The following is a 57671-nucleotide window of genomic DNA, read 5'->3' as shown; positions in this document are numbered from 1 at the left end:
AATGCCATGACTGCGCAGACGCGCAGCCGTTGCTTCAGAAGAGGCGACTGCCGCCTTGATTTTATGTTTAATCTTCGCCAGTTCATCGATAAAAAAATTGGCGGTCGAACCCGTGCCGACGCCGACAATTTCATTTTCCACCACATAGGCAACAGCTGCCTGAGCGACAGCGCGTTTCAGTTCATCCTGAGTCATGTTGTTTCCAATCGTGCATGGACTTCGCAGTCCGGATTCATCAAATGTGCGGCATTGTACCGGATCGTGCGCCGGCTGCGCTCAGACCGGCCACAACGGTGCCTCATCCATCAACGCAATCTGCTCGCGCAATTCCAGGATCCTGTCCTGCCAGTAGTGCTGCGTATTGAACCATGGAAAAGCGACGGGAAATGCGGGGTCGTTCCAGCGCTGTGCCAACCAGGCGGAATAATGCAACAGACGCAGGGTACGGAGTGCCTCAATCAAATAGAGCTGGCGACTGTCAAATTCATAAAAATCTTCATAACCCGCCAGAATATCCGTCAACTGAGCCTGCATCTCGGCACGCGAACCAGATAGCAGCATCCATAAATCCTGTATTCCTGGCCCCATACGACTGTCATCAAAATCGACAAAATGCGGCCCGGCCTGCTCTCCGTCGCTCACCCATAAAATATTCCCCAGATGGCAATCCCCATGCAGGCGCAATAACGGCACATCGCCCGCCCGCTCATAACAGCGCGCCACGCCATCCAGCGCCTGTTGCGAAACACTGCGGTAAGCCTCCTGCAAATCCACAGGAATGAAATCATGCTGCAATAACCATGTGCGCGGCACCACACCGAAATGATGCGGGTCAATCGACGGGCGATGCACGTAGGAGCGGGTCGCGCCACAGGCATGAATGCGTCCGATCAGGCGTCCGATCCATTCCAGCGTGGCAGCATCGCCGGTTTCCGGCGCCCGCCCGCTCTGACGCGCAAACAGCGAAAAGCGGTAATGCTGATAATGATACAGTCCCTGACCATGACGGTCGCGCATTGCCGGCACCACCGGAATTTCCTGTGCGACCAGTTCCTGCACAAACTGATGCTCCTCCAGAATGGCCTGATCCGTCCACCGTTGCGGCCGGTAAAATTTTGCAATCAACGGCGCGCCATCTTCCAGTGCAATCTGGTACACCCGGTTTTCATAACTGTTCAATGCCAGCAAACGGCCGTCGCAGCGAAAGCCGCAATGCTCCACGGCGTCAAGCACGCACTCCGGTGTCAGTCCACTGAAAGAACCGGCCTGACTGGCGATCTGATTTTCTTTATCCATGCGCATTATTGTACGTGCTTCTCAAGAACAAACCGCATCTTACCCGTCGCCCGGGACGTTTCATTTGCACACAAAACTGCTGCACAGCATCCTCACAAAGCGCTACACTGCCGGTATTTTGATTTCCATTCAGGTATGACCATGCATCTCGACGAACCTCTGAGCGACAAAGAATTCAACGAACTCGACAAATTCCTCATGTCCGACAAAGTGGGAGATGACGGCATGACGATGGATGCCCTGCACGGCTATCTGACGGCCATCGCGCTTGGACCGGAAATGATTCCGATGGCCGAGTGGTTGCCACTGGTGTGGGGCCTGCCGGATCAGGCGCAACCGCAATTTAAAAACGATAAAGAAATGCAGCGCATCATCAACCTGATCGCACGTTTCATGAATGAAATCCAGATTACCTTTGAAGTGGCGCCCCAGGAATATGAGCCATTGTTTTGCGTCATGGAGCAAAATGGCAAGGAACTGATTGACGGCGAAACCTGGGCGTGGGGCTTTTGGGAAGGCATGCAATTGCGCGCCGACGCGTGGGAAGCTGCCTGGGAATCCACCGAAATCGGTCCGTTGCTGCAGCCGATTTATCTGCTGGGCGCGGAAGAAATCAAGGAAGACGAATTGCAATTCGTCGATACGCCGGAAAAGTGTCACGCGCTGGCGCTGAATGTTGAAACTTCAATTCCGGCAATCCGCCGTTTCTGGGCGCCATTGCGTAAATCCGGTGTCACAACAGTAAAACGGGATGTGCCGAAAACAGGTCGTAATGACCCTTGCCCCTGCGGCAGCGGCAAAAAATTCAAAGCCTGCTGCGGCGCAGAACCAACCCTGCACTAAACAAGATTCACAACACAGACCAGCTGATGAGACAGAGGCGCTGACATGATGAAAGCTGAATACACAATCTGCTTCCCAGACACCGCAGCTCCTCACCTGCATCACTTGCTGGCCAGCGAAGGCGGTATGCCGGTACAACAGGCTGGAGCGCTGCGTTATGATTTTTTGTCGTCCGCTGCCTCTGGGCAAATGCCTGCCGCCACTGCCCGCCTGACCAGCAATGGTCTGACTTTGCACATATTCCACGAGGAAGGGCATGCCTGGGCCGGCCGGCTGATTGCAGCACTGGTCCGGGAATTGGGCCAGATCCAGATTATCTATCCTGCATAACCATCCCCACTCCAGCACATAGATTTACCAGTAACAGGCTTGCCGTTTCTGAGGGAAACCTCTAGGACAATTCTGTGCAGCGACTTCTGCGCATGGTATTTTCCACTTTTATTTTTCCCTTTCCGGTGATTCCCATGAGCTTACAAGACCAGTTTACTCAGGCATTGGCTGACTCCAAAAATTTACCTGAACGCCCTGACAATATGACACTGCTGAAGATTTACGCCTTATACAAACAGGGCAGCAGTGGTGACGCCAATGGAGACCGTCCGGGCATGACAGACTTTGTCGGAAGGGCCAAATTCGATGCCTGGGCAAATCTGAAAGGCACCTCTCAGGAAGCTGCGATGCAGCAGTATGTGGACCTGATTGCATCGCTCAAATAACAGATTCAGATAACGCCGCCCGGATCAGCCGGGCCGGCCGTCGATTATTTCAGTGTCAGCAGGTTCGGTGGCGTGGCACCGGTCAATCCGGCAATCAGATTATCTGCTGCACATTGCGCCATTGCCAGCCGCGTTTTTTCCGATGCGCTGGCAATGTGGGGGGTCAAGACCACATTATCGAGGGTTAAAAAGTCCGGATGAAACTTTGGTTCATTTTCAAAGACATCCAGACCAGCCGAAGCAATCTGCTTTACTTTTAACGCAGCAATCAAGGCGGCATCATCGACAATTCCGCCACGCGCCAGATTGGTCAGGGTTGCGGTCGGCTTCATCATTCCCAGTTCGGCCGCACCAATGGTATGGTGCGATGCAGGTGAGTAAGGCAGCACCAGAATCACATGGTCAGCCTGACGTAACAGCTCCTCTTTCCCGGCATAAACGGCATGATTGGCTGCCAGCTCCTGTTCCGGACTCAGACGGGAACGGTTGTGATACAGGACTTTCATATTAAACCCCATCGAACGCCGGGCAATCGCCTGGCCGATACGTCCCATGCCGATAATACCTAACGTGGCACCATGCAGATCGGGGCCGAGAAAATAATCATAACGCCATTTCGTCCATTTCCCCTCCCGCAACCAGTGCTCAGCCTCAGTAATTCGGCGTGCTGCAGCCATCATCAACGCCCACCCGAAATCCGCCGTCGTCTCGTTCAGCACATCCGGCGTATTACTGGCCATCACACCGTGTGCATGACAAGCGGCCAGATCAATATTGTCATAGCCGACCGCCATGTTGGCGACCATTTTCAGGCCAGATACTTGCTGCAACAGGTCTTCATTAATCCGCGCACTGGCTGTCGTTAAAGCGCCCTGCTTTCCCTGCAACCGGGTAGCCAGCTCTGCTGGCGTTAAAATGTGATCATCCTGATTGGATTCAACTTCAAAATACTGGCGCAAACGCTCCAGTACCTGTGGAAAAACGGCACGCGCTACCAAGATGGCTGGTTTCATACATGCTCCCTAAGCAGAAAAAATAATTTGGAAAAAGATATTAACGCCGAAAAGGAATTTTTCCGCATTTCTGCCACTGAGATCAAAAATTTCATCTCTGTCATTATTCTGGATGATGAATTTCATCAGTAGTGACACACATCAAAGTCTGGCCAGGAAATTTTGATTACAATTTCATACTGGATAATCCTTCTTGCAGAAAGCCGGCATCCATCCGACACCTCAGTCCGTATTTGCTTATGCGCAAATGATATAAGCCTGATTTGTGAGAACGGTTAAATTGCCTTAAAATACAAGGCTTTGCAGCCTTGGTCAGCTTTTTCTGCCATCCGACTGCACCGAAACCCCGAATTTTTTAGATTGGACTGTTATGACCCACGTTGTGACCGAATCCTGCATCCGCTGCCGCTATACCGATTGCGTGGATGTCTGCCCAGTGGACTGCTTCCGTGCTGGCCCCAATTTTCTCGTTATCGATCCTGATGAATGCATCGATTGCGCCGTCTGTGTGGCTGAGTGCCCGGCAAACGCTATTTTTGCCGAAGAAGATGTGCCGTCTGATCAGATCAAGTTCATCAAGATCAATGCCGAACTGACGCGCAACTGGCCATCCATTACCAAAACCGTTGCGCCGTTGCCGGACGCGGATGACTGGAAAGACGTGAAAGATAAGCTGCAATATCTGGAACGTCCATAATCAGTCCGGCTGCCAGCAGCAACTGATGTACTCAATTTAAGCATTATCAGAAATGACTCGTCGTATGGAAAATAAACAAACTACTCAGGCAAATGGCGTAATCGAAGCGGATGCCGTCATCATTGGTGCAGGTCCGGTTGGCCTGTTTCAGGTATTCGAACTGGGCCTGCTCGAAATCAAAGCCCACGTTATCGACTCTTTGCCTGTGGTCGGCGGACAATGTGTGGAGCTGTATCCGGACAAGCCGATTTACGACATCCCGGCCGTTCCGGTCTGCACAGGTCAGGAACTGACTGACAACCTGCTCAAACAGATTGAACCGTTTGAACCAACATTCCATCTCGGTCAGGAAGTCACACTGGTGCAACGCCGCGAAGATTCGCGTTTTGACGTGGAAACATCCACAGGTACGCGTTTCATCACCAAGACGATCTTCATCGCTGCTGGCGTTGGCTCTTTCCAGCCACGCACTTTGAAAGTAGAAGGCATTGAGGCATTTGAAGGAAAGCAGGTTTTTTACCGCGTCAAGGATCCAAGCCAGTTTCATGGCAAAAACCTGGTAATCTGCGGCGGCGGCGACTCAGCACTGGACTGGGCGCTGAATCTGGTTGGCAAGGCTGAATCTGTGGTTCTGCTTCATCGCCGCGAAGATTTCCGTGCTGCACCGGCATCCGTCGCCAAGATGAAAGAGCTGTGTGACAACTATGAAATGCAACTGACCATCGGCCAGGTGACCGGCATTGAGACAAAGGATGACCAGCTTTCAGAAATCAAGGTAACCGGTGCTGACGGTGTAACACGCCGCATGCCATTAGATACTTTGCTGGTATTTTTCGGCCTGTCTCCAAAGCTCGGACCAATCGCAGAATGGGGTCTGGAGATTGAGCGCAAGCAGTTGAAAGTCATGGACACTGAAAAGTTTGAAACTAATGTGCCAGGTATTTTCGCCGTTGGTGACATCAACACTTACCCCGGTAAGAAAAAACTGATCCTGTCCGGCTTCCACGAAGCCGCACTGGCCGCATTTGGTGCTGCACCGTATATTTTCCCTGAAAAGAAAATTCACATGCAGTACACCACGACTTCTCCGAAGCTGCATAAGATTCTTGGTGTCGATACACCAGTATTTGATTAAGCCCGGCTCTGCCCCATAAAAAAAGCGCGAAGCATCCTTCGCGCTTTTTTTACAGCTGGTCAATCAGGCTATTTACACATCGTCAGTCCGGTTGAGAATCGTGGTAAGTTTTTGCGATTTCCGCGAAGTCGTCAGCAACTACCAGAAAAGCATCCACGACATCAGGATCAAAGTGTCGTCCGCGCGCCTCCTGGATCTGAACGATGGCTTCGGCATGCGTGTAAGTGCCATCGTAATCGCGCTCGGAGATCAGGGCATCATAAGCATCAGCTACCGCCATAATGCGCGCTGAAACCGGAATCTGCTCACCACACAAGCCTTCGGGATAACCCGTGCCATCCCATTTTTCCTGATGCGAATACGTAATTTCACGGGCAAATCTTAAAAACTCATTACTGCCCCCCAGATACTTTTCGACCGATAAAATCGTTTCACGACCGTGCCAGGTATGCTGCTTCATCAGATCGAATTCTTCCGGCGTCAATTTTCCCTCTTTCAACAAGACGCTATCCGGAATACCAATCTTCCCAATGTCATGCAAGGGCGCTGATTTATACAGCAACGTGATATTGGCTTCGGACAGCTCATGACAAAAGCGCGGATGCTGGCTCAGCTGATGTGCCAGCAATGTCACATAGGCCTGTGTGCGCCGGATATGGCTGGCAGTTTCATTATCACGCGCCTCCCCCAACAGCGCCATTGCCATGATGATGGCGTCCTGCAAACGCCCCAACTCCTCGGTCCGCTTCTCCACCAGACGTTCCAGATAGACATTCTGATTGCGCAATAGCTGGCGCGCACGGATCAGATTCAGCTGCGTTGCCACCCGCGCCTGAACAATCGCAGGACTGATCGGCTTACCGATATAATCCACGGCCCCCAAGCGCAGTCCCAGTTCCTCATCCTTTGCCTGACTGCGCGCCGTCAGGAAAATTACCGGAATATCTGCTGTCACCAGCTCAGATTTCAGGCGCCGGCAAGTTTCATAACCATCCATTTCCGGCATCATCACATCCAGCAAAATCAGATCAGGATGCGGTCTCTGCCCTGCGATCTGCAAAGCCTTCACACCACTGGTGGCGATCCTGACTTTGTACTGCTCCTTTAATAAACCTGATAACAGGGAAATATTATCGGGTGTATCGTCAACAATCAGGATTACCGGTCGGCTATCGCCAGTTAACTCCGTGGATATTGGATGGCTCATGTTTTTGTTATTTTCAAAATATGTCAGGTTTTGCTTCTAGTACGTTACGTGTGACGCACCGTTGCCTCGCTGAGACCATGCTGCGCTATTCCTTGTCTCAGATAATTTAGCGCAAGATCAAAGTCGAATTGTTTCGCGGCCCGCATGATCTGCTTATGCAACTCGGCTCCGAGTGCCTGGACAATCACATCCGAAGACTCCACCAGAAAATCGACCGCCTCCCCATCGTATTCGCTTAACAACTGCTCACATTGCCGCAAAGTACTCAATAGAATCTGGCGCTGATAAACCTGCGGAGAACCCGTGGCATCCTGCGTCACGGTGTCACGAAATTGCTTTCCTAAAAAAACTTGAATTGAAGCACGGGTTTTCTGCAGCTGCAAATCACATAATTGAAACTGCCGGTCGACATGCAAACCATATTCCCGCGCCCGCAAATACTGCTCCAGCACATCCGCTTCCTGCCGTACAGTTGTGGCGGCAATCAATGCAGCGACACCTTTTAAAGTATGAATCAGCCGTTCGGCCTGCTCCTGATCACCCGCCTGATGCATCTGGACTGCCTTCGCAACAGCATCATGCTGATCGTCACAAAAACGCCTCAGCAATTCCATGTATAAATCTGCATTTCCCAGTGTGCGCTGCAGGCCTTCGTCCACATCGACCATCTCGATGGACAGCACATGATTTCCCGCGACATCTTCAGCGGTCAGCACTGTATTTTCCGTGATAAACTGAGGACACCAGTGCGAAATCATGTCGTACAGCGCTGCAGGGGTGATGGGCTTGGCCAGATGTGCGCTCATGCCAGATTCTTTGCAACGTGCAATCTCGTCCAGCATGGCGTGCGCAGTCATGGCGACAATCGGCAGCCCCTCGTAGGCAGGCCGGCTACGTATCATTCGTGTGGCGTCATGACCATCCAGTACCGGCATCTGCACGTCCATGAACACCATCCCGTAATAATCCGGATGTTCCTGGAGCAGCATTTCCAGTGCAGCTTCGCCATTTTCAGCGACATCCACCTGAATACCGCCCGCCTCCATCAGTTCACAGGCAATCTGCTGATTCATCTGATTGTCCTCGGCCAGTAAAACGCGTAGTCCTGCATATTGAGGAACCCTGATCGCCTGCTTATGTCCGGGCTTCTCTAATGGCTTCGAATACAAGGCCGTTATACAATCCAGGACCTGGATAAATCGAACCGGTTTAGGTAAAAATGCATCAGGCATCATCACGTCAGCCCTATGACTCGCCTCTTCCCGTCCATGCATTCCCATCAGGACAAATGCAGGCATAGTCTCAAGCAACTGTCCGCGCTTCAGGGTGTCAATCCATGTCAGACCATCCATTGCCGGCATATTCAGATCCACAAACACCAGATCATAAGGATCGTCGTTATCCACAATCTGCATCATTTGAATCGCGGGAGCAGCTTCCTGCGCCACATCAACGCGTGCTCCCAATAACTCCAATTCATCACGTAACACGTTGGCGGCAAGCGCATTATCATCAACAATCAGAATCCGTTTATGACGGATCAACTCAGTATGTGCCGGAGTCCTGACATCAGGGGACAAACCAAAACCCAGGTAAAAACGGACACAGGTTCCAAGCCCGGATTCACTTTCCAGATTAATCTGACCACCCATCAATTCAACGACACGCCGGGAAATTGACAGACCAAGACCTGTGCCGCCAAATTTCCGGGTGGTAGATTCATCCGCCTGGCTGAATGGCTGAAATAAGCGCTGCATTTGCTCCGGCGTCATGCCGATACCGGTATCGCGTATCTCAAATTGAAGCTGCAGCTGTCCCTCGCTCACTACCTGATGCCGGCATCTGACATACACTTCACCATGCTGAGTAAATTTGACTGCATTATTAATCAGATTGATCAATATCTGTCCCAGGCGCAGCGCATCACCACATAAGGCGCGAGGGATTTGCTGCGGGACATCGAAAATCAGCTCCAGTCCTTTTTCATAGGCTTTATCTGCGGTAATTGCGCACACATTTTCCAGAACCTCATCGAGGTTAAATACTGTATTTTCAATATGCAGCTTTCCCGCTTCGACTTTGGAAAAATCCAGAATGTCGTTAATGACGCCCATCAGCGACAAGCCGGCCTGATGAATCTTCTCCAGATAATCTTTTTGTTTCGGGCTTAATTCGGTTCTGAGCGCCAGATGTGCCATACCGATGATGGCGTTCATAGGAGTACGGATTTCATGGCTCATATTCGCCAGGAAGATAGACTTTGCCTCCGTGCTTTCCTCTGCATGACGGCGTGCCCGCTCTGCCTCTTTTAACTCATTCTGCATCTGTATGGTCTGCAAACGCATCTGTTCAGCCATACTCTGTTGTAACTGCAGCTCCAGACATTTGCGCTCGGTGACATCGGAAATGAAGGATAAATTGGCAGGTTGCCCCTCCCAGTCGATCAGTACAGAAGATAATTCCACCCAGCTCATTTTTTCGACCGCAGGATTCAGCATCCGGCATTGAAAATGCGGGGCAACCATTTCCCCCCTCAAACAACGCAGATCATAATCCTGTACCGCCAAACGGTCGCCTTCAAAAATCAGGTCAGCAAAGTTGTGTGCCAGCAGAGAATCCGGTTCGCGTGCAGTCAACTTATATATCTGAGGATTGGCAAAAACAATTTTCTGATTCTGGACGACCATGATGCCTTCAGACGCATGATTCACCAGTTGGCGATAATGCTTCTCAGACCTGTTCAAATCTGCTTCAAGCTGGCGACGGGCAGAAATATCCATGACAACCCATACCGTTCCATGCGAAAGATCATTTTGATCAACAGCTCGTCCGGAAAAGTGTGCCCAGAACAAATCGCCATCTGCACGACGCATCTGTAATTCAGCCTCAAACGACTCACCTCTGAGTACCGCAGCACTGACCGCTTCTCCCGATTCAAGATACGATGTCCTGGAAGGGTAATAAGGTTCCAGTGATGCGCCCAGAATCTGCCCGCGATCCACACGAAAAATTTGGCAAAGCGGTGTATTAGCCCATTGTACCCGGCCCTGATTATTCAGAAATACCATCCCGACGATCGAATTTTCCAGAATTGTTTCGCGCTCGGACAGCATTCTCTTCAATTCAACGTCCAGCGCCCTGCGTTCCGCCATCGCGTCTTCAGCCAAACGGCGCGCCAACTCCGCCTGCTTCAGTTCATTTTTAATACGCAGAGTCTGCACATGCACGCGCGTGGCCTGCCCCTGCGCTTTGGCAAATAATTCCAGGTAACGCTGCTGTTCCTTAAATCCTTCTTCCCACTGCCCCAGCTCAGCAAAAATATCGATTAATTCCCGGATGGCGCGCAATGGAATGTAGATGTATCCCTGAATGCCATTTTCATCAATCGCGCGACGCAGATCATGAATTGCCTCAGGAAAACGTTTGTGACGCCAGTGCAGATGCCCGCTGACCCATCGGGTATAAGGCTTTAAGGGTTTATCCTCATAGCTGTCACTCAGGTTCTGGGCAATGGCATTTAAACGATCAGCCTCTTCGAGCTGTCCGCGCATAGCCAGCGTATAGGCTGCAATCGAAAAACAGAAAGCACGACTGGCGGCGTCCGGATAATGCGCCTGGCTGTTTTCACCGATATAGTCAACAATCCCGAGGTAGGCCTCCTCATATTTATCCAGTGCAATTTTGCATAATGCATACATGGTTGAAATAAATGGTGCCAGCCAGCGCTCATTCGACTGAATCGCAATCGCCCGCGCCTCCTGCAACAGTGGCTCTGCATCTTCAGCATTACCGGAGATATAAAAAATCTCTCCCAGATTAGCCATCACCTGAGAAACCCGGTTCAGGATATTCAGGCGCTGCGCCTGCTCAAGAGCCATGTAGAAATGCCGGATGCCCTCTTCGGTAAAACCCAGCTCCTGCGATAAGATGCCAAGAAGATTAAAAATCAGCACCGACAGGCGGTGATCCCCTTCTGGTAAGAGAGGCAAAATTTTGGTGTGACATAACGAATACGCCTGCTCCGACATACCGTGCCGGCGCCAGACTGCCACCGTACCCAGCATGGAAAATGCCAGCCCCTCTTTATCACCAACCAGCTCAAACATAACGGATATACGCTCAAACTCAGGCTCGGCCTGAGCCAGGCGCCCATCAAAGAAATCCGCGAAAGCAAACAACAACTCGGCAAAAGTTCCCATGACGGGCAAGCGGTGACTCACGGCGCTTTGCCGCAACCGGGATGCAATGATGCGCCCTTCTTCCGGCGAGTCCCGCATCAGGTCAAATGCTGCAAAACAACTCTCACGCATCTGAGCATCGGAAAGTTCAAAATCATTGCCCATACTTCACGAATCCTCTATCCAGAACGGTATTTGCCAGTTTGCCTGATATTTAGCAGGATTACATTTTAACCAATTATTTAACATTAATTTGCATGAAGGTAACGATCCGCAACATCCACAAGCACAAAAATATAAAATCTGGTTTATGATGCATTGCAATACAGGTCAATATTTGTACGTGTAGCAAAAAGACAACGTACAACGCTGTTGTCATATCAATCTGTTACTCAACGGAATTCTCGTGTTTCCTAGGAAGATATCATCATGCTCTATCAACTCCATGAATTGAATCGTGCTTTTCTGAATCCATTAACCCAATGGGCGGAAGCGTCTTCCAAATTATTCACGAACCCGATTTCCCCGCTTGCACACACTCCGTATGCACAGAGAATTGCCGCCGGATATGAACTGATGTTTCGTTTGGGAAAAGATTACGAAAAACCCGAATTTGGCATTACCTCAACGACCATAGATAAACAAACGGTCGAAGTCACCCAGATCAGTGCGATCATTAAACCTTTTTGCAAGTTATTGCACTTTAAAAAGGTCTTGAACGACAAGGATTTCAACAAACTCAAACAACCCAAAGTACTGGTAGTGGCGCCATTATCAGGCCATCATGCGACATTGCTGCGCGATACCGTCAAAGGATTGCTGCCGCAGCATGATGTGTACATCACCGACTGGACCGATGCGCGCATGGTGCCGCTGTCCGAAGGTGAATTCCACCTGCATGACTACATTTACTATGTACAGGACTTCATCCGGGAACTCGGGCCGGATGTTCACGTGATTTCCGTGTGCCAGCCTACTGTGCCGGTACTTGCGGCAATCGCCTTGATGGCAACAGATAATGACCCCAAGTTGCCGAAGACCATGACAATGATGGGCGGACCGATTGACCCGCGCAAGTCTCCCACTCAGGTCAATAATCTCGCCACAGAAAAAAAATATTCTTGGTTTGAAAATACCGTTATTTACAGCGTACCGGCAAATTACCCGGGTTATGGCCGCAAAGTTTACCCCGGCTTTTTGCAACATGCCGGCTTCGTGGCAATGAATCCTGATCGCCACGCGCAAAGCCACTGGGACTACTACCAGCATCTGGTGCAAGGTGATGATCAGTCAGCGGAACAACATCGTAAATTTTATGATGAATACAATGCGGTTCTGGACATGCCGGCAGACTACTATCTGGAGACAATTAAAACCGTTTTTCAGGAATTTCACTTACCTAAAGGCACCTGGGAAGTCGAGGGCAGACTGGTTCGTCCGCAAGATATCAAAACTGTCGCGCTATTTACTGTTGAGGGTGAACTGGACGATATCTCAGGCCCCGGACAAACACAGGCCGCTCATGAACTGTGCACCAGCATACCTGCCAGCATGAAGCAGGATTTCGTCGCCCCCGGCTGCGGGCATTATGGAATTTTCTCAGGTCGTCGCTGGCGTGAAATTATCTGCCCGAAAATCGGAGAATTCATCAAGCAACACGCCTGATCCTCACCGCTTCAGCAAAGCCACCGTGCAAGGCCGGTGGCTTTTTTATTTGTGATTCACCGCATTTGAGTGGATAATCTGTCCTTCTTCAGTTGTGGTCGCCATTGCTGTGTCTATTCCCCTCGTTACACAAATTGAACATCTACTACCGCAGACTCAATGCACCAAATGCGGTTTCCCCTCCTGCCATGAATATGCCTCAGCCATTGCGCACGGTGCGGCTGGTTACAATCAATGCCCTCCCGGTGGACAAGAAGGCGTGGTCCGGCTGGCGACATTATTGCAACAACCCGTTATTCCTCTGAACATCCGCCACGGGGAAGAACGAGAGCGGCCACTGGCCGTGATTGAAGAAGCTTACTGTATAGGATGCACGCTCTGCATTCAGGCCTGTCCGGTAGATGCGATCATCGGCGCGCCGAAACAGATGCACAGCATCATTCCGGATCTGTGTACTGGCTGCGACCTGTGTGTTGCTCCGTGCCCGGTTGATTGCATCACCATGGTGCCAGTGACTGCCGGTCAAACCGGCTGGGCTGCCTGGTCTCAACCGCTGGCAGATCAGAGCCGCCGTCAGTTTGAAACCCGCAACCGGCGTCTTGTCAGGGAAAAAGCCGAGAATGAAGACCGGCTGGCTGCCAAAGCTGCTGCCAAATTAAAAGCCCTCGAGGACGAAGCCACATCCAATGAGGCAGAGCGTCTGGCGAAAGAACGTAAAAAAAGTATTATTACGGCAGCCATTGAACGCGCCCGCCTCAAAAAAATCGCAGCAGAATCCGGAAAAACTGAGCCATGAATGCGGAAAAACGTCACGCCATTTTTACACGCTTGCAACAAGCCAATCCGCACCCGACTACGGAACTCGAATACACCTCACCATTTGAATTACTGATTGCTGTTTTATTGTCGGCACAGGCAACCGATGTTTCGGTCAACAAAGCCACCCGGCTGCTGTATCCGGTTGCTAATACACCGGAAAGCATCTATGCGCTTGGCGTGGACGGACTGATTCCATATATACAAACGATTGGCCTGTTCCGAACCAAAGCAAAGAACGTCATTGAAACATGCAGACTGCTGATCACAGAACACCACGGCGAGGTACCCCGCAACCGCGAAGTGCTGGAAACGCTGCCTGGGGTTGGCAGGAAAACTGCTAACGTCGTCATGAATACCGCATTCGGAGAACCGACAATTGCGGTTGATACGCACATCTTCCGCGTCGCCAACCGCACGGGTCTGGCACCGGGTAAAAATGTGGATGTCGTCGAAGAAAAATTGATGAAATTCGTTCCGAAAGAATTCAGACAGGATGCGCATCACTGGCTGATTTTACATGGCCGCTATACCTGCATTGCCCGGAAACCCAAATGCTGGAACTGCATGATTGCAGATTTATGTGAATTCAAACAAAAAACGCCCCTGCCGGATAATGCGTAGGGGCGACGAATAAAAAGCGATCGGCAACTACTCAGATAATACGGCAAGCCTCATCAAAACTCAGACGTGGGGAGCGCGGATAGAGCTTTTCAGGATTACCGTAACCCAGGTTGCAAATGAAATTCACCTTTATTGTGCTGTCCGCAAAAAAAGTGGCATTTATCTTTTCAGGATCAAAGCCGGACATCGGTCCGCAATCCAGCCCGACCGCGCGTGCAGCCAGCATCATGTAAGCACCTTGCAGGGAAGAATTGCGGAAAGCAGTGGCCTCAATCAGACCCGCATTCCCCACAAACCATGAGCGTGCATCTGCGTGGGGAAACAGCACTGGCAGCTTGTCATAAAACGCCATATCCATCCCGATGATTGCCGTTACTGGCGCAGATTTTGTTTTTTCTACATTCCCCTCCGCCATGCAGGACAGTAATTTCTGTTTTTCCTCGGCGGAGCGGACAAAGACAATACGGGCCGGCGAGGTATTCGCCGATGTGGCACCCCATTTCATCAGATCATACAACTGGTGCAGTTGCGCATCCGATACCGGTTTATCAAGCCATCCATTATGGGTACGTGCAGCATTAAACAATGTATCCAGCGCATCTTTAGTCAGCATATCATTTCCTCTCTCAAGAACTTATCATGGGGGACATCCATTCGGGGCGAATATAACAGATTGGCGACTGATGTCATGCCCTGAATGCGATTTCCTTTTACAATACCAACCGGTTTCGCTTTTTACAGTCATTATTTTATGTTCACCCCAAGTCAGCACGACGTCAGACGCTTTTTCTGTGAGACTTATCAAAAAACACAGAAGCACGGAATTTTGACCCCAATGGAAACCATTGCCTCAGGCTGGATAGCACAACATCCGGAGTATCATGATGCGCTCGCTGATACAGAGGCCGCGCTTCAGGCGGATTACAGCGTGGATCAGGGAAAAACTAATCCCTTCTTACATTTATCAATGCATCTGACTATTGCCGAGCAGATTTCAGTGGATCAACCCAAGGGAGTCAGGGCAGCTTTTCAGCAACTGGCGCATCAGTTCAATTCTGAACATGAAGCACATCATCAGATCATGGAAGCATTGGGAGAAATGATCTGGACATCTCAACGCACCGGACTCCCTCCGGATGGGCAGTCGTATATCGAGGCGCTGCAAATGCGTTGCCGCTAAAAATAAAAAGGCCACGTTCAACGTGGCCTTTTTATGCTGGTCAGAATGATTTATTTTTTCAGCACCAGGCTGCCAGGCAGACTGTGAAGATAAGCTGCGACATCCTGAATATCCGTATTGGACAAGGCTTTCGCCTGAGCACCCATAATGGCATTTCCGCGACCATTTGGCCCATCTGTTCCACGCTGATAAGCTTTCAGCGCTTCAGCAATATAATCTGCATGCTGTCCCGCCAGTTTCGGATAATTTGGATCGATCGGTGAACTGAAATCCTTACCATGGCAGGAAGCACAGTTATTTTTTTCTGCAACAGCCTTACCAGCCTCAACATTACCCGCAGCAAATGCCGGGGAAGCCAATATTGACAAAAGCAATGCCGGCAACAAGATTTTTTTCATCATGAGTCCCCTGTATTTTTATTTTTGTTGTGAATAATATGCCGCAAGATCAGCCACATCCTGATCGGACAGACTGCCGGCAATGCCACGCATTGTCGGGTGCTTACGCTCGCCTTTCTGATAGGCCTTGAGTGCACCTTCGATGTACTTTGCCGACTGGCCGCCAATCATCGGCACCTGGTAGACCTCTGGAAAAGTAGACTTGTAGCCAGGAATCGCGTGACAACCAATACACATCGCGATTTTCTTTTCGGCTGCATCTTTCGCATTGCCAACAACTTCTGCCGCTACTGCAGCATGCGCGAGGCTCGCCATAGCGAGAATTGCAAACAGTTTTTTCATAGGAGCAAGTAGAGATTAAACAAACAGATCAATGAAGACAACACTTTGACATAACGCATCATTTTATCTGATCAAGATCAAAATAGCGTAAAAAAAGGCAGAATGATGACAAGTATTTGCAGTTCAGACACACTTCGTCCAGCCATCCAGAGCACACATCTCTGCCCTGACCGGTAAAAAAAGAACATCCGTTCACCTGATCCGGAATTCTCGCTTATACTCAGAAAATACGCAGAAAACTTTGATCAACCTGTCCTGATTCTGATCCATGACGCAGACTACACATTCCCCACGCTTTGACGGAGCAGACAACTACGTTGCTACCGATGATTTAAAACTTGCCGTGAATGCCGCTTTGAAACTGCAGCGCCCTTTGCTGATCAAGGGTGAACCCGGAACCGGCAAAACCATGCTCGCGGAAGAGGTTGCTGCTGCGCTGAACATGCCTTTATTGCAGTGGCATATTAAATCCACGACTAAAGCACAGCAGGGACTGTATGAATACGATGCCGTCTCCCGCCTCAGAGATTCACAACTGGGCGACGAGCGGGTGAAAGATATTCATAATTACATTGTAAAAGGCGTCTTGTGGCAGGCATTTACGTCTGAGCAGCCAGTTGTTCTGCTGATTGACGAAATTGACAAGGCAGACATTGAATTTCCCAATGATTTGCTGCGCGAACTGGACCGGATGGAGTTCTACGTTTATGAAACGCGGGAAATGGTCCGTGCGAAACATCGGCCATTAGTCATTATCACTTCCAACAATGAAAAAGAATTGCCGGATGCTTTTTTACGGCGCTGCTTTTTCCATTACATTAAATTCCCGGACAAGGAAACAATGCAAAAAATCGTGGACGTACACTTTCCACGACTGAAAGCGGACTTGCTGACTCATGCGCTGCAAACTTTTTATGAGGTACGCGATGTCGCTGGTCTCAAAAAGAAACCTTCCACGTCAGAATTTATTGACTGGCTGAAATTGCTACTGGCAGAAGATATTCCAGCCGAAGCGCTGCGCAGCAAGGATAACAAGACCATCGTGCCTCCCCTGCATGGCGCCCTGCTGAAAAATGAGCAGGATGTACATCTGTTTGAACGCCTGGTGTTTATGTCGCGCACCAACCGCTGAGCAAAACAAACAAAACAAACGCCACATAAAAAAAGCACTGCCATGCAGTGCTTTTTTATTTACCGGTAATGATACGGACATCATTATCTTTCAATGCTGTCCGCCTTCTTCGCTACAAACACAGCTTTGGCGAGACTTACTGCGCCTGTTTCAACTGCTCCAGGATTGCCGGATTTTCCAGTGTAGACACATCCTGAGTAATCGCCTCGCCTTTCGCCAGAACACGCAGCAGACGACGCATAATCTTGCCTGAACGTGTTTTTGGCAGATTATCGCCAAAACGGATTTCTTTTGGTTTGGCAATCGGACCAATTTCTTTTGCCACCCAGTTACGCAACTCCGTCGCAATCTGCTTTGCTTCATCGCCAGTCGGACGGCTGCGCTTCAGCACGACGAATGCGCAGATCGCTTCGCCTGTCGTGTCATCCGGCTTACCAACCACCGCAGCTTCCGCAACCAGCGGATTGGCCACCAGTGCAGATTCGATTTCCATTGTTCCCATGCGGTGTCCCGACACATTCAGAACATCGTCAATCCGGCCTGTAATTGTGAAATAACCCGTATCCTTGTTCCGGATTGCGCCATCGCCGGCCAGATAAACCTTGCCGCCAAACTCCTCCGGGAAATAACTCTTTTTAAAGCGTTCAGGATCACCCCAGATCGTGCGGATCATGGAAGGCCAGGGGCGCTTGACAACCAGGATGCCGCCCTGACCATTTGGCAGATCGTGACCGGTTTCATCAACAATCGCCGCCATAATGCCAGGTAAAGGCAAGGTACAGGAACCGGGCACCAGCGGTGTCGCACCCGGTAGTGGCGTCATCATGTGACCACCGGTTTCGGTCTGCCAGAAGGTATCCACAATCGGACACTGGCCGCGTCCAATATGGTTGTAGTACCACATCCACGCCTCAGGATTAATCGGTTCACCAACAGAACCCAGCAGGCGTAATGACGACAGATCAAATTTATCCGGATGAATATTCGCATCGCCATCGGCTGCTTTGATCAGCGAGCGGATGGCTGTCGGCGCTGTATAGAAAATCGTTGCCCTGTGCTTTTCTATCATGCTCCAGAAACGACCCGCATTCGGGAAGGTCGGAATACCTTCAAAGACAATTTCCGTTGCGCCTGCTGCCAGCGGACCATACGTAATATACGTATGACCAGTTACCCAGCCGATATCTGCGGTACACCAGAAAATATCGGCAGGCTTGATGTCAAAGGTCCACTTCATGGTCAGGATCGCCCACAGCAGATACCCGCCGGAAGAGTGCTGAACGCCTTTTGGTTTTCCGGTAGAGCCTGATGTATAAAGGATAAACAGAGGATGCTCGGCATTGACCCAGGTAGGTTCGCATTGGTCGGACTGACCGTTAATAAGCTGATCCATCCACAGATCACGTCCCTCGACCAGATTCACAGCACCGCCGGTACGCTGATAAATCACCACATCTTTGACTTTTTCACAGTCACCCAGCGCAAGCGCTTCATCGACAATTGCCTTCAGCGGAAGATGTTTTCCGCCGCGCACCTGTTCGTCGGCGGTGATAACGGCTACGGCGCCCACATCCACGATACGCTCATGCAGGGATTTCGCAGAAAACCCGCCGAATACGACAGAATGCGTTGCACCGATACGGGCGCACGCCTGCATCGCGACCACACCTTCGACTGACATCGGCATATAAATGACTACGCGATCACCTTTACCGACACCGAGTGATTTCAGCCCATTGGCAAACTGACAGACTTTCCGGTGCAATTCCTTATAAGTGACGCGTGTGACCTCGCCACCATCCGCCTCAAAAATCAAGGCAACTTTGTCCCCCAGCCCTTTCTGCAAATTCACATCAAGGCAATTGTAGGAGACATTCATCAGGCCATCGTCAAACCACTTGTATAAAGGAGCATCCGATTCATCCAGCACCGTCTCAAATGGCTTATGCCAGTGCAGATTTTCCCGTGCCAGTTTTGCCCAGAAACCTTCGTAGTCGGCTTCAGCCTCTTGGCACAAGGCATGGTAGGCATCCATGCCGGAAATCGTGGCATTCGCGGCAAATGCTGCAGGAGGCGGGAAAACGCGGGATTCAGCTTTTACTTCGGAAGTTGCAGTGTCATGGTCTGACATGATTGTCTCCAGTTTTTATAATCTGATTGAAATCACCAACAAGGAATAGCGCAAACCTTAAACCGGGAGACTTACTCAAGCCTTACGGTTTATTTGCGGAAATACAAGAATAAACAATACCAGATAAATACCAGAAAAATCTCTCCTGAACAAAGTAGTCCACAGGAAAAAGCTGCGCACACGAGCTCGCAGCAGCATGTAAAATAGGGGGTGATTCAATTCACACTTCCCTGCTCATTTTCAGCTGCTCATGTCTCAATCACATTCCCCGCACAAGCTGTCCCCGCTCGCCAATCTCATTTTCCTGAGCCGCTGGCTGCAGTTACCGCTTTATCTCGGTCTGATTCTGGCGCAATGCGTCTATGTTTATCATTTCTGGGTTGAACTGGTGGACCTGATCGGTGCAGCGCTTGGCAATGAAGCGGCGTTGCAGCACATTCTGGATGCCGTGGCAATCGGCAATGCACGTCCGGACAAGCTGACGGAAACCACGATCATGCTCGTGGTACTCGGCCTGATTGATGTCGTGATGATTTCTAATTTGCTCATCATGGTGATTATCGGCGGTTATGAAACTTTTGTTTCGCGCCTGGGACTGGATGGCCACCCGGATCAGCCTGAGTGGCTTTCGCATGTTAATGCATCAGTACTCAAGGTCAAACTTGCCATGGCAATTATCGGCATCTCGTCGATTCACCTGCTCAAGACCTTCATCAATGCTGATCATTACAAACCCGAGACTATTCTTGCACAGACAGGTATTCATCTGGTTTTCCTGCTGTCAGCACTGGCAATTGCATATTGCGACCGGATCATGACCACCACACAGCAAATTGCAGATACGAATCACCACTGAAATGATGCCATCGTCCTTTTTCTCCATTGCCATCCGCAGCAAAAAATGCTGCGGATCAATCGCGATCCTGGAGAAAAATGAAACGGCATGATGTATTTATGCTTCCTGCACCGATCTCTGCAGGGAATTTCCGATTTTCTTTCAACCAGCCAAGAGCCATATCATGACAGTCATCAAACAAGACGATCTGATTGAATCCGTTGCAGCTGCACTGCAATATATCAGCTACTACCATCCGGCAGATTACATCGCCCACCTCGCACGCGCTTATGAAGCAGAACAGAGCCCGGCTGCGAAAGATGCCATTGCGCAGATTCTGACCAATTCCCGCATGTGCGCTGAAGGCAAGCGTCCGATCTGTCAGGACACCGGAATCGTCAACGTATTCCTTAAAATCGGAATGGGCGTACGTTTTGAAGGCTTCAGCGGTTCGATCGTCGATGCCGTCAATGAAGGTGTGCGCCGGGGCTATAATTTCCCAGACAACAAATTACGGGCTTCCATCGTGGCCGACCCGCAATTTGAACGCAAAAACACCAAGGACAATACTCCGGCTGTCGTACACATGGAACTGGTGCCGGGCAATACCGTCGATGTGAAAGTGGCCGCCAAAGGTGGGGGCTCTGAAAACAAAACCAAATTCGTGATGCTCAACCCATCCGACTCACTGGTGGACTGGGTCATGAAAACCGTGCCGACTATGGGTGCAGGCTGGTGTCCGCCAGGTATGCTGGGTATCGGTATCGGCGGCACAGCAGAAAAAGCGATGCTGATGGCGAAAGAGTCCCTGATGGATGACATCGACATGTACGAACTGAAGCAGCGCGGTCCGCAAAACAAACTGGAAGAATTGCGTATTGAACTGTGCGACAAAGTGAATGCGCTCGGCATCGGCGCACAGGGTCTGGGTGGTCTGACGACGGTACTGGATGTAAAAATCAATATGTATCCAACCCATGCCGCCTCCAAACCGGTCGCGATGATTCCGAACTGCGCAGCAACGCGTCACGCGCACTTTGTGCTCGACGGCTCCGGCCCTAGTTATATCGAACCACCAAAACTGTCCGACTGGCCAGATGTACACTGGACACCGGATACCGAAAAGTCCAAACGCGTCGATCTCAACACACTGACCAAAGAAGAAGTCGCCTCCTGGAAACCAGGGCAAACCCTGCTGCTGAACGGCAAAATGCTGACCGGTCGCGACGCTGCACACAAGCGTATTCAGGATATGCTGGCCAAAGGCGAATCCTTACCGGTCGATTTCACCAACCGCGTTATCTATTATGTGGGCCCGGTTGACCCGGTACGCGACGAAGCAGTAGGACCTGCAGGGCCGACTACGGCAACCCGCATGGATAAATTTACCGACATGATGCTGGAAAAAACCGGCCTGATCTCAATGATCGGTAAAGCGGAGCGCGGTCCGGTTGCGATCGAGTCCATCAAAAAGCATCAGTCCGCCTATCTGATGGCGGTCGGCGGTGCGGCTTACCTGGTGTCGAAAGCGATTAAATCTGCGAAAGTGGTTGGCTTTGAAGACCTCGGAATGGAAGCGATCTATGAGTTCGATGTAACAGACATGCCAGTCACAGTAGCGGTAGATTCTCAAGGCACATCGGTTCACAACACCGGTCCGAGAGAATGGCAGGCAAAGATCGGCATCATTCCGGTGAACTGATAGCGACTCATTAGTTTCGCTGCCCTGACGGTGGTAACTGACATGCTCTGTTCTGTTCGCAGACCAGAGCATGTTTTATTAATGTCTGGCAAAATTATTGCCTTATTCACTTCACGCTGACAGTTCCCCGGTATGCAGCTTTCCCCCTCCGCCCCGGTAGGCATTTTTGATTCTGGCATTGGCGGATTGTCCGTACTTCAGCATATTCACCAACTGCTGCCGCATGAAAAACTGATTTATTTCGCAGATTCCGGTTTTGCCCCCTACGGAGAAAAAAGCGAACAGACGATCGTCACGCGCTGCCAGTCGATCACAGAGTTTCTGTTGCAGCAGCACTGCAAAGCCATCGTAATCGCCTGCAATACCGCAACGGCCGCCGCCGCCCGGGTGCTGCGTGCCCAATATCCGACACAAATCCTGATTGGCATGGAGCCGGGCCTGAAACCCGCCTGCCAGCATACCCGCTCAGGCGTGGTCGGGGTGATGGCGACACAGGGAACGCTGAACAGTCTGAAGTTTCGGAATTTACGCGATCAGCTCAGTGACGCACATCAGGTCAGATTTGTGCAGCAGGCATGTACAGGGCTGGCGGATCAGATTGAAAAAGCAGAATTCAGCTCACCGAAAACCCTCGCCATGCTGGATCAATATCTGACCCCGTTACTGGAATCCGGGGCCGACACCATCGTTCTGGGATGTACCCACTATCCGTTTGTAAAGCAGCAGATCAGGGAACTTCTCCGTGAAAAACACCGCAGCGGACCACACATAGAGCTGATCGACACGGGACTCGCCGTTGCCAGGTACCTGCAAACACAATTACAGGATCACGGCTTACTTGCCATCGATGCAGCGAACCCTGGCATAACGGCCTATACCACCGGCACCACCCAACATCTGAAAACAGCACTGACGCAGCTTTTACCGCATTTGCATACACCGGTCAGCGTTCGTTCGGCGACTGGAAAAACACCGGTTATGGATAGTCATCCCGGATCCGAATTTTCATAAAAAAACGCCGGCTGAACCGCCGGCGTTTTCATTGCAACGAGAAAATAAATCAAGCCAGCACAGCGGCCATTGCATTCGCTGTTGCCTCAACATTACCGCTATTGAGTCCTGCCACACACATCCGGCCAGAACGCACCAGATATACACCGAATTCTTCTTTCAGCCGGTCACACTGCTCAGGCGACAAACCGGTATAACTGAACATCCCGCGCTGAGTCAGGAAATAACTGAAATCACGACCCGGCAATTTGGCGCTCAAGACATCGTGCAACTGACGGCGCATGGACTGAATCCGGTCCCGCATTGCCACGACTTCAGCTTCCCACATCGGACGCAACTCAGGATCAGACAGTACACGTGCCACCAGCTGGCCGCCATGCATCGGTGGATTGGAATAATTGCGGCGGATCGTCGCTTTCATCTGGCCCAGCACATTCACTGCCTGCGCAGCATCCGGGCACACCACACTCAGCGCGCCACAACGCTCACCATACAGACTCATGCTCTTGGAAAATGAATTTGCCACGAAAAAACTCAAGCCTTCCGTCGCCAGCAAGCGCACCACATAAGCGTCTTGCTCGATACCATCACCGTAGCCCTGATAAGCCAGGTCAAGGAAAGGAATCAATTCACGCTCTTTCAGTATCGGCACCAGTGCCTGCCATTGCGCCTGCGTCAGGTCAACGCCGGTCGGATTGTGACAGCAGGCGTGCAGCAGAACGATACTTTTCTTGTCTGCGGCTTTCAATGCTTCCAGCATGGCATCGAAACGCAAGCCGCCTGTCGCTGCATCATAATAAGGATAGGTTTTGACGGTAATACCAGAACCTTCAAAAACTGCGCGGTGATTATCCCAGGTCGGATCACTGACCAGCATTGCGGAAGCCGGGAAATAGCGCTTGATGAAATCGCCGCCAATCTTAAGACCACCACTGGAGCCAACCATCTGCAAAGTCACAATGCGACCTTCCTTGACAGCAACATGGTCAGCGCCAAATAACAAATGCTGAACTGCCGTACGGAAATTTGCCGCGCCTTCCATCGGCAGATAAGGACGGGCACCCGCTTCTGCCACTACTTTCAGCTCCGCTGCGCGTACTGAGGGCAGCATAGGAATTTTTCCTGCATCGTCGAAATAAATGCCGATGGATAAATTGATTTTATTTGGCCGCGGATCTTTACCGAATGCTTCATTCAAAGATAAGATAGGATCGCCAGGATAGGCTTCAACGTGCTGAAACATGGTATGACTCCGGATGGTTATCAATAAGTACGACATTGCAGTGATGCCGTTGCGCAACACGAGACAATGCAGTCAGGCGTCATTTTGACATAAATGCGTCGCGAAACAGGATACACATAGTGTTTTTACGAGGGGAAACTGTATCTGTGGCTATGCAATCTGTTATCTGTCTGCATACCACCTTTGAGGCACATCAAAGATATGCTTCATTCCCCATTCTATAGCCCGACATCCTCCTAACGGCGTATAGCTGCAGCAATCACTTTGCTTTACTCTGAGATTCAGCTGGATCAGACCGGTAACCATTCCGGGCAGTACTTTTTATACCAACACCGATGTCGACACCAGTTTTCCAGAGCAGCACAGGAATGGCGGCTCCCCGGAAAACTTTGCAGCACGTCCCATCATACTTTGAGAGGTATTTCTATGAAGCTCATGATTAAAACGGCTTGCGCAATGTTAGCGGTGGCCACAGCCCTGGTCTCTGCACCAATGACCGCAGGCGCAGCGGGCAATGACAAAGCCGGTGCGAAATCCGCCGGCGATTTCGGCCCACCGCAAGGTGCCCCGATTCAGGCGGTATTAACCAGCCCGCCGAACGTCCCGCCACCGGTCAACCGGAAATATCCGGCCAAAGTGATTGTGAATCTCGAAGTCATCGAAAAAGAAATGCCGATTTCAGAAGGCGTGACCTACACCTTCTGGACATTTGGTGGCACGGTCCCGGGTAGCTTTATCCGTGTCCGTCAGGGTGATACCGTCGAATTTCACCTGAAGAATCATCCTGCCAACAAGATGCCGCACAATATCGACCTGCATGGTGTGACAGGTCCTGGTGGTGGCGCAGCTTCCAGCTTTACTGCACCTGGACACGAATCCCAGTTCTCTTTTAAAGCGCTCAACGAAGGTATTTACGTCTATCACTGCGCAACCGCTCCGGTTGGCATGCACATTGGTAACGGCATGTACGGCCTGATTCTGGTGGAGCCACCAGAAGGATTACCTGCTGTCGATCACGAATATTACGTCATGCAAGGTGACTTCTACACCACCGGCAAATACCGTGAAAAAGGCTTGCAGCCATTCGATATGGAAAAAGCCATCGACGAAAAACCGACTTACGTGTTGTTTAACGGCGCAGAAGGCGCGCTGACTGGTGACAAGGCACTGAAAGCCAAGACCAATGAAAAAATCCGCCTGTTCGTCGGTAACGGCGGTCCGAACCTGGTGTCGAGTTTCCATGTGATCGGTGCGATTTTCGACAAGGTCCGTTTTGAAGGCGGTACTAATTTCCAGAAAAATGTACAAACTACGCTGATTCCGGCTGGCGGTGCTGCTGTCGTGGAATATACAACCAAAGTACCTGGCAGCTTCGTGATGGTGGATCACTCCATCTTCCGTGCATTCAACAAGGGTGCGCTGGCGATCATCAAAGTGGATGGCGCAGAAAATAAAGCCATTTATTCCGGTAAAGAGGTCGATGCGGTTTACCTGGGTGACCGCGCTGGCCCTAACCTGGCCGCTGTCACCAAAGCGACCGCCAATGCAGCCAGCGGCACGCTGACACTGCAAGATCAGGTACTCGCAGGGAAAGCGCTGTTTGAAGGAACCTGCTCGGTCTGCCATCAATCCAATGGTGCCGGTTTGCCGGGTGTATTCCCTCCTCTGGCGAAATCAGATTATCTGAATGCAGATCACCAGCGTGCCATTAAAGTCGTGCTGCAGGGATTGAATGGCAAGGTCACAGTCAATGGCAACGAGTTTAACTCTGTCATGCCGCCGATGAATCAGTTGAACGACGATGAAGTGGCAAATATCCTGACTTATGTCCTCAACAGCTGGGATAACAAAGGCGGCCAGATCAAGAGCGATGATGTGAAGGCCATCCGTGCAAAAACCACAGTAAAGGCATCCGGCGAACACTGATCACCGGTTCCGATACTGCTTTTGATATATTTTTCACAGGAGAATCCGTTGCGTGCTCTGTCCAGCCCCGGCAACACCTCAGTACTGGCAAGCGTGCTGACCAGTCTGCTGGCAGCGGTACTGCTGCCAGTCGGTGGCGCAGCGCATGCAGCGTCCACAGAAAATTATCAGATGATTCCTGCAGGCAGCATCGATAGCGTGCTGTCTGCAGGACGCGGCCTCAACAATCTTCCCGTCAAAATCAATGCGTTTTATCTGCGCACACTGCCAGTGACAACTGCAGAATTTTTTGCGTTTACCAAAGCACATCCTGAATGGGAAAAAGCCAATATCCCCAGTATTTTTGCGGATGAGAGTTACCTCAGCCAGATCCCTGATACCGGTCCCGAAGCCAGCCAGGCAGACACTCCGGTAACACAGGTCAGCTGGTTTGCCGCCCAGGCATACTGTGAATCCGAAGGCGGACGACTCCCTTCCTGGTATGAATGGGAATATGTCGCCGCGGCGGACGAAACTCACGCCGATGCGCGCAAAGACCCGAAATGGCGGGCAAAAATTTTGTCCTGGTATTCCCAACCCGGAAGTTCTAATCCGACCAAAGTCGGTGGTGCGACCAATTACTACGGCATCAGCAATATGCACGGCCTGATCTGGGAATGGGTGGATGATTTCAATGCGCTGCTGGTCAGTGCAGACAGCCGCAATCAGGGCGACCCTGATCAGTTACAGTACTGCGGAGCCGGAGCAATCAGCCTGCAGGATAGAGATAACTTTGCCATACTCATGCGCGTTGCCCTGCTGTCCGCCATGAATGGCGCCAACACAACGCGACAACTGGGTTTTCGCTGTGCGAAAAACCTACCTCAGGAAAAACCATGAAACGATTGAACTCATTGACTACCGGCCTGTTGTTCTCGGCAAGCTGTCTTTTGCTGGCATCAGCCACATCCGTGCTGGCACAAACAGCTGACGGTTCCGCTTCCAGTAGCAGCGCCAGCGTCACCGCCACAGCAAATGCCACCGCAAATGCAAAACCCCTGCCGGGTAATTCGGTTTATAAGATTGCTGCCACGCTGAGCAATCAGAATAACGAATCCTTCACACTGGCAGACAAGCGCGGCAAACCTGTGTTGGTCAGCATGTTTTATAACTCATGTGAATTCGTCTGCCCTATGCTGATCGAATCGATGCGTCTGGTGGAAAAAGACCTGACCCCGGCAGAGCGCGACAATCTGTCCATGATGCTGATCACCTTCGATCCGGCACGCGACGATACCCAAGCACTGCAATCGGTCGCCAGCAAGCATGAACTGAATCCGAAATACTGGACCATTGCCCGTACCGACCCTGCCAGCGTCCGCAAAATTGCTGCTGCACTGGGCATTCAGTACCGTCTGCTGGAAGATGGTGAATTCAACCACACCACGGCCATGATACTGCTGGATAGCAATGGCAAGATTGTGGCACGCACACAAAAAATCGGCGTGACTGATCCTGTTTTCCTGAAGCAGGTCAGAAAAGCCCTGCAAAATCCGTAACGACACAAACTGTCAATACACATCGTTAAAAAAGCCCTGCGTCAGATGTCTGATGCAGGGCTTTTTTCTTTTCATTGTTTTCCGGCGCCTGCCAGCAGTCATGAACATCACCACTGGCATTGACTGGCAGGCAGGGATAATCGGCAGCGACCCGGATCAGTCACCGCCATGCCCATGAGAATACTCATTGGCATCTACCGGCACATGGCTGCCATTCAAACCTTCAAAAAAGAAAGGCTTGCGCTTTTTGGCATGAGAGCCGGTTTCATTCATGCTGGCCGTGTCATACAGACGACCATTGAGCATGACCTGTGTCACACGATCTGACTGGCGGATATCGTTCAGCACATCACCATCAACGATCATCAGGTCAGCCAGTTTGCCTGCTTCGAGCGAGCCGATGTCCTTGTCCAGTCCCAGATAGCGGGCACCATTGATCGTGGCGCTGCGGATAGCCTGCAGCGGTGTCATACCGCCACGCACCATGGTCCACATTTCCCAGTGTGCAGCCAGCCCTTCACGCTGGCCATGCGCCCCCAGATTGACCGGTACGCCGGATTGCTGCAACACATTCGCCACCGCAGCCGCACGGAATACATTGAAGTCTTCTTCCGGTGCCGTTTCACGGCGGACGCTGCGTGGAACCAGCACTGAACGCGGCACATAACGCGACAGCAGCGGATGTTTCCACACATCGGTACGCGCATACCAGTAGTGCTCGCCATCCAGCCCGCCATACGCCACACCCAGCGTTGGTGTATAGCCGACCTTGGTCTGCGACCACAGCTGCGTAACGTCGTCATACACTTTTTCTACCGGCAGCGCGTGTTCCACACCGGTGTGGCCATCGACCACCATGGTCATATTGTGCTCAAACAGCGAACCACCCTCCGGCACCACCATCATGCCGGTCTGGCGTGCCGCTTCCAGAATCTGCTGACGCTGTTCGCGGCGCGGCTGGTTATAGCTCTTGACCGAGATTGCGCCTGCCGCCTTCAGACGTTTCAGATGTGTCAGCGCATCATCCAGATTATTGACGACCGCACTGAAATTCCCTTTCGCACCGTACAGGATGGTGCCGGTCGAGAAAATCCTCGGCGCAACGACCAAGCCCGCTTTTTGCATTTCGCTGTGACTGAAAATTTCATTGGTATCGTTCGAAGGATCGTGCAAAGTCGTCACACCGAATGCCAGCGAAGCATAATCAATCCAGCTCTGCTGCGGAATAATGCCGCTCTCTCCCATACCGCCATGCCAGTGCACATCCACCAGTCCCGGCAAGACGGTTTTTCCTTTGGCATCGACCACTGTTGCGCCTGCCGGAATCGTGATCGCTGAAGCAGGACCAACTTGCTGGATGCGATTGTCTTTGATCAGAATGCGGCCATCTTCAATCACCTCATCACCTTTCATGGTCACGATCCTGGCACCGGAAATGACGGTAAGACCATGCGGCTGATCTGCCTTTTCCGCAAAACCGATCTTCAAACCATTTTCACTAAATTTAGGCAGCTCTGCCGGAGCGCCGGGCACAAAGGAAAAAGCATCTTTCAGATCACGGGCAAACAGCTCATCACCCAGGGAGAAATAAATTTTCTGGCTATCGCCGGACCAGTGCAGATACTGGCCAGCATTCACATCCAGCTGTTTGACGGGGAGCGCATCCATTTTCTGGCCGATGGTAACCGGCTTACCGGCGAGCGGCAGCGGCGTTACATACGCATGGAAGCGTTCGCCAAATGCCAGCCATTCACCGTCTGGCGAAAGCGCAAATTCACCGGCAAACTCGCTTTTAGCGACTGCCTGTTCCGGCGTGCCGTCCAGCGATATCCTGACCAGTGAAGTCGTCCAGTCGACTTCGCCGGAATACTTGGTGCGGCTGACGTAAACGGCAGAACTGTCTTTGCCGAATTGCGGTGCGCTGCCCTCTTCTGTCAGCAAGCGCGGTGCCTGCTTGCCATCCGTACTGACCACATAGACGCCGGTATCCATGCCATACCACGGCGTTGTCAGGTAACCGCCTTTTGCTTTGACAAACACGACCTGTTTGCCATCGGGCGACATTCTGGCATGCGTGTATTTGCCGGGCGTCCTGGTCAGCAGCGTTTCCTTGCCGCTGGCGATATCCAGCAAACGCACTGAACCCAGCTGGGTATCGTCCCAGCTTGAGAACACGACCTGTTTGCCATCCCGCGAAAAGCTTGGGAAATATTCAAAATGCGTATTCTGCTGTGTGAGCCGGCGTGGTATGCCGGACGGCAGATCGCGAATATACAAATGTCCCAGCGCCGAGTACACAACGCGGTCACCTGCCGGAGAGACATTCACCCAGCGTAACTGGTGCACGTCAAACTTGTCCGGCGCAACGTCGTGCGGGAAGCGCAATGCAGGCCGTACTTCGCGCGTATCCTTCACATGAAACGGAATCTCTTTTGCCGCGCCGGAAAACGGGTCCAGCCGCCAGATTTTTCCTTTGGCCCAGACCACGATTTCCTTGCTGCCCGGCATCCAGGCAAACGCAGGATACACACCGTGAATCGCCCAGGCTTCCTGCATATCGCGTTCCAGCTCCGGCCAGGCAGCGCGCTCTTCGCCGGTCTCTAAATTTTTGAGGAACAAGGTGGACTGATTACGGACTCGCCGCACAAAGGCCAGATACTTTCCATCCGGCGATGGCACGGGCCTTACCGCACCGCCAGGGCCGCTGACGATGGCTTTGACTTTACCGTCCTGCAAATCCTGGCGGAAAATCTGGTAAATCTGGCCGTTGGAATCTTTGTTGTATTCAAATGCCGTACCGCCCGTGGTGTCCTGCGAATAATAGACATAACGTCCATCGGGAGAAAACGCAGGTTCGCCCAGATCTTTCTGCCAGTTCGGTTTTTCGTTCAGTTGCACGCCAGCGCCACCGCTGGTGTGATACAACCAGATTTCACCGGAGCCCAGTGAACGCGTACCGCTGTAATGCTTGCGTGCCGCAATATAATTGCCATCGGGATGCCAGACCGGATTATTCAGCAGGCGGAAATCTTCTTTGGTCACAGCATGGGCATCGTTGCCGTCGGCATTCATGACCCAGACATTATCACCACCAGCAGCATCCGACATGAACGCAATGTGTTTGCCGTCAGGAGAAAAACGCGGCTGCATTTCCCATGCAATCGAATGTGTCAGGGACTTTGCCTCACCGCCGCTGACCGGCAAGGTGTAGATGTCACCCAGCAGATCAAACACGATCTGCTTCCCGTCCGGACTGATGTCCACGCTCATCCAGGTGCCGGTATGGGTATCGATTTGCACGGTTTGCGCATCACCGGGCGGATGGTTCACATCCCATTTCTTTTTTTCGTTGTCGGCTTTCTTTTCGCTGCCCGCCGTATCCTGTGCTCGCTGCGTATCCTTCACGCTTGTCGCAGCAAACACCGGGAAGCACAACATCACCGCCATGGCGACTGGCATGAGCCTGGATATACGCATGAACTTTTCTCCCTGTTTTCATTGTATGAAGTATGATTTTCCGGACTAGTTTGCCAACCCCGTGCAAAGAACCCGGTCAGAATTGATTGTAATGATTTGGTCTGATGCGGGGCAGCTAAAGTTCCTCACCATCAAAATTCCGGAGAATATTCAAGATTCCCAAACCGTCACAGGAAATTATCATCCGCAAACGGCATGTCGCCAAAGATTGCACGCAAAGGCATTTTATCTGTCAGGACACGCTGCACAGCACTCTGGCAGCGAGACGGGTTGGAATTTAAAATGACATAAAAATATACTCCCGGGGAGTATATTTCATCAGCCTTTATTAATTTGGGGAATCAGGCATTTTTAACGGATACTCCCCTAAAAAAACCAGAGCAACGCTCAGCGCAGCACAGCAACAGCCAGCGCGGCGGGGATACCCCAGTCACGCAGGATTTCTGCACTCTGTTCGCCCGGCTTGGCCGGAGGTCTGCTGATCTGCGCTGGCGTCCGGCTGAAGCGCGGTGCCGGTGCCGGCTGAACCACGCCTGCGACCTCGGTGAAGTTCCGGCGTTGCTGATTATGCGGATGGGATGGCGCCTCGCCCATGTCCAGCACCGGCGCAAAACAGATATCGGTTCCTTCCATGATGGCGCACCATTCGGCCCGGCTGCGGCTGGCAAAAATTGCGCCGAGCTTTTGTTTCAGTTCAGGCCAGGCAGCGACTGACATCTGCTGTTGAAAAGCCGGGTCAGTGACTCCGGCTGATTTCAGCAGCAGTGCGTAGAACTGTGGCTCGATCGCGCCGACCGAGATGAATTTACCATCCGCACAGGTATAGGTATCGTAAAAATGTGCGCCACCATCCAGCAGATTGGCGCCGCGCTGATCATGCCATGCGCCATAAGCGCGAAAGCCATACAGCATCGCGCCCAGCAACGCCGTGCCATCAACCATAGCGGCATCAATCACCTGCCCTTTGCCGGATTGCCTGGCCTCCAGTAATGCGCAAACCACGCCGAATGCCAACATCATGGCGCCGCCGCCAAAGTCACCGACCAGATTCAGTGGCGGCGGCGGCGGCCCGTCTGGCCGGCCCATGGCATGCAGCATGCCGCTGAGAGCGATATAGTTCAGGTCATGTCCGGCAGCCTGCGCCAGCGGCCCATCCTGCCCCCAGCCGGTGATGCGGCCATACACCAGACGCGGATTATGCTGCTGGCAGACATCGGGCCCCAGTCCCAGCCGCTCCATCACACCGGGGCGGAATCCTTCGATCAGCGCATCCGCTTTCGTCACCAGTTCCAGCAGCACCTGTACCGATTCCGGCTGCTTCAGATCCAGCGCCAGCGAGCGCCGCCCGCGTGCCATCACATCGCAGGCAGTACCCAGCATCGGAAACGGATTATTTTCGCCCGGGCGCACCGGACGATCAATGCGGATCACTTCCGCCCCCATGTCAGCCAACATCATGCCCGCAAACGGACAAGGGCCCAGCCCGACCATTTCAATGATCCGGATTCCGCTTAATGGTCCACTCATGCCTGATCTCCATTCATTGGCAACTGCACTGATTCATCCGCTTGTCCGCAAACCGGCTTACAGCGAACGGGCAATGATCTCTTTCATGATTTCATTCGCGCCGCCGTAAATCCTTTGCACACGGGCATCGGCATACATGCGGGCAATCGGGTATTCCAGCATATAACCGTAGCCGCCGAACAATTGCAGACACTGGTCGATCACCTTGCATTGCAGATCGGACAGCCAGTATTTGGCCATCGACGCCAGCTCGGTATCCATGCGGCCTTCCATCATGTCGGCGATGCAGCGGTCGATGAAAGTGCGCGCAATCGTCGCCTCGGTCTTGATTTCTGCCAGCACAAAGCGGGTATTCTGCATCTCGATCAGCGCCTGTCCAAATGCCTTGCGCTGGCGGACATGCTCGACGGTGAGCTGCAAGGCGCGCTCGATCGCCGCTACTGCGGAAACGCCGAGTATCGTGCGCTCATAAGGCAATTCCGTCATCAGCTGGCGAAATCCCTCCCCCTCAACACCACCGAGCACGGCATCTGCCGGCACCAGGACATCATCAAAAAACAGCTCGCAGGTATCCTGCCCTTTTTGTCCAATTTTTTCCAAAATCCGGCCCACTTTAAAACCAGGACAATTCCGGGTTTCCACCAGCATCAGCGAGATGCCTTTCGCTCCGGCGTCGGGCGAAGTCTTGGCAACCACCACGATCAGGTCTGCCAGGTAACCATTTGAAATAAAAATTTTCGATCCATTGATCCGGTAACCTGCTTCACTGCGCAGGGCGGTACTGCGAATGCCTTTCAGATCCGACCCGGCACCCGGCTCCGACATCGCAATCGCTGCCACCATCTCTCCGCTGGCCAGCAGAGGCAGGTATTTTTGTTTCTGCGCTTCGGTTCCCTGATTCAGGATGTAATGCGCGACTATGGCGTGAACATGAATGCCGAAAGCCATATCTCCGGCATAGGTCAGTTCTTCAAAAACGACAGCCTGATGCGCAAAGCTGCCGCCGGAGCCGCCGTATTCCACCGGAATATCGGCCAGCAGCATGCCCATTTCGCCGCCCTTGTGCCAGAGTTCGCGATCCACATGCTGTTGCTGACTCCAGCGCTCCTGATGCGGTGCGACTTCGGCCGCGACAAACCGCCGTATCGCATCGCGGAAACCTTCCAGTTCAGCATTCATCCAGGGTGAAGTGTAGTGCATGACGTACTCGCTTTCTGATCAGGACTGACGGTACATGGTGACGACGCAGGCGCCGCCAAGACCCAGATTGTGCTGCAACGCGATCTTTGCGCCGCTGACCTGGCGCGCCTCTGCCGTACCACGCAGCTGATGGGTCAGTTCGTAGCATTGCGCCAGCCCGGTCGCACCCAGCGGATGTCCTTTCGACAGCAGGCCGCCGGAAGGATTGGTCACCACCTTGCCGCCATAGGTATTGTCACCATCATCAATAAATTTCTCGGCACCGCCCTCGGCACATAACCCGAGCGCTTCATAGGTAATCAGTTCATTGTGTGCAAAACAGTCGTGCAACTCGACCACATCCAGTTCATCCGGCCCGATGCCGGTCTGCGCATAGACCTGCGCTGCTGCGCGCTGGCTCATACCGTAACCGACGACCTGCATCATGTCGTCCGATTCAAACGTTTCCGGCGTGTCGGTCGTCATCGCCTGCCCGGCGATATAAACCTGCCGGTTCAGCTGATGCGCCTGCGCGAATTTTTCAGACACCAGTACCGCAGCGGCGGCACCGCAGGTCGGCGGACAGGCCATCAGACGGGTCATGACGCCGGGCCAGATAACCGGCGCATCCAGCACGTCTTCCGTGCTGACAATCTTACGAAACAAGGCCAGCGGATTATTCGCCGCATGGCGGCTGGCTTTCGCCCGGATTTTGGCAAAAGAGGCCAGCGGCGTACCAAATTTCTGCATATGCGATAAACCGGCACCGCCGAAATAACGCAATGCCAGCGGAATCTGCGACATGCCGACCAACTTGTCGGTCACCGCATCAAAAGCATCAAACGGGCTGGGCCTGTCCTGGAATACCGATCCCAGCGCCCCCGGGCTCATCTGCTCAAAACCAAGCACCAGCACGCAATCGGCCGCACCGCTGGCAACCGCCTGACGCGCCAGAAACAACGCCGTCGATCCGGTCGAACAATTGTTATTCACATTCACCACCGGAATACCCGTCATACCAACCTGATACAAAGCCTTTTGTCCCGCAGTCGAGTCGCCATACACATAGCCGGCATACGCCTGTTGAATCGCGGCATACGTGAGTCCGGCATCCTGCAGCGCCAGCCGCGCTGCGCTAGCCCCCATCTGATCATAACTGGCGCTGGTGCCTGGCTTGGCAAAAGGGATCATACCGACCCCGCACACATAAACTCGCTGATTCATACTGTCTCCGGAATAAATAATTATCTGATCAGAGCTCACACAAAACTGCCCCGGCGTTATTGCTTCTGTTTCACCCTGGCCGGGCCAGATGCCCGGTTCACGACATCCCGCCTGAACCGCACAATATTGCGCAAGTTCTGCAAAGATTTAAACAAACACAAAAAATAGGTCAACCGACCAACAGACAAAAATTATAGGTCAACCGTACTATTTGTCAACAACTGTGGGATAATTTCACCCTCCGCAATCACTGGCACCCGCCATGCCCGACGCCCTGCAAACCTCGCTGAAAAGCAAGCTGTCCAACACCACAGAAAAAGGCATGGAAAGAGTGAATGCCATTCTGTCTGCGGCACGCACAATTTTTGCAACGGAAGGATATGCCGGATTGTCCATGCGCAAGGTCGCCACGCAGGTTGGCATCAGCTTAAGCAATGTTCAGCATTACTACCAGAGCAAAGACCTGCTGATTGAAGCCGTGCTGCTGATGACGATGAATACTTTTCAGGAAAAACTCGATCACATCACCCATCCTGCAGCAGCCACTTCACGCGTGATGCAGCTGGGCTCGGCGATTGATATGTTTCTGGAAGAATTAACCGACCCGCTGACGCATGGCCTGTTTTTTGAACTGTGGGCGCTGGCAGCACGCAATGACTTTGCTTCGGAGCTGATGGATACCATGATCAGCCGTGAGCGCAAAGCCATTTACAAGCTGATCCGCGGTATGAATCCAGATATCAGCGATGAAGAATACATGCAGCGGGCCGTGCTGATTGTCGCTCAGGTAGAAGGCATCATGCTGTTCCGCTACCATCGCCATGCGCAGAAAACAGAAATGCGGTCGGTGTTCACCGCGTTACGCAACCGCGTGATTCAGCTTGCCACGGCTCCCTGAGATGCCGTGGCAAGTTTCGCCTTACCGGCAAAGCACTGCTGAAAACGAACATCAATCCATATCACTTCCGAGTAACGCACTCAGGCGACATCCGGCAATTGCGGGCGCTGCCGCAATGCTTCAGTCACCACGGCCAGCACCCGTTCCCGCTGCGCACCATCCAGCGGCAGACGCGGTGCCCGGACACGTTCACTGGATTGCGTCACCAGTGCCTCAACCAGTTTAATGTTCTGTACCAGATAGGTGGATACATCCAGATCCAGCAAAGGTCTGAACCAGCGGTAGATCTCCAGCGCCTCCGCATAACGTCCTCCCCGGATCAGACGGAAAATCGCCACCGTCTCATGCGGAAAAGCAACCGCCAGCCCTGCCACCCAGCCAACTGCCCCAGCCGTCAGCGCTTCAAATGCCAGATTATCCACGCCGGTCAGCACATCGTAACGCCGCCCGAGGCGACGGATAATTTCCGTGGTGCGGCGGATATCATCCGAAGATTCTTTGACTGCCACAAACCGCGCATCGTCGGCCAGTTCTTCCAGCATATCGGTTGTGACGTCGACCCGGTAAGCCAGCCGGTTTGAGTAGATCATGACCGGCAGATCAGCTGCCGCCGCAACCGCGCGCAATGCGGTTACCGTTTCCCGGTGATTGCTGTGATAAATCGTACCAGGCACCACCATCAGACCGTCAGCGCCAGCGTGCGCCGCCTTCTCCGCCAGCACACAGGCGTCCCGGGTTGCCGCCTCTGCCACGGTCAGCAGCGCGGGACGATGTCCGGCAACTTGTTTTGCCAGCTTCAAGACTTCAATCCGTTCCGCATGAGAAAGCAACGGCCCCTCACCCAGAGAGCCGCAGGCAATTAAGCCGTCGCAGCCCGCCTGCATCAGATAATCAAAGCAACGTTCCATCTCCTTCAAATCCAGCGCATCGTCCGGAGTAAATTTGGTGGTGACCGCGGGAATGACTCCTTGCCACATATTTTTGCCCTGCTTTCTCCGGTATTCCGGTGTATGAATGTTATTCAGACCAGTGTTCCAGCCATCGGCTTATTGCCGTCTTATACGTTGTGTCAGGCACGTTATGGACCGACACGGTAACCAGACTGGACTGAAAGACATTGTAGTAACCGACACAGTCCTGCGTCTTGACCTCTGTAAGCGATGCAAGCATTGAAATCGGCATAGTCAGGAAATGGAACTCTGCTGAGCCCGTACAGAAAGTCACACAGCAACCGGCTCTTTCCGATTGCGGTGCAGTACATCCAAACAGGCGGCAGACAAATTGTTCCGGACAAGGTAAAATATAGGATACCCCCCTATACTATTTTCACCATTATATGAGCCACATCAGTAAAGACAAACAAAAACTGCTGAACCGTGTCCGCCGGATACGGGGACAGATTGATGCCATCGAAAGAACACTGGAAGAAGACAAAGGCTGTATGGAAGTATTGCAACAGATCAGCAGTTGTCGCGGTGCGATGAACGGTTTGCTGGCTGTCGTGCTGGAAGACCATATCCGCGCCCATCTGACAGAAACTGTGCAGGAAGATGCTGCCCATGGCGGCGATGCGAAAGAGATTCTGATTGAAGTGGTGAACAGTTATTTTAAATAGCCCCAACGACGCTCCAAAAACACTGGTGCAGTATTTCCCCTGTATTTTTTAATCCTTACCCAAGACAATGACTGAATTTTCCACACTGCTGCAACAAGGTGCAGCGAATGCCTGGCTTTTTATTCCGAGTGCCATCCTGCTTGGCGCATTACACGGACTGGAACCGGGGCACTCAAAAACTATGATGGCTGCGTTCATTATTGCCATACGCGGCACCGTGACTCAGGCAGTTTTGCTGGGACTGGCAGCTACTTTTTCCCATACGCTGGTGGTGTGGGTGATTGCACTGGCGGGGCTGTATTTCGGTCAACATAGCAATCTCGAAACCACAGAATCTTATTTTCAGACGCTGTCCGGTGTTTTGATTATCGGTGTCGCATTGTGGATGATCTGGCGCACCTGGCGTGACCAGCACCATCATCACGACCACGACCACGACCACGACCACGACCACGACCACGACCACGACCACGACCACGACCACGACCACGACCACGACCACGACCACGACCACGACCACGACCACGACCACGACCACGACCACGACCATCAGGATGGTAGCAGCCATGTGCATACTGTAAAGCTGAATCATGACGATTATCAGGATGCGCATGAACGGGCTCATGCCCGGGATATTGAACGCCGCTTCAGCAACCGCAGCGTCACCACCGGGCAAATCGTGATGTTTGGACTGACCGGCGGACTGGTGCCATGCCCGGCGTCGATCACCGTCCTGTTACTCTGTCTGCAACTGAAGAAAATCGCGCTGGGTGCCACGCTGGTGCTGTGTTTCAGCATTGGGCTGGCGCTGACGATGGTGATGTCGGGCGTGATTGCGGCGCTGAGTGTGCGACATGTCTCGCGACACTGGAGTGGTTTTGGCCAGTTTGCCCGGCGCGCTCCCTATTTTTCAGGCGCGCTGATGCTGGCAGTGGGTTTCTATGTCGTGCTGACCGGACTGCAGACACTGTTAAAATAAGCCGTCCACTCCTCTCTCTGAAAGCCCTGCGCCATCATGACTCCCGGCTGGTTTAATGATTTGCTGCTGCACAATCACCAGTTACTGGTGTTCGGCAATGTCCTGTTGCAACAGCTGGGACTGCCGGTGCCGGCCGTTCCCACCATGATGCTGAATGCGAGCCGCATGTCGTCGCTATATGGACTGGCATCGCTGCTTGGCGCAGCTGTCGCGGCATCCTTGCTGGCGGATCTGGCCTGGTATCAGGCGGGCAAAATATTCGGTTACCGGGTGTTGAAATTTCTGTGCAAGATGTCGATCAATCCCGGCTCTTGTGTCAATCAGACAGAAATCCGGTTTGCGCGCTGGGGCATGTGGTCGCTGGTGGTCGGTAAATTCATACCAGGGTTTTCAACCGTGGCGCCGCCGGTGGCAGGTGCCATCGGCATGTCGCGTGCCAGATTTTTGCTGGCATCGGCCATCGGTGCCGCCCTGTGGGCCGGGCTGGCGCTGTTTGCCGGTTACGCGCTGCAGGCGCAGATAGAGGCGGGCATAGCCCTGCTGTCCGCCCACGGAATCAAAATCATCGCGGTGTTCGTGCTGATTCTGGCAGGCTGGCTGTGTTGGAAAATCTGGCAAAAACACCGCTTTGAGACATTGGCCAGCATCCCGCATATCAGCGCCAATGAATTACTGCAGTTAAAGCTGCTCGGCCAGATGCCGCAGGTGATTGATCTGCGCAGCCATGCACTGATCCGGGAAACCGGCGTTTTTCCTGACGCGCTGGTCACCCATGCCAGCCATGTCGGCGAACTTGCCAGCCAGCTGGATCAAGGACAAGCCATCGTCACCTTTTGCGCCTGCCCGGCCGATGCCGGTGCGATTCAGGCAGCCCATGCGCTGCAACGGCTTGGGTTTACAGATGTGCGTCCGCTTGAGGGCGGTTTTGAAGCATGGAGCCAGCTGGCGGCGACACATCCGGGCCTGCTGATACCGGTAGCTGCCAGCGTTTATTCGCTCAATGCATTTTCGGATAACCGGTGATGTGCTGGATTTCCTTGTATAAAGGCTGTAAGCGGGCATACATTTTCTGGTAGACGCGGTGATACAGCTCATTGTAAATCTGGTGATGATGCGCAATCGGCTCAAAAGTCCTGCCGATGCGGGTCATCGCGCGGATAGCCGAATCAAAATCCGGATAAAAACCCAGTCCCACCGCTGCGTCGATCGCCGCTCCCAGACCGGATGTTTCATAGACGTGCGGGCGGGATGTCGGCAAGCCGAAGATATCGGCAGTCAGCTGCATGGCCGCATCGCTTTGTGAACCGCCTCCGGATACGCGCAACTCGGTCACTGGCACTCCGCTGCGTTTTTCTATGCGCTCCTTACCGTCCCGCAAGGCATAGGCCAGACCTTCCAGAATGGCCCGGTAGACATGCGCTCTGGTGTGGACATCGCCAAACCCGATAATGGCCCCTTTGGCTTCGGCACCCGGTATCTTGATGCCCGGTGTCCAGTAAGGCTGCAGCATCAGCCCCATGGAACCGGGCGGTACGGTGTTGACCAGTTCATCAAATAATTCCTCTGCCAGAACGCCCTGCTGTGCCGCCTGAGATTGCTCTTGATGGCCGAATTGCTCCTTGAACCAGTTGACCATCCAGTAGCCACGAAAAATCTGCACCTCCGTGCTGTAGTAACCGGGAATAGCAGCCGGATACGGCGGGATGAACGAGGTCACCTCCAGATATTTCCGGCTGGTGGTATTGATGGTGGCGGTCGTGCCATAGCTAAGGCAGCCGATATGCGGCTGCTGACATCCGGCACCGATCACCTCGCAGGCTTTGTCCGCCGCTGCAGCGAGCAACGGCGTCCCGGCCGGTATGCCGGTGGCGGTGGCGGCATCACCGTGGATATGCCCGATCAGGCTGCCCGGCGCCACCAGTTTTGGCAGGGTCGATGCGCGGATTGCGAGTGCCTGCCATTTCCAGTCGAGCTTGCCGGCCCATTGCAATTTCTTATAATCAAACGGCAGATAAGCCACCTGCGAACCGGTCGAGTCGGTCAATTCACCGCTGAGCCGGTAATTCAGATAGCCCGACAGCAGCAGTACATGCGCAGTCTTGTCCCAGATATCCGGCTGATGGGCTTTGATCCAGTTAACCTCTGCCTCGCCCCTGAAATAATTGATGGTGCTGGATACCCCCGCCAGCCGGAACGCTGCCAGCCAGACCGGATGCACTGGCGGTACAGTATCCGTACGACGCTGATCCAGCCAGGTAATCGCGGGGCGCAACGGCTGCCCATGCTGATCCAGATTGACCACTGTACCGCGCTGCGTAGTGACCGCCACACCGCTGACCAGTGCCGGGGATATCTGGTGGTTTGCCCACAAGCGCTGACATGCCGTGCAAACCGCCTGCCAGTAATCCTCCGGATGATGCTCCGCCCAGCCGGGATGATCCGAAAAATAGGCCTCCAGATGAACCTGGGAACGGGCCACAATATTTCCCTGCAAATCAAACAGAATTGCCCGCACACTTTGCGTGCCGTTATCAATCGAGAGGATGTATTGTCCGGACATGATGCTCCTGTATCGTCAGAACTGACGCAGAACCAATCTGACATATGACCTGACGTTGTACTCCCGTCATGCCGTATCAGGTTTGTGCTGCCCACGGCACATCGTCTATGAGCGTGCTGTGCATCAGTCTTTTTGTTATTGTCGGTGATTGTCTGTAATCGTTTTAATTATTTTTTCCTGCACTGGCCCGCGAGGTGATGCTGAGTCTGCCGCCAGCCGTCATGCACTTTTCACTGAATCAGTCTGCATCTGGCACCGCTGGCAAACCCGGTGGCAGGGAATAATTCCTTTGCCATAACTCCTGATAAGCATGCTGCTGCGTTTCCCATTGCTTATCACTCCAGTGCAATTCAGGCTGGCAAATCCGGCGGATGCGCGGCATGTGCGCCATACCGCCTGCCGCTGACAGCAAGCCAAGGCGGGTACGGCGCAGCATCAGGTCTTCCAGGTGCATGACTGATTCATGCCGCGCCGCCCAGCGTAATTCCACCCACAGGGTATCGGTTCCGGAAACCCGCTCCAGTTCTCCATCCTGCGCGCAGTCCAGAATGTATTTGGCCTGCCGGCCGTAGCGACCTTGCAGGCGTTGCCAGACGGATTCGCTGACACCATACCCTGCAATCGGCCGCAACCCTGCCGCTGATACATTCTCCTGCCTATGTTCTGTATAACGCCAGTCTGGCAGAAGGGTTGCCACGTGACGCAGCACATCCAGTGCAATCAGACGGAAAGTAGTCAGTTTGCCGCCCGCAACGCTGATTAAGCCCCTTTCCTGCCAGACGGCATGATCGCGCCCTTCCCTGGACGGATCTGCCTTGCCGCTACCAATCACCGGACGCACTCCGGCATAAGTCGAAACAATATCCCCGGTACCGATCTGTAAGGCCGGAAACTGCCATTGCAATGCCTCCATCAGATACAGCACCTCGTCTTTGGTAATCGATGCCTCCTGCTGCAAATCCTCACGGTGGTCGACATCCGTGGTACCGACCAGTGTCGCGCCTTCCCACGGGAACATGAATACCGGTCTGCCATCGCGGGGATGCATGAGACTGACCGCCTGCGCCACCGGCAGCCGCCACGACGGAAAGACCAGATGGCTGCCACGCAGAGGGCGGATATGTTGATCAGCAGCCGGAAGCCGCAAACGGTCAGCCCAGACGCCGGTTGCATTCACAACTGTCTTTGCCTGAATCCGGTAACACCTGCCGTCCAGCGTGTCTTTCAGCAACGCGCCGCTGGCTTGCTGACCGGTATAGCAGATCTCCTCCACTGCGAGATAATTCAGCGCACAGGCTCCGGCGTCGCTGGCTTCCTGCAGTACCCGCAGCACCAGCCGTGCATCATCGGTCTTTGCATCGTCATAGCACAGACCACCTTTCAGTTTGTCTCTGCTGATCCCCGGCACCAGCATCAGAAATTCGCTGGCGGAATAATAGTGCCGCCCACGCTGACCCGCCATGCGGTCATACAGCGCCAGCCCCAGCGAAAACAGCCAGCGTCCGGGCTTCCGGCCTGCGTAATCAGCAAAAGCAAAACTCTGCAGATCAACCAACCCCGGCATGTCACGCAACAGGCGTTGCCGCTCCTGCACAGCGTCGCGCGTCAATGACCATTTGCCTTCACTCAGGTAACGCAGGCCGCCGTGCACCAGTTTAGAAGAACGGCTGGAAGTGCCCCAGGCAAAATCACGCTGTTCCACCAACAGCACTTTCAGCCCACGACGTGCCGCTTCCAAGCAGATTCCGGCACCGGTAATGCCACCGCCAATCACCAGCACATCCCATTGTGGTTCCGGTGCAGTCTGACCGCTATCCAGCACAGCCTGCCGCCTTGCCTGCCAATGCTCCTGATTCATAGGATGACTCCGTCAGAAACGGGGGTGGTCAGCAATTTCCCCGGGTTCATCAGCCCCTGTGGATCGGCTGTCGAAAATACCTGACGTAACGCCTGCATTCCCGCCGCCCCCTTTTCCGCCTGCAGATAAGGCGCATGATCGCTGCCGACTCCATGCTGATGGCTGATGGTTCCGCCATGCATAACGATCGTTTGCGAAACGGCATGCTTCATTTTTTTCCAGCGCGCCAGATCGGTTGCGTAATCGCCGCTCAACCGGAATACAAATGTGGTGTAGACGCTGGCACCTTGCGCATACAGATGCGACAAATGGGTATAGGTGTGAATCCGTTCCCCGTCCTCTGCTAGCGCATCAGTCGCGGCCTGTTCAACTGCCTGCATCATCTGTTTGACAACAGGCCAGTTACAGGCCGTTTCCACGGTATCAATCGCGTATCCCTGCTGCCAGAGCGTATTGCGCAGATAGACATTCTGAAATCGTCCCTGTTTCCATTTTTTTCCCATGTATTGCCCGACCGTTATCCCCCTCTGCACATGCGCCAGTTTCATTGCCCGGCGGATTGTCTGCCTGACTGTCGCACGGTTTCCGCTGGCACCCAGCAACAAGAGGCATTTCTGCTCACCGCAGCCGCGCCAGCGCAGGTATTTTTCCAGCCAGCCAATCAGACCCGCATGGCCGGCCAGTGCCAGGCTGGTCGTGGTTTCCAGCGGGTTCGACAAACGCAGCATCGACAGCGGCAGTTTTTCCTGCACCATGCTCCGGACCGCAGCCTGAGCAGAATCCCAATCGGGAAAAAACACGCCGTGAAACTCTTCGCATTCCGGCAGGCGGCTGACCCTTACGGTCGCTTCCGTCAAAATACCTAAGCGTCCTTCCGATCCCAAGACCAGCTCCCGCAAGTCGGGACCTGCCGCCGAGGCGGGAAATGCTGGCAGATACCAGCTTCCCGCAGGTGTTTCCAGACGACCACCGGCAAATAACTGCTCAATCCGTCCGTACCGCAAGGACTGTTGCCCCGATGAGCGGGTCACCACCCAACCGCCCAGTGTGGAATATTCAAATGATTGCGGGAAATGCCCCAGCGTGTAGCCCTGCGCACGCAATTGCGCCTCCAGGTCTGGCCCGAACACACCAGCTTCAAATGTCGCCAATTGCGACTCCCGGTCCAGATGCAGCAGACGCCGCATGCGCCGGGTACTGATACTCAATACCGGCTGCGTTGCAGGGGGTATCGTCAGATGTCCTGCCACACTGGTCCCGCCACCATGCGGAATCACGATCACCTGATGGCGGGCCGCATAATTGAGCAGCTCCCTGACCTGTTCTGCATTTTCCGGAAACGCGACCCCATCCGGCACCCTGTCAATACGCCCGTAACGCAGCTGCAGCCAGTCCGGCAGGCTCTGTCCCAGGCTGTGGCGAATCCGCTCTGCAGGATTGATGCTGATCAGGATGTGCGGCTCCAGACGACTTTCCGGAACCTGCAGACAGACTTGCTGCAGATCAGCATCCTGCAACGGCTTTCCCTCACCAATTTTTTCTGCGAGAAAATACAAGGCTTCCGGACTCAGTTTCTGCTCCACGGAGTCATCCCCCCAACCATTCCAGCGCCGCATACCATCTCCTTTGAATGAACACCGGGAGCCATCCCGGAATAACTCTCTTGTTATACTTGCCGCCAAGATTAAGAAAATCGCCGGATTTTGTATTGTGTTTTCATGACAGGGAAATTGCTGAAACATGCCACTGCCGTCTATACCGACAGCGCCCGCCCGATCTGAGGGGCGTGTTGCCATTGCTTATGTGCAGCCGATTCTGGAATTGCTGCGTGAGCGCAGCTGCGACCTGGCCGCACTTGCCGAGATGGCTGGGTTGCCGGGCAACTGGCTCGATACCGCACCGGACAGCATCAGCACCGGCACTTATCTGCGTCTGCTCGACAGCGGGGCGGCACTTTGCAATGATCCACACTTTGGCTTGCATGCAGGGGAACGCTTCCGGCTGGGGACTTACAATGTGTACGGCATGATTCTGATGTGCTGTAAAAATTTCGGCCAGGCATTTCAGCAAACCATGCGCTACGAGGGGCTGGCACATGATCTGGGACGTTCATCGCTGGATATCCGTGGCGAGACTGCCCGATACCAGTGGCACAGTCATTTCCCGGATGCCTCCCGCCATCTGGCAGAAAGTGTGTTTGCCGGAATACGTGTATTCGGACAGTGGTTTGCAGGCACGGACCTGCCTCCTGTTCCTGTGTATTTTACCCATCCGGCTCCCGAAGACCTGAGCGAGCATCATCGTTTATTTGGTGAGTTGGTCTATTTTGATGCGCCGGTGAATCATGCCAGCCTGCCATCAGACCTGTTAAGCTGGCCCGTACCCAATGCCGACGCCAGTATGTACCCGGTCTTGCAACAGCATGCGGAATTGCTGTTGCTGCAAAAACAGCAGGCAGCGCAAAGGGAGGACATCGTCAGCCAGGTACGTTCGGTCATCCTGCGTCATCTGGCGCAGGATCAGGCGAGGCTGGCAGATATTGCCGTGGAACTGAATATGAGCCAGCGCACCCTGCAGCGCAAACTGACGCAGGCTGGCATTCCGTATCAGCAACTGCTGGATCAGACCCGCCAGTCGCTGGCTGAAAATTATCTGCGCCAGCACCATCTGAGCCTGGCCGAAATTGCTTTTCTGCTGGGTTATCAGGAACAAAGTGCTTTTCAGCACGCATTTCGCGAATGGACGGGCGTTACCCCCAGAGCCTTTCGCAGCAGGCTTGAAAAATAAACGCAAGCCAAAGCCCCGTACACCTGTCTTCGATAGCACATCACAAAAAAATACGGAGCAAGGACAATTGCCTTGCTCCGTATCGTTCATTCAGGACGGTGGTCAGTCCGCGTTAGCAGACCCGACTCACCTCACTGCCGTCATACATATCGGTTGTATGTACAGCAGCTGAGATGGATCATATCAAACGATCATGACGCCGCAATGACATACATCAACCGGTGACTATTTTTTTGTCCTGCCATAAAAATCATCAAAGCGCACAATATCGTCTTCACCGAGATAACTGCCCGACTGCACCTCAATAATTTCCAGAGGAATGGTGCCCGGATTGGCAAGCCTGTGCACTTCTCCGAGCGGGATATAGGTTGACTGGTTTTCAGTCACCAGACTGACTTTGTCACCGCAGGTGACTTCTGCCGTACCGCGTACGACGATCCAGTGTTCCGCACGGTGATGATGTTTCTGCAGGCTCAGACTGGCACCTGGCTTGACCTGAATACGCTTGACTTTGAAACGCTCTTCTTCATCAATGCTGTCATACCACCCCCATGGACGATGCACTTTCCGGTGCAACGTATGCTCTGTTCTTTTCTGCTCACCAAGCATGGATACAATCGCTTTCACATCCTGACTCCGGTTGCGGTCTGCCACCAGGACGGCATCCGGCGTTTCAATCACAATCAGATTGCTGACGCCAACCGTGCTGACCAGTCTGCCGGAAGAATAAATCAGGCTGTTTCCGGTATCCGTCTGCAGCACGTCACCGTGGCAGACATTTCCTTGCGGATCCTGATTCCCGGTCTGCCATACCGCATCCCAGGCTCCCAGGTCATTCCAGCCTGCATTCAAGGGAATCATGCGAATTGGTAGCGCAGACGCAGGACACTGCTCCATGACCGCATAGTCAACCGACTCGGCAGGAATCTGCCGGAAAGCGGCCTCTGCCGGCCGTATGAACTGCGCATCGGAGCTGCGTCCCTGCCAGGAAATCTCCGTCGTCTCAGCAATATCCGGACGGAATTGCTGTAATGCCTTCAGCCAGGTACTGGCACGCAGGACAAACATGCCACTGTTCCAGGCATATTCGCCGCTGTCGAGATAATGCCTGGCAGTGATTGCATCAGGTTTTTCTTCGAACTGCCTGACCGTATATTCACCGTACAAGCCAGCCGCGCCATCATGCCGTATATACCCGTAGCCAGTCTCCGCCCTGTCAGGCGTGACTCCCAGAATGACGATATCTCCCGATTGAGCCGCCCGCACACTCTGCCGCAGAGCTTCCCTGAAAGCATCCGGATCACCGACCGTCTGATCTGCCGGTGTAACAACCAGTACCGGATCATCCCCTTCTGCCATCGATGCCAGTGCAGCCAGCGTGAGTGCCGGAGCGGTGTTTTTCCCGACAGGCTCCAACAGCAGGCTGGCAGAAACATTTTTCAATTCACGTAGCTGATCGAGCGCCAGAAAACGATGTTCTTCATTGGTCACAATCAGAGTCTGTCCAATCTGAATGTCCTGTGCAGCGATATCATTCACACGCTGTACCGCTTGTTGAAACAGGCTGTCTTTTCCTGATAACACCAGAAACTGTTTAGGAAATCCACCCCGGGATAAAGGCCACAGACGGGTACCAGAACCGCCGCAAAGAATAACCGGAGCAACTTTAATCATTGATTATTTTCCCAATAAAATAAATGCAGACGCTTTAGCTGGACATGACAACAACTGGCCGTTCAGATCGCACTACTTCTCGACAGCAACCCCTTCCTGGACCAGCTGTTCGCTGGTACGACCGAACCGGCGCTCTCTTTTCTGGTAGGAGAGGATGGCTTCATCAAGTGAATCTGCGTCAAAATCCGGCCAATAGGTGTCCGTGAAAAAGAACTCGGAATAGGCCATTTGCCACAAGAGAAAATTCGATATCCGCGCTTCTCCGCCAGTGCGGATCAGCATATCCGGAGGAGGTGCATACGACATGGACAAATGTTCAGACAGCATCTCTTCTGTAATCTGCCCCGGTTGCACACCGGACCTGAGCAAGGCATTGCAGGCATTCACAATATCCCAGCGCCCGCCATAATTGGCGCAGATCGTCAGCGTCAGCCGGGTGTTGGCGGCAGTTTTCTCTTCTGCATCATGAATCAGCTTTTGCAAATCCTCATCGAAGCGCGCGATATCCCCGATCACTTTGAGCCGGATATTATTCGCGCACATATTCTTGATTTCACCGACCAAAACCTTGCGGAACAGCTTCATTAACAAGGACACTTCATCCGCTGGCCTGCGCCAGTTTTCGGAGCTGAACGCAAACAGGGTCAGATACTCCACACCGCGATTCACACAAGCCTCGACGACTTTACCAACTGTTTTAACGCCTTTCGTGTGGCCGGCAAAACGGGGCAAAAACCGCTTCTTAGCCCAGCGTCCGTTGCCATCCATAATAATAGCGATGTGCCGGGGAATGTTTTTCCCTGCGATCCCGGTGAATTCCTGTTTCTGTTTGCTCATACTGTTCACATTTGCATTCACTATCTTATCGGCCATAATTACTTTGAAGATAATGAATTGATTGATTTTTTTCCTGATCCGTTCTGTCTGAGCAAATCAGACAGAACGGAGAAATGATATTTCTGTTGTCCGGACAGGCAGACCAAATCCTGTACCCGGCGCGACCTTAGTTGCTTTTGAAGTAACTTTCAAGCCTCCTGAAATTATAAAGACTTTCAACTGGATCTATATCGGAATCTGCACGGTATCTGCCGGATTGTCCCGCAATTCCCCCTCCGACGGCATCGCATTCCTGATCCGGCAGGAACAGGAATGCCTTCAATGCAATTCGTGCAACATTTCCTGCAATCCGCCGATCCGGTGTGTCTGATGTTCTATGGCATACCGCAGCACAGCGGCAGATGCGGCAATCAGAGTGAAATATTTTCTGGCGCGGGTAATTCCGGTGTACACCAGTTCACGGGTCATGACAGGATTTACTTCTGCCGGCAATACCATGGCTGCATGAGTGAACTCTGAGCCCTGGGATTTGTGAATCGTCATCGCAAATGCCGTCTCCACATGACGCAGCCGGGATGTCAAAACCTGCCGGACCCGTTCCCCGTCCAGAAAATATACCCGCATCACCTCCGGCCTGACTCTGTCCGGCAGGGTCAGGCCGATATCACCGTTAAATACGCCGATGCTGTAATCATTCTGCATCACCATCACAGGCCTGCCGGCATACCATTCATGACGGCGACGAATCAGTCCTTTGGCATCCAGATATCTTTCAATCGCCTGATTCAGACCGGATACGCCCCATTCCCCGTCCCTGACGGCGCATAACAGGCGAAACGATTCAAATGCGCGGATAACAGCCACCACCCATGCATGGAATTCTGCTTCACTGATCATTCCATGATCAGAATCTGGCTGTTGTGCCAGCAGCGAGAGATATTCCTGATAGCTGCCAGATGCCCCCTCTCTTCCGGCGAAAGCGAGTTCTGCAATACCTTCCGGTTGCAGATGCTCTTTCCAACATAGCTCCTGATCAGTTTTTTGCCGCAGACATGCCAGCGCTGCTCCTGCATCGCTCCGGTTCACCGCCTGCGCCAGCGCACCGATCTCACCGCTGAAGCGCCTGCTGTGTTTCAGCATGACTGTCTGCTGCGCCAGCGGACTACCCTGACCTGCATCGTTTAATGTCAGGCGCTGGCCACTGGCTGCGTCGATATAGGCGATGGTTTCAGGCCGATACGCTCCAGCGCCTGCTTCACCGCATAAATCTCCCAGCACAGCACCGGCTTCTACCGAAGCGAGCTGGTCTTTGTCTCCGAGCAAAATCAGTGTTGTATTTGCCGTCAGCGCGTCCAGCAGGCTGGTCATCATTTCCAGGTGCACCATGGATGCCTCATCCACAATCAGGACGTCAATGTCCAGCGGATTACCCGCGTGATGGCGAAATGCACGTGTATCGGGGCGGGCGCCAAGCAGGCTGTGCAAGGTACGTGCAGGACCGATCTTACGGGTCATCTCCGGCAGCGGCAGTGTGTCGCCCAGCTTGAACACCAACTCTGCCAAAGCACCATCAATAGATTGCTTCAGTCGTGCCGCGGCTTTCCCGGTCGGCGCTGCCAGCGCAATGCGCAATTGATCCGGTGCACCGGAAATCGCAGATAACAATGCCAGCAAACGCGCCACCGTGTAAGTTTTTCCGGTGCCAGGCCCGCCTGTAATGATGGCAAAACGGCTGCGAACGGCAACCGCGCAAGCCACCTTCTGCCAGTCAGTCTCTCTTCCGGCACTCCCGGAAACATCAAACAACAGGTCCAGCCATTTCCGTACTTTTTCCGGTGACACAGGCAGCTGGGTGAAAACGCGCTGCTTTAACGCGGCAGCAATCGCCATCTCGTAACGCCAGTAACGACGCAGATACAAACGCTTCTGATCCAGCACCAGCGGCTGCTGCCGGTCCTGCTGTACATCAGTCACAAAAATCTGCTCACACTGGATGGCAAGCTCCCGCCATGCGTCAAACCCGTCAGGAAAATCCAAGTTCTCCGTGATGGCATGCCAGACTGCGTCACTCCACCCCAGCAGGCCGGGGGAAGTGGCGGAGATCGTGTCCAGCGGCACACAGCTGTGTCCATGTGCTTCCATTTCGCTTAAGACCGCTGCCGCCAGCAGCAGTCTGGCATCATGCAAACCAAGGTCCATCAGGAATTGCACAAAAGCGGCAGTCAGATGGCGCACCGTCCCTTGAGCACTCTGATATCGGAAACGGATCAATAAATCACTGGAGGAAAGCGGCATACGATTCAAATCCATTCTTTCTTTATTCATGATGCATCAGCTGGTCCAGCCTCTCCGGCAACCCGTTGTCCGCAGGCAGGCAGTAGCAGCCACGTGTTTCCTCATTACCGAGTCCGCGCAAAAAGAAAAACAGTGCGCCGCCCAGATGCTGTTCCGGCACATAGCCCTCTCCGAGACGCACACGCAGCAGACGGTGCAGCGCCAACATATAGATCGCCCCCTGCACATCATAGCGATGTGCAGCCATGGCACCTGCCAGCGCAGCCTGTGTGTAGCTGCCATCGTTACCGCCCAGTTGATTGGACTTATAGTCAAGCACCCAATACTTCCCTTCCCACTCAAACACCAGATCGGCAAAACCCATCAGCAAACCCTGCATGCGTTTTTCACTCAACGCCTCTCTTGTCACACCTGGCAGGAAAAAATCCCGGCAAAGTGTATCCATTTCCCGGGTATTGAATTTCTCGCACGGAAACCAAAATTCCATTTCCGGTATATATGCCCTCAATTCCGACAAACTGGCATTTGTTGATCCCAGCTTTGTCTGCACGATTGCTTTCAACCAACCGGAGAGATCATCGGAATGGTGACTCCATCCGGCACGCTGGCAGCGGGCCGCCAGCCTGACATCGAAATCACTCGCCACAACGTTGCCAAACCCATCGTTACCCACCCACTCCAGCTGCGCATGCAGAAACTGTCCGGGCAGAACACCACGGGGAAAACGATGCCAGGCTGCCGGCGATGTTTCAATCTGCTGCGGCACCTCTTCATCCTCCAGCAGCCTGCGATCCTGATGACGCAACGGGACACTGCCCGTGCTACCCGCCAAGGTTCTGGTCATGGCGGAGAAACTGCCAATCGTCCAATCCTTCTCGACAGTACCGGTATAAGCTGGCAACGTGACATAAGTTGGCTGCGCAACCACATCTTTCAGCAAACTCAGCCCCGGCACAGACTCATTGATGGTAATAGCGATCTCACGACAATCGCCCTGCATGTTCCGCAATCCTTCAACCAGATGTGCAGCAGGCAATACAGTCTCGCCAGCCAGCAGATAACCTAATGCTGACTCATGGATTTTATTCTGGTTGGACGCCACGCCGAGCCACACCGTGTGCACGGAACGGGTCAGTGCGACATACAACAAACGCAGGTCTTCCTCCCTTCGGCGCTGGTTGGCAGCAGACAAGGCCTCTTCTGACAAATGCAGATCAATTTTCCGCATACCGCCTGCATCGGTGTAATCAATAAAACTGCGGTTCATCCTCGTCACTATTCTGGTGGAAACGGCAAACGGCAGATACACCAGCGGATACTGCAAGCCTTTTGATTTATGCACTGTGATGACTTTGACCAGGCACGCATCACTTTCCAGACGCAGAATATGTTCATCAGAGGCCGTATCTTCAGCGGCAATCTGCTCAGCCAGCCAGCGGATCAGCGCCAGCTCGCCATCCAGCTGCAGACTGGCACTTTCGAGCAGTTCCGCCAGATGCAGCAGATTCGTCATGCTGCGCTCACCGCCCGGCTGGTTCAACAACTTTGCAGGCAATTCCAGGTCATGAATGAAATGCCGGATCGCAGCCAGAACACCCTGGCGCTGCCAGATGCCCTGTAAGGTTTTCAACTGCTCTGTCCTCAAATCCCAGGCTTCGTCATCGGAAGCCAGGCGTATCAGTTCGGGCACGCTCAGCCCGGCGGTTCGGGTCGCATAGGCGGCACGTCCGGTTCCGGTATCCAGAGGATAGGCAAATGCACGCAGCCAGCGCAGGACATCACTGGCCTCCTGACTGTTGAGCACCGAGTCCTGATCCGATAAATACACACTGGCAACCCGGCGTTTCTGCAGCGCTGCACGTATCGCTTCCGCCTCATTCCGGTCACGGACCAGAACCGCGATATCAGCAGCCTGTAAGCGCTGGAAATGGCCGTCACGGTGAAAGCCGGTCGCAGCGCAATTCAGGCGCTGCACAATATGTTCAGCGCAGTGCTCTGCAAAAAACGACAGATATTCATCCCGCTTTAACTCTGGATTTTCCGTGACGAAAAAATTCAGTGCGTGTACTGCCTGCCCGTCATCCAGCAGGATCTCACTTTTTCCCGACGCTTTAACAGCTTCAAACGGTAACGGATCGTCGTCTCCGGTTCTGAAGCGGAAAGCACCGGCGCCAAACGCCGGATCGGTATGTCGTTCAGCATGCAGGAACAGATGGTTGACCGCCGTCACCAGCGCTTGCGTGGAACGAAAATTCGTCCCTAACAGATAATGCCGGCCCGCTGTCGCACGTCGTGCTGCCAGGTAACTGTGAATATCTGCGCCCCGGAATCCATAAATCGATTGTTTGGGATCGCCGATCAGGAATAAGCCCCGCTCCTGCAGATTATTGTGTACCTGATAGATCGCATCAAAAATCATGTATTGCGATGGCGAGGTATCCTGAAACTCGTCAATCATGGCAACCGGATACTGTTGAGCAATACGCTGTTGCAATGGTGCGCCATGCAGTCCCGTCAATGCCTGCTTTAAGCGTTCCAGCATATCGCTGAAACCGAATTGCCGCCGGTGGCTCTTTAACAGTTCCAGTCTTTGCTGAATGGCAGTCACTGCATGACGGCATAAGGCATGCCGCAAAGGCTCCAGCTGCTGCAAGGCCTGTGCAAGAGGAGCGATCCTGGCGAAGTCATCCGGGATCTGCGGACGATAATTTTTATTGCACGCAGCCAGCAAGGCTTCCGGTGTCAGTTTAGCGGCGATCTTGTCAAATCCTTCCGGCAAATGCTGATCCGGATCAAGCGCCCATGTCCTGAGATTGGTCAGACACTGATCAACTGTTTCCGGCTTCAGCGTCCTGCCATTGAATTGTTTGGGGGCGATCTCTCTCTGCGTCAGAAACCATGCCTGCATTTCAGTGGCAATATGATCCCAGCCCTGCTTAAGCACCTGCAGTTTTTTCCTTTGCCGGTCCTGGGTTTCGCGGAGAAACTCCTGTAATGAAGGATTTCCCGGCACATTCAGCATTGCCGCATGAGGCATCAGCTGACGCACCATTTTCATCAGTGCACCAACATCTTCCCAGACCTGACTGATCGCAGAAAAATCCTTGCTATCAAGCGGATAAACCTGCTGGCGCCAGTAATCGCGCACTGCATTTTCCAGCAGATCCGTTTCGTCACTCAGCAACTCTTCGTCAAACAAACAACCGCTATCGAACGCATGCTCACGCAACATACGCTGACACCACGCATCTATCGTGAACACGGCGGCACTGTCCATCGAATCCGCTGCCATCTGCAGCTGATAGGCGGCCTGCTGCCGCTGAGGCTGTGCATACCCAGCCAGCAACTGTTCCAGGAAGTCATCCGCTTCTTGATGCACATCTTCACGGAAATAGGAAGCAGCTTCGGCCAGACGTTGCCGGATACGGTCGGATAATTCACGGGTCGCCGCACGGGTAAACGTCATCACCAGAATCTCTGAAGGGTGCAAAGGGCGATAAAACCCCTCAGCTCCGCCATGCCCCAGCACCAGACGCAAATACAGGGCGGCGATGGTCCAGGTCTTGCCGGTTCCGGCGCTGGCTTCAATCAGGCGACTGCCATGCAGAGGAAAACTGACGGGATTGAGGCGATGTGTCATGCGGCCCCCTGTCCAGCCTGATCCGCATCTATTGGTGCCACGACGATTTCCTTTGCCCATAAAAAAAGCGGTTCGTACAAAGCGCGGCTGACCTGATCCCATTCGGCACAATTACTGATAGCCGCATAATCCGGCCAGATTCTGGCCAGATAAGGGTTGTTCACCTCCCCCCGCATCTGGATGCTGCCGTCATACACATCACGCGGGTTGGCTTCTGCGATATATGCGAGCGCAGTTTTACAGGCAACTGGCAACACCTCATTCATTCCGCGTTTCCAGTAAGTGATCAGCTGTTGCAATACAGAAGCCGCCTGCTCCGCAGGTACCGGCGCCATATACAACACAGCATCGCTGGCGACCAGATACGCTCCCGGTGGTGTGTCTGCCGCTGCGCCCAATAACAGGGACAACCAGATATCAATCAGTTTTTCGATACGCAGGCTGCCATCTTTCAGACAGATTTTTCCGGCTATCTGTTTTAAGAAAACAACCTGCTGCTGGTCTGTGCGCAAATTGTGCAGCCAGTCCGACAAATGTATCCCCTGCCAGAAAAAATCAGCAGCCCGCTTTTCGGCCGGATCAGGAAACTGCTGCATCAGACTAAGCCATGCCAGTTGTACAGGCAAGGCATCCTGCACCAGCTTTCGCTGCCATGCCTGACCGGCCCATCCTACCGGCAGTACGCCTTCCCGCTTCAGCTGCATTGCTTTCTGCTGCAAATGCGCCTCCAGTTCTGCAGGTTCTGATGGCAGCATGCTGTTATCAATCATTCGTTCATTGAGAAAATATTCCTGCAACGCATCCAGGCAGAGCGGCTCATCGGACTCGGTCTCCTGCACATGCTGATCGAAGATCACACCCAGGCGTTTCTGAAAAAAATAGGCGACCGGCTGCTTCAGAAACCGACCCAGTTCATCGGCTTTGAGGATAAATTCAGGGTCAATATCAACCGTCAGGTCAGAACAATCCTGAAGCTCTGAAACCTGCATTTCAGAAGATGCCGGCTGATATGCAGCACCCCACTCCCTGGCATAAGTCAGGGGACGTGTTTCGCTCTCAATGAAATATTGGCGGCTGAATGCCTGCATCGGATATGCCGTCGTGTGCCCGGACAAATTCATTGCCCAGCCAGTCGCGAGATATTCTCTGAACTGAGAAACCAGCACAGAAGGCGGTTGTTCTGAATTATCACGGATATGCTTGCCAACCCAGCTGATATAAAGCTTCTGGCGGGCGGACAAAATCGCTTCCAGCATCAGATAGCGGTCATCATCACGCCGGGAACGGTCACCCGGCCGCGCCATGCCCGGCAGCGCCAGCAAATCGAAATCCATCTGACTGGCGCGACGCGGGAAATCCCCTTCATTCATCCCCAGCAGGCAGACCATCTGAAACGGCATGGAACGCATCGGCATAAAAGTGCAGAACGTCACGCCACCGGAAATGAAGCGATGCGTCAGTGTGGATTCGTCCATCCCAGACAGCCAGGGTTCGCGAAACACCGCCAGCGGAACTGGCTCATCAAAGCCCGACTGCTCGCAGGCATGGAGCCAGTCTTCCAGTGCATCTTCCAGCCTGACCAGCAAAGCGCGGTCGGCCTCACCGGTCGCTGTAAAAAAAGTCTGCAGCAATTCCCGCGCCTGCGCAGCCCACTCTTCCGGCCGCCACGATTGCGCCAGTCTGCGCTGCCAGTCGATCAGTGCGGTCACCAGTTCGGCTAAACAACCTGCTTGCGCGGAATCCAGACCGGCAATTTCTGCATACGGTTCAATTCCCTGATAAGGCATTGCTGCGCCACTGGCATACCCCAACAGCATTCTCCTTAATCCAAACATCCAGGAATTCTGCTCACCGGCAGCGCCGAGCCCCAGTTCTGCACGATGTGCCAGATTCAGTCCCCAGCGTATGCCTGCACCGGCAATCCAGCGTTTCAGCAAGACGACATCTTCTGCTTCCAGCCCAAAGCGTCCGGCCAGCGCCGGGACTTCCAGCAAATCCATAATTTCTGTCTGCTGGCAGCGCTGTTGCGGCAAGCGCAGCAGCCATTCCAGCGCGACCATCAGCGGATGCGTTTTACGCTCAGACAAATCGCCGATTTCATAAGGTATATAACGGGCATCACTGTGCTTATATTGATCAAATACCGCCCGGATCGATGGTGTGAACTGTGCAATATCGGGCACCATGACAATGACATCCCGCGGGCGGATTGCTGGCGTGTTCTGACTGCCGAACTCGGACAATAAACGGTCATGCAAAATTTCAATTTCACGCTGCGCGCTGTGCGCGATGTGAAACTCGATAGACCGATCATCTTCAGCCACTCCGGCGCGGGGATGTTCTGCCATTGGCAGCAAATCCCTGACCGCAGCCTGCACCTGTTCCAGCAGAGTTTGACCACTGCCTTCCGAAAATAAATCTATTTTTAATTGCGGAAATCCGGCACGGGTTTCGCCAGCGTGATCAAAATCATCCAGCATACGGATAAAATCACGTCCCATCCTTCCCCAGCTTGCCAGCAAAGGATGCGCATGCGCATGCAGGTCTTCCAGCGGAATCAACGATAAATCCTGCTGATTCCGGTATGCCTGCCGCTTCATCTGCGACTTGAAGAGTTCGCGCCCGTCAATGATGTCACCCCAAAAATACTGGCAGGGATTCGGAATACCGAGAATCACCTGGGTATACCCCGACAAAGCGGATAATGCCTCCAGAGTCTGGCGCGATAAGGCAGAAATACCAAACAGAACAACACGCCTCGGCAAAGTTCCGTGCGGGGCATCATGGCGGAGTGCAGCTTCGATGAAGCGCTGATGCACATTCACCCGCCCCAGCAAACGCTGCTCCGGCGGTAAATCCTGCAAGATAGCCCGCCACAACGCGCTCTGCCAGCGCTGATCCTCGGTCAGTGGCTGTGTTTCACCATTCGCACGGCGCAGCTGATCCAGCCCCTGTGACCAGTCATGCAGCCAGTCGGTCCGGTAAACCTGATATAAATCCATCAGGTCTGCAATCCGCGATACGAGCTGGTAACGACGTTCAGCATCACCCATTGCCAGAAACTGCTTTAATCCGGCAAAGTCCGGCAACGCCAGCAATTCAGGGATCAGGCGCATCAGCCGCCAGGTCAGCGGCACTTTATCCAGTGAAGCGGTTTGCGGAATCTGTTCCCGTCCCAGCATGGTCCGGTAGATTGTCCACAAAAATCGTCCCGGTAATTCGATGCGGCTGGCGGCGCAAATATCGAAGTGTTCTGCCAGAGCGATCTTAAGCCATTCGGCAACCCCGTTTGACTGCACCAGGAAAATCTCTTTTTCCAGCGGTGACAAAGGATTCCTTCCAATCCACTCAAACACCGCAGAACTTAATTGTTCCAGCTGATTGCTATGCAAAATAATCAGACCTGGCTTGATAGTTGCAGACATAAATAAACCTTGGATATACGGATCAGCAGCCTGGCAGCAGCAGTCGCGCGCAGCACCAGACAATACGG

The 57671-nt window shown here is 53.2% G+C and carries 44 protein-coding genes (1 of these 44 running past the window's edge); 21 read left to right on the top strand and 23 right to left on the bottom strand.

From position 1 onward, the window contains the following. Window positions 1-195: the 5' portion of a ribose-5-phosphate isomerase RpiA gene (rpiA, locus tag H8K27_RS06770; protein WP_186862403.1), read on the bottom strand. It extends 477 nt beyond the left edge of the window; only the first 195 of its 672 coding nucleotides appear in the window; its start codon is at window positions 193-195; its stop codon lies off the left edge, out of view. An 81-nt stretch (window positions 196-276) separates the two neighbouring features. Next, window positions 277-1296 (bottom strand): serine/threonine protein kinase, encoded by a 1020-nt coding sequence (locus H8K27_RS06765; RefSeq protein WP_186862402.1) that lies wholly within the window; start codon window positions 1294-1296, stop codon window positions 277-279. A 141-nt stretch (window positions 1297-1437) separates the two neighbouring features. On the opposite strand from H8K27_RS06765, the gene H8K27_RS06760 reads away from it, so the two are divergent. The 3 genes from H8K27_RS06760 (at window position 1438) to H8K27_RS06750 (ending at window position 2855) form a co-directional block, all read left to right on the top strand. Beyond that, window positions 1438-2139: a UPF0149 family protein gene (locus H8K27_RS06760; protein ID WP_186862401.1), complete on the top strand. Its 702-nt coding sequence runs from the start codon at window positions 1438-1440 to the stop codon at window positions 2137-2139. A 45-nt stretch (window positions 2140-2184) separates the two neighbouring features. Beyond that, a complete protein-coding gene (locus H8K27_RS06755; RefSeq protein WP_186862400.1) occupies window positions 2185-2469 on the top strand; it encodes a hypothetical protein in 285 nt (94 codons plus the stop codon). 134 nt (window positions 2470-2603) lie between these two features. Beyond that, window positions 2604-2855 carry an acyl-CoA-binding protein gene (locus tag H8K27_RS06750; protein ID WP_186862399.1) on the top strand — a complete coding sequence of 84 codons (252 nt, stop codon included), beginning with the start codon at window positions 2604-2606 and terminating at the stop codon, window positions 2853-2855. 44 nt (window positions 2856-2899) lie between these two features. Here H8K27_RS06750 and H8K27_RS06745 read toward each other — a convergent pair whose 3' ends face one another. After that, window positions 2900-3868, bottom strand: a complete 969-nt coding sequence (locus H8K27_RS06745; protein WP_186862398.1) for a 2-hydroxyacid dehydrogenase — start codon at window positions 3866-3868, stop codon at window positions 2900-2902. Window positions 3869-4238: 370 nt separating this feature from the next. Between H8K27_RS06745 and fdxA the strand changes: the two genes are divergently transcribed. Both fdxA and H8K27_RS06735 read left to right on the top strand, forming a co-directional pair. After that, on the top strand, window positions 4239-4565 hold the full coding sequence (gene fdxA / locus H8K27_RS06740; protein ID WP_186862397.1) for a ferredoxin FdxA: 327 nt from the start codon (window positions 4239-4241) through the stop codon (window positions 4563-4565). A 64-nt stretch (window positions 4566-4629) separates the two neighbouring features. Next, window positions 4630-5700, top strand: coding sequence for an NAD(P)/FAD-dependent oxidoreductase (locus tag H8K27_RS06735; protein WP_176802135.1), 1071 nt, complete (start codon window positions 4630-4632; stop codon window positions 5698-5700). Window positions 5701-5782: 82 nt separating this feature from the next. Here H8K27_RS06735 and H8K27_RS06730 read toward each other — a convergent pair whose 3' ends face one another. Together H8K27_RS06730 and H8K27_RS06725 are read right to left on the bottom strand one after the other, a co-directional pair. After that, window positions 5783-6907: a response regulator gene (locus H8K27_RS06730; protein WP_186862396.1), complete on the bottom strand. Its 1125-nt coding sequence runs from the start codon at window positions 6905-6907 to the stop codon at window positions 5783-5785. A 44-nt stretch (window positions 6908-6951) separates the two neighbouring features. Further along, window positions 6952-11250: a response regulator gene (locus H8K27_RS06725; protein ID WP_186862395.1), complete on the bottom strand. Its 4299-nt coding sequence runs from the start codon at window positions 11248-11250 to the stop codon at window positions 6952-6954. Between the two features lie 264 nt (window positions 11251-11514). Between H8K27_RS06725 and H8K27_RS06720 the strand changes: the two genes are divergently transcribed. The 3 genes from H8K27_RS06720 to nth all read left to right on the top strand — a co-directional run bounded on the left by H8K27_RS06720 (window position 11515) and on the right by nth (window position 14190). Then, a complete protein-coding gene (locus tag H8K27_RS06720; protein WP_186862394.1) occupies window positions 11515-12750 on the top strand; it encodes a polyhydroxyalkanoate depolymerase in 1236 nt (411 codons plus the stop codon). Window positions 12751-12859: 109 nt separating this feature from the next. Further along, window positions 12860-13546: an electron transport complex subunit RsxB gene (gene rsxB, locus H8K27_RS06715; RefSeq protein WP_329604351.1), complete on the top strand. Its 687-nt coding sequence runs from the start codon at window positions 12860-12862 to the stop codon at window positions 13544-13546. Further along, window positions 13543-14190 (top strand): endonuclease III, encoded by a 648-nt coding sequence (nth, locus tag H8K27_RS06710; protein ID WP_186862393.1) that lies wholly within the window; start codon window positions 13543-13545, stop codon window positions 14188-14190. The genes rsxB and nth overlap by 4 nt, the downstream gene beginning before the upstream one ends. 31 nt (window positions 14191-14221) lie before the next feature. Here the strand turns inward: nth and H8K27_RS06705 are convergent, their stop codons facing one another. Next, window positions 14222-14803: a malonic semialdehyde reductase gene (locus H8K27_RS06705; protein WP_186862392.1), complete on the bottom strand. Its 582-nt coding sequence runs from the start codon at window positions 14801-14803 to the stop codon at window positions 14222-14224. A gap of 138 nt (window positions 14804-14941) precedes the next feature. Here H8K27_RS06705 and H8K27_RS06700 point away from each other — a divergent pair, with 138 nt between their 5' ends. Continuing rightward, entirely contained in the window at window positions 14942-15370 is a 429-nt protein-coding gene (locus H8K27_RS06700; protein ID WP_186862391.1) for a DUF1841 family protein, read from the top strand. Between the two features lie 50 nt (window positions 15371-15420). Here H8K27_RS06700 and H8K27_RS06695 read toward each other — a convergent pair whose 3' ends face one another. Beyond that, window positions 15421-15768 (bottom strand): c-type cytochrome, encoded by a 348-nt coding sequence (locus H8K27_RS06695; RefSeq protein WP_186862705.1) that lies wholly within the window; start codon window positions 15766-15768, stop codon window positions 15421-15423. Window positions 15769-15786: 18 nt separating this feature from the next. After that, window positions 15787-16110 (bottom strand): c-type cytochrome, encoded by a 324-nt coding sequence (locus H8K27_RS06690; RefSeq protein WP_186862390.1) that lies wholly within the window; start codon window positions 16108-16110, stop codon window positions 15787-15789. A gap of 268 nt (window positions 16111-16378) precedes the next feature. Here H8K27_RS06690 and H8K27_RS06685 point away from each other — a divergent pair, with 268 nt between their 5' ends. Next, window positions 16379-17242, top strand: a complete 864-nt coding sequence (locus H8K27_RS06685; RefSeq protein WP_176802143.1) for an AAA family ATPase — start codon at window positions 16379-16381, stop codon at window positions 17240-17242. Window positions 17243-17378: 136 nt separating this feature from the next. On the opposite strand, the gene acs is transcribed toward H8K27_RS06685, so the two are convergent. Beyond that, window positions 17379-19373: an acetate--CoA ligase gene (gene acs, locus H8K27_RS06680; RefSeq protein ID WP_186862389.1), complete on the bottom strand. Its 1995-nt coding sequence runs from the start codon at window positions 19371-19373 to the stop codon at window positions 17379-17381. 250 nt (window positions 19374-19623) lie between these two features. On the opposite strand from acs, the gene H8K27_RS06675 reads away from it, so the two are divergent. From H8K27_RS06675 to murI, 3 genes are all read left to right on the top strand, one after another. Continuing rightward, window positions 19624-20229, top strand: coding sequence for a TIGR00645 family protein (locus H8K27_RS06675; protein WP_186862388.1), 606 nt, complete (start codon window positions 19624-19626; stop codon window positions 20227-20229). A 163-nt stretch (window positions 20230-20392) separates the two neighbouring features. After that, window positions 20393-21910, top strand: coding sequence for a fumarate hydratase (locus tag H8K27_RS06670; RefSeq protein WP_186862387.1), 1518 nt, complete (start codon window positions 20393-20395; stop codon window positions 21908-21910). A 132-nt stretch (window positions 21911-22042) separates the two neighbouring features. Next, window positions 22043-22921: a glutamate racemase gene (gene murI, locus H8K27_RS06665; protein ID WP_186862386.1), complete on the top strand. Its 879-nt coding sequence runs from the start codon at window positions 22043-22045 to the stop codon at window positions 22919-22921. Between the two features lie 49 nt (window positions 22922-22970). On the opposite strand, the gene H8K27_RS06660 is transcribed toward murI, so the two are convergent. Beyond that, window positions 22971-24164 (bottom strand): amino acid aminotransferase, encoded by a 1194-nt coding sequence (locus tag H8K27_RS06660; protein ID WP_186862385.1) that lies wholly within the window; start codon window positions 24162-24164, stop codon window positions 22971-22973. A gap of 426 nt (window positions 24165-24590) precedes the next feature. On the opposite strand from H8K27_RS06660, the gene nirK reads away from it, so the two are divergent. Genes nirK through H8K27_RS06645 form a run of 3 tightly spaced genes read left to right on the top strand, consistent with a single transcriptional unit; the run spans window position 24591 to window position 27628 of the window. After that, window positions 24591-26090 carry a copper-containing nitrite reductase gene (gene nirK / locus H8K27_RS06655; protein ID WP_222610613.1) on the top strand — a complete coding sequence of 500 codons (1500 nt, stop codon included), beginning with the start codon at window positions 24591-24593 and terminating at the stop codon, window positions 26088-26090. 48 nt (window positions 26091-26138) lie between these two features. Next, on the top strand, window positions 26139-26969 hold the full coding sequence (locus H8K27_RS06650; RefSeq protein WP_230418989.1) for a formylglycine-generating enzyme family protein: 831 nt from the start codon (window positions 26139-26141) through the stop codon (window positions 26967-26969). Next, complete coding sequence (locus tag H8K27_RS06645; protein ID WP_186862384.1) at window positions 26966-27628, top strand: SCO family protein; 663 nt, start codon at window positions 26966-26968, stop codon at window positions 27626-27628. Before H8K27_RS06650 ends, H8K27_RS06645 begins: the two co-directional genes overlap by 4 nt. A 156-nt stretch (window positions 27629-27784) precedes the next feature. On the opposite strand, the gene H8K27_RS06640 is transcribed toward H8K27_RS06645, so the two are convergent. From H8K27_RS06640 to H8K27_RS06625, 4 genes are all read right to left on the bottom strand, one after another. Beyond that, the gene (locus H8K27_RS06640) at window positions 27785-31105 is read right to left on the bottom strand and encodes an amidohydrolase family protein (RefSeq protein ID WP_186862383.1); all 3321 of its coding nucleotides are present in this window, start codon (window positions 31103-31105) and stop codon (window positions 27785-27787) included. A 387-nt stretch (window positions 31106-31492) separates the two neighbouring features. After that, the gene (locus H8K27_RS06635) at window positions 31493-32632 is read right to left on the bottom strand and encodes a CaiB/BaiF CoA transferase family protein (RefSeq protein WP_186862382.1); all 1140 of its coding nucleotides are present in this window, start codon (window positions 32630-32632) and stop codon (window positions 31493-31495) included. A gap of 57 nt (window positions 32633-32689) precedes the next feature. Beyond that, window positions 32690-33832 (bottom strand): acyl-CoA dehydrogenase family protein, encoded by a 1143-nt coding sequence (locus H8K27_RS06630; RefSeq protein ID WP_230418987.1) that lies wholly within the window; start codon window positions 33830-33832, stop codon window positions 32690-32692. An 18-nt stretch (window positions 33833-33850) separates the two neighbouring features. Further along, window positions 33851-35035 (bottom strand): lipid-transfer protein, encoded by a 1185-nt coding sequence (locus H8K27_RS06625; protein ID WP_186862381.1) that lies wholly within the window; start codon window positions 35033-35035, stop codon window positions 33851-33853. 262 nt (window positions 35036-35297) lie between these two features. On the opposite strand from H8K27_RS06625, the gene H8K27_RS06620 reads away from it, so the two are divergent. Then, the gene (locus tag H8K27_RS06620) at window positions 35298-35933 is read left to right on the top strand and encodes a TetR/AcrR family transcriptional regulator (RefSeq protein ID WP_186862380.1); all 636 of its coding nucleotides are present in this window, start codon (window positions 35298-35300) and stop codon (window positions 35931-35933) included. Between the two features lie 80 nt (window positions 35934-36013). On the opposite strand, the gene H8K27_RS06615 is transcribed toward H8K27_RS06620, so the two are convergent. Further along, window positions 36014-36910, bottom strand: a complete 897-nt coding sequence (locus tag H8K27_RS06615; RefSeq protein WP_186862379.1) for a dihydrodipicolinate synthase family protein — start codon at window positions 36908-36910, stop codon at window positions 36014-36016. A gap of 359 nt (window positions 36911-37269) precedes the next feature. Here H8K27_RS06615 and H8K27_RS06610 point away from each other — a divergent pair, with 359 nt between their 5' ends. From H8K27_RS06610 to H8K27_RS06600, 3 genes are all read left to right on the top strand, one after another. Further along, window positions 37270-37548, top strand: a complete 279-nt coding sequence (locus H8K27_RS06610; protein ID WP_186862378.1) for a metal/formaldehyde-sensitive transcriptional repressor — start codon at window positions 37270-37272, stop codon at window positions 37546-37548. A 67-nt stretch (window positions 37549-37615) separates the two neighbouring features. Continuing rightward, window positions 37616-38527: a nickel/cobalt efflux transporter gene (locus H8K27_RS06605; protein ID WP_186862377.1), complete on the top strand. Its 912-nt coding sequence runs from the start codon at window positions 37616-37618 to the stop codon at window positions 38525-38527. 36 nt (window positions 38528-38563) lie between these two features. Then, a complete protein-coding gene (locus H8K27_RS06600; protein WP_186862376.1) occupies window positions 38564-39550 on the top strand; it encodes a VTT domain-containing protein in 987 nt (328 codons plus the stop codon). Here H8K27_RS06600 and H8K27_RS06595 read toward each other — a convergent pair. The 3 genes from H8K27_RS06595 to H8K27_RS06585 all read right to left on the bottom strand — a co-directional run bounded on the left by H8K27_RS06595 (window position 39525) and on the right by H8K27_RS06585 (window position 44561). Next, entirely contained in the window at window positions 39525-41087 is a 1563-nt protein-coding gene (locus H8K27_RS06595) for an FGGY-family carbohydrate kinase (protein ID WP_186862375.1), read from the bottom strand. The two genes, H8K27_RS06600 and H8K27_RS06595, sit on opposite strands and share 26 nt — an antisense overlap. A 238-nt stretch (window positions 41088-41325) precedes the next feature. Next, window positions 41326-42945, bottom strand: coding sequence for a glycerol-3-phosphate dehydrogenase/oxidase (locus H8K27_RS06590; protein WP_186862374.1), 1620 nt, complete (start codon window positions 42943-42945; stop codon window positions 41326-41328). Next, window positions 42942-44561, bottom strand: coding sequence for an FAD-binding oxidoreductase (locus H8K27_RS06585; protein ID WP_186862373.1), 1620 nt, complete (start codon window positions 44559-44561; stop codon window positions 42942-42944). Before H8K27_RS06585 ends, H8K27_RS06590 begins: the two co-directional genes overlap by 4 nt. Window positions 44562-44685: 124 nt before the next feature. On the opposite strand from H8K27_RS06585, the gene H8K27_RS06580 reads away from it, so the two are divergent. Then, window positions 44686-45732, top strand: coding sequence for an AraC family transcriptional regulator (locus H8K27_RS06580; RefSeq protein ID WP_186862372.1), 1047 nt, complete (start codon window positions 44686-44688; stop codon window positions 45730-45732). A gap of 225 nt (window positions 45733-45957) precedes the next feature. On the opposite strand, the gene H8K27_RS06575 is transcribed toward H8K27_RS06580, so the two are convergent. The 5 genes from H8K27_RS06575 to recC form a co-directional block, all read right to left on the bottom strand. Next, window positions 45958-47406 (bottom strand): mannose-1-phosphate guanylyltransferase/mannose-6-phosphate isomerase, encoded by a 1449-nt coding sequence (locus tag H8K27_RS06575; RefSeq protein WP_186862371.1) that lies wholly within the window; start codon window positions 47404-47406, stop codon window positions 45958-45960. A 72-nt stretch (window positions 47407-47478) separates the two neighbouring features. After that, window positions 47479-48243 (bottom strand): isoprenyl transferase, encoded by a 765-nt coding sequence (locus H8K27_RS06570; protein ID WP_186862370.1) that lies wholly within the window; start codon window positions 48241-48243, stop codon window positions 47479-47481. A gap of 318 nt (window positions 48244-48561) precedes the next feature. Then, complete coding sequence (gene recD / locus H8K27_RS06565) at window positions 48562-50568, bottom strand: exodeoxyribonuclease V subunit alpha (RefSeq protein ID WP_230418985.1); 2007 nt, start codon at window positions 50566-50568, stop codon at window positions 48562-48564. Continuing rightward, on the bottom strand, window positions 50561-54178 hold the full coding sequence (gene recB / locus H8K27_RS06560; RefSeq protein ID WP_186862369.1) for an exodeoxyribonuclease V subunit beta: 3618 nt from the start codon (window positions 54176-54178) through the stop codon (window positions 50561-50563). Before recB ends, recD begins: the two co-directional genes overlap by 8 nt. Next, a complete protein-coding gene (recC, locus tag H8K27_RS06555; protein WP_186862368.1) occupies window positions 54175-57603 on the bottom strand; it encodes an exodeoxyribonuclease V subunit gamma in 3429 nt (1142 codons plus the stop codon). The genes recB and recC overlap by 4 nt, the downstream gene beginning before the upstream one ends. Between the last annotated feature and the right edge of the window lie 68 nt (window positions 57604-57671).

The sequence above is a fragment of the Cognatundibacterium griseum genome (assembly GCF_014284195.1).
Taxonomy (GTDB): Bacteria; Pseudomonadota; Gammaproteobacteria; order Burkholderiales; family Burkholderiaceae_D; genus Undibacterium; species Undibacterium griseum.
Note: the sequence above shows the minus strand (reverse complement) of the source record. Positions and strands in the feature narration are given on the sequence as shown.

Coding starts and splice junctions, on each gene's coding strand:
- H8K27_RS06765 (WP_186862402.1), bottom strand. CDS start 1,296: ATGGATAAAGAAAATCAGATCGCCAGTCAGGCCGGTTCTTTCAGTGGA.
- H8K27_RS06760 (WP_186862401.1), top strand. CDS start 1,438: ATGCATCTCGACGAACCTCTGAGCGACAAAGAATTCAACGAACTCGAC.
- H8K27_RS06755 (WP_186862400.1), top strand. CDS start 2,185: ATGATGAAAGCTGAATACACAATCTGCTTCCCAGACACCGCAGCTCCT.
- H8K27_RS06750 (WP_186862399.1), top strand. CDS start 2,604: ATGAGCTTACAAGACCAGTTTACTCAGGCATTGGCTGACTCCAAAAAT.
- H8K27_RS06745 (WP_186862398.1), bottom strand. CDS start 3,868: ATGAAACCAGCCATCTTGGTAGCGCGTGCCGTTTTTCCACAGGTACTG.
- fdxA (WP_186862397.1), top strand. CDS start 4,239: ATGACCCACGTTGTGACCGAATCCTGCATCCGCTGCCGCTATACCGAT.
- H8K27_RS06735 (WP_176802135.1), top strand. CDS start 4,630: ATGGAAAATAAACAAACTACTCAGGCAAATGGCGTAATCGAAGCGGAT.
- H8K27_RS06730 (WP_186862396.1), bottom strand. CDS start 6,907: ATGAGCCATCCAATATCCACGGAGTTAACTGGCGATAGCCGACCGGTA.
- H8K27_RS06725 (WP_186862395.1), bottom strand. CDS start 11,250: ATGGGCAATGATTTTGAACTTTCCGATGCTCAGATGCGTGAGAGTTGT.
- H8K27_RS06720 (WP_186862394.1), top strand. CDS start 11,515: ATGCTCTATCAACTCCATGAATTGAATCGTGCTTTTCTGAATCCATTA.
- nth (WP_186862393.1), top strand. CDS start 13,543: ATGAATGCGGAAAAACGTCACGCCATTTTTACACGCTTGCAACAAGCC.
- H8K27_RS06705 (WP_186862392.1), bottom strand. CDS start 14,803: ATGCTGACTAAAGATGCGCTGGATACATTGTTTAATGCTGCACGTACC.
- H8K27_RS06700 (WP_186862391.1), top strand. CDS start 14,942: ATGTTCACCCCAAGTCAGCACGACGTCAGACGCTTTTTCTGTGAGACT.
- H8K27_RS06695 (WP_186862705.1), bottom strand. CDS start 15,768: ATGAAAAAAATCTTGTTGCCGGCATTGCTTTTGTCAATATTGGCTTCC.
- H8K27_RS06690 (WP_186862390.1), bottom strand. CDS start 16,110: ATGAAAAAACTGTTTGCAATTCTCGCTATGGCGAGCCTCGCGCATGCT.
- H8K27_RS06685 (WP_176802143.1), top strand. CDS start 16,379: ATGACGCAGACTACACATTCCCCACGCTTTGACGGAGCAGACAACTAC.
- acs (WP_186862389.1), bottom strand. CDS start 19,373: ATGTCAGACCATGACACTGCAACTTCCGAAGTAAAAGCTGAATCCCGC.
- H8K27_RS06675 (WP_186862388.1), top strand. CDS start 19,624: ATGTCTCAATCACATTCCCCGCACAAGCTGTCCCCGCTCGCCAATCTC.
- H8K27_RS06670 (WP_186862387.1), top strand. CDS start 20,393: ATGACAGTCATCAAACAAGACGATCTGATTGAATCCGTTGCAGCTGCA.
- murI (WP_186862386.1), top strand. CDS start 22,043: ATGCAGCTTTCCCCCTCCGCCCCGGTAGGCATTTTTGATTCTGGCATT.
- H8K27_RS06660 (WP_186862385.1), bottom strand. CDS start 24,164: ATGTTTCAGCACGTTGAAGCCTATCCTGGCGATCCTATCTTATCTTTG.
- nirK (WP_222610613.1), top strand. CDS start 24,591: ATGAAGCTCATGATTAAAACGGCTTGCGCAATGTTAGCGGTGGCCACA.
- H8K27_RS06645 (WP_186862384.1), top strand. CDS start 26,966: ATGAAACGATTGAACTCATTGACTACCGGCCTGTTGTTCTCGGCAAGC.
- H8K27_RS06640 (WP_186862383.1), bottom strand. CDS start 31,105: ATGCGTATATCCAGGCTCATGCCAGTCGCCATGGCGGTGATGTTGTGC.
- H8K27_RS06635 (WP_186862382.1), bottom strand. CDS start 32,632: ATGAGTGGACCATTAAGCGGAATCCGGATCATTGAAATGGTCGGGCTG.
- H8K27_RS06630 (WP_230418987.1), bottom strand. CDS start 33,832: ATGCACTACACTTCACCCTGGATGAATGCTGAACTGGAAGGTTTCCGC.
- H8K27_RS06625 (WP_186862381.1), bottom strand. CDS start 35,035: ATGAATCAGCGAGTTTATGTGTGCGGGGTCGGTATGATCCCTTTTGCC.
- H8K27_RS06620 (WP_186862380.1), top strand. CDS start 35,298: ATGCCCGACGCCCTGCAAACCTCGCTGAAAAGCAAGCTGTCCAACACC.
- H8K27_RS06615 (WP_186862379.1), bottom strand. CDS start 36,910: ATGTGGCAAGGAGTCATTCCCGCGGTCACCACCAAATTTACTCCGGAC.
- H8K27_RS06610 (WP_186862378.1), top strand. CDS start 37,270: ATGAGCCACATCAGTAAAGACAAACAAAAACTGCTGAACCGTGTCCGC.
- H8K27_RS06605 (WP_186862377.1), top strand. CDS start 37,616: ATGACTGAATTTTCCACACTGCTGCAACAAGGTGCAGCGAATGCCTGG.
- H8K27_RS06600 (WP_186862376.1), top strand. CDS start 38,564: ATGACTCCCGGCTGGTTTAATGATTTGCTGCTGCACAATCACCAGTTA.
- H8K27_RS06595 (WP_186862375.1), bottom strand. CDS start 41,087: ATGTCCGGACAATACATCCTCTCGATTGATAACGGCACGCAAAGTGTG.
- H8K27_RS06590 (WP_186862374.1), bottom strand. CDS start 42,945: ATGAATCAGGAGCATTGGCAGGCAAGGCGGCAGGCTGTGCTGGATAGC.
- H8K27_RS06585 (WP_186862373.1), bottom strand. CDS start 44,561: ATGCGGCGCTGGAATGGTTGGGGGGATGACTCCGTGGAGCAGAAACTG.
- H8K27_RS06580 (WP_186862372.1), top strand. CDS start 44,686: ATGCCACTGCCGTCTATACCGACAGCGCCCGCCCGATCTGAGGGGCGT.
- H8K27_RS06575 (WP_186862371.1), bottom strand. CDS start 47,406: ATGATTAAAGTTGCTCCGGTTATTCTTTGCGGCGGTTCTGGTACCCGT.
- H8K27_RS06570 (WP_186862370.1), bottom strand. CDS start 48,243: ATGAGCAAACAGAAACAGGAATTCACCGGGATCGCAGGGAAAAACATT.
- recD (WP_230418985.1), bottom strand. CDS start 50,568: ATGAATAAAGAAAGAATGGATTTGAATCGTATGCCGCTTTCCTCCAGT.
- recB (WP_186862369.1), bottom strand. CDS start 54,178: ATGACACATCGCCTCAATCCCGTCAGTTTTCCTCTGCATGGCAGTCGC.
- recC (WP_186862368.1), bottom strand. CDS start 57,603: ATGTCTGCAACTATCAAGCCAGGTCTGATTATTTTGCATAGCAATCAG.